The organism is Haliscomenobacter sp., from assembly GCF_040403615.1.
Lineage (GTDB): Bacteria > Bacteroidota > Bacteroidia > Chitinophagales > Saprospiraceae > Haliscomenobacter.
Map to the genome: position 1 here is coordinate 1 of NZ_JBBAKG010000039.1, position 55,723 is coordinate 55,723.

Here is a 55,723-nt window from a genome sequence, read left to right on the forward strand (position 1 = left end):
GATAACAAAAGATAAGAACTTAGCGCTTGGCCACCCTATTCCTGATTCGGCTCAAGGAAACCGGAGTGACGCCGAGGTAAGTAGCAATTTGATGCTGTGGAATGCGGCTTAAAAGATCCGGGCGATCTTTCAACAGGTTCAAATACCGTTCTTCCGGACTGTCCAGGATTTGTGCCGTAAAGAGTTGGTGCAAGGAAATAAAGCGCTCTTCCAAAACCTTGCGCACAAATTCATTCATTTTGGGAAACTCCACAAACAAGGCTTGCAGGTTGGTGTAGTTGATTACCAATACTTCACAATCTTCCAGGATCTCGATGGAATGCCGACTGGGCTGTTGGGAGATGAAACTGTCGTATGCTCCGGCAAACATCTTTTCCGTAAAAAAATAGGCAGAAATGTCCTGCCCGTCTTTTTCGTAATACAAGCGCATACAACCCTGGATGATGAAATAGACTTCACGGGCAGTTTTTCCGGCTTCTAATAAGGTGGTTTTTTTCTTGATTGTTCTGGATTCAAACCGTTGTAAAACCTGCTCCAATTCTGCCGTTGAAAATTGAGTCAGTGCTTGAATGGATTGGAAAACTTCGGTCATCCCTTATAGGGTTTTGGAAAAAAATCGATTGGCTACGGAGCTGTTTTTTTTCACCACCTCAGATACCTAAGAAACACCTAAGTAACGATAACCTAAACTGAGGTGACTCTGAGGTATCTGAGGTGGTGAAAAAAGAAGCAGCGATGCTGCCAATTTTCACGCATTAGTATGACGCAAAAAATTAATTTTTCAGGATTTTTCCAGGAATACTCTTCTCGGTCTGCCCGTAAGTCACTTTGAAATGGAAAATTTCGCCGTCTTCTTCCATTGGGATCAACATCACCAAGCGACTGGCGCCCACTGATTTCAAGATCATTTGTGATTCGATGCTGCCATCAACAAAGGTAAAAACGCCTTCTTTGCTGAGTTTCCATTTATAGGTCTCAATGGCGCGTTCAGAGGCAACACAACGCTTGTGGCGGTCAAAGCTGACCGTATGATTGGCATAGATTTTCATGACGTCGTCCAGTGCGCAGACTGGGGTTTCAGAAAGGATATCGGTGGTTTCGTAGCCATCGCCGTTGACATCACAGGGTTTGTCGGCAGTGATGGACAAGATTTTCCAGCCACCTTTCATCAGGTAGCTCAAGTCAGCTTCAACTAAAATTGCGGGTTTTTCGGGATCGGGAGCAGCAACTTTCTTTTCAATGGTCGGCTCTTCATTCGATGAGGCAACTTTGAATTCAGAACGGAGATCAACATCAATCGCCGAAAAAATCAATGAGGAAAACAGGAACAACGTGCGCATGGGATAATGTTTATGGGTAACTAATGGCTTTTAGTATTAAAGTGTGTTGAATATCTCCCTTTGTGCCAAAAAAGCAAGGTGATTTTCTTCACAAATAGATGTTCATGATTCTTGACGCAGTACAGCCATTTTAGTAACACCTAATATCGCGCAATAATTCCTATCAATCAAGATTTTGTTAAAATTTTATAGCCTAAAAAACTAAAGTTTGTCAGAAACTAAAAAGTAGGCCCCAATCAGAAAACCGTAGCATGCTTTTTAGTCATTTATTCTTACCCATTCACTTCTTTCTCCAGCGCCTCAAAAAACTGCTTGGACAGCATATTGGCAACAGGCGTAATGACCCGGCCACCCATGGTGTTCAACATGCCCGAAAGTTTCACATCGCCAGTGAAGCTCACTTCGGTCTGACTGTCAGAAAGGGCTTTCATGTTCATGTTGACTTCCGCAGCGGCATTGCCAATTTTACTGTTTTGCTGAATGATCAGTTTGAAGGACTCTGGTTGGACTTTATCCACCATTTTGAGGTTGCCAGAAAAAGAGCCACCTACCGGGCCAATTTTCACTTCAGCGATGGCTTTGAAGTTTTCATCGTCAATTTTCTCCAATTTGGTAATGGCCGGAGTAATCCTGGCCAAAACCACCGGATCCATCATCATGTCCCAAATCGTTTGGGCGGGAGCATTCACGGTGTAAGTGCCACTTAGTGTCATAAAATTGCTGTTTTTTGGTATTTTTCTGGCTTTGGCTAAATTTAACTAAAAATCCGAAAGAATGTTTTGAATAAGGTCGTAAAGAAAAAATATAATGCTATTGAACCATTATTGAAGATTGTAGATCATTTGAACTTTTTTCAAAAAAATAGCCTAACAGCATGTCTAATTTTTTTGAAACTATTCGCAGTTTCTGAATTTTATACAAACCAAACCATATATCAACTATCTGATGGTTCCTTATTCGTTTCAAAGCGCTGGCCCGACATCATAGATACCGTTTGGAAAGCGGAAAGCCAGTCGTTTTTAAAATTTACAATCGGCGATGACCCCTTTGAAAATGCACTCCTCAATCAATCAAACTCCTTGAACGCTCGCATCAAGAATTTGCACTGCAATACCCTTTACGGTTTAGTCCTGCCAAAATTCATCGATGCACTGAAATAAAAGATGTCGTTTTTTTACTTGTCCCCGCGCCCCTTTAGTCCATAGTTTTGTAGGAAATCAAAACACCAAAATCATGAAAACCATTGCAAAACTATGGCTATTGGTGCTCCTCAGCACACAACTTTGGGGACAAAGCACCACCACTCCAGCAAGAACCTTCCTTTTCGTACACGGCGGCTGGGGTGGTGGCTGGGAGTACAAGAAAATCGACTCCATCCTTACGGCCAAGGGAGACATTGTCTATCGTCCTACCATGACTGGTTTGGGAGAACGGGTGCATTTGGCCAATCCAGACATCAATTTGACGACTCATGTCAACGACATCGTCAACGTCATCAAATTTGAAGACTTGCACAATGTAATCCTAGTCGGGCACAGCTACGGTGGTATGGTCATCAGTGGTGTAGCCGAGCAAGTGCCGGATCGAATCTCAAAAATGGTTTATCTGGATGCTTTTGTGCCCAACGACGGCGAAAGCCTGTTTGCCGCCAGAGGTGAAAACGAGTCTACTGCCATGACCAAACCCTTTACCAAAGATGGATTTGTAGCTTATTTTTTTGGCCCAGTCAGCGCTACTCCGCCTTCAGATGTACCCCATCCATTAAAAACATTCACCGAACCCTTGTCCGTGAAGAACCCAGTGGTAAAAAAGATACCTACCTTTTATATCTTGATGGCTCCAAATGGAGATGTAAGCAAAGCTGGTTTCGCCCCTTTTGCGGAAAGGGCCAAACAAAGGGGCTGGAAAATAGTACAACTCAATGGTGATCACTACCCTATGCGAAATAATCCGATAGAATTGATCAATACCTTGGAAAAATGTAAATAATTTTATCATGATGATTCCCTTCCAAGAAATATTACCCAGTGCTCCATTGCGCCATTTGGTACGCAGCTACCATTTGGCAAACCTTCCACCTACACCTTACAACATCAAACCTTATCCGGCCAGAATAGAGCACGCACTGGCGTTTTTTGCGCGGGGATTCATCCATTCACATGATTTGGTTACGGGCAACAGTTACAGGGTTGCCCGTAACGCCATCTTTGGCCAACAAGTAGGGAGACTCAATTTTGAAACCTATACCGAGGGCGATTTCCTGATGTTGATGGTCATTTTTCAACCTGGCGGATTGTACCGCTTGCTGGGGTTTTCCAGTCAGGAACTCACCACTCAATTTACCGATGCAGAATCGATTATCGGACAGGAGTTGCAAAATGTAAATGATCAAATTGCCAATGCGCTTACTTATCCAGAGATGATTGAACGAGTTGAAGTTTACTTGTTGAAGCAAATCAAAAAGGTCAAAAAGGAAGCACATGGCATTGATCAGATTGGGCAAATTTTGCTCCAGCAACCGAAAGGGTTTTCGCTTGATTGGCTGGCCAATCAAGCTCATTTAAGTCCCAGACAATTTGAACGGGTATTCAAGGAAAGAATGGGGGTTGGGCCAAAGTTGTATTGCCGCATCAATCGTTTTTTCAATGCTTTTCAGTACAAGGAATTGCACCCGGAGGTCGATTGGTTGAGTGTAGCCCTGGAATTCGGGTATTCCGATTACTATCATTTGTGTAAAGATTCCAAACAATTTGCGCAGGTAACGCCAACTATTTTGCTCAACCAGCTAAAGCTACGCCCCGAACTGATGGCACTGATGGATCATTAAAAAATTGGTATCTTGCTTAGGTTCAACAAAACCAGCTTCAATTGAGACACCTTTCCATACGTCAAAGCATTTTGGTTTCTGCGTTATCCTGTATTCCACACCAAGATAAAGTGAAACATTTGACAATACATTCTGCAAAACAGAACACCAACAAATCACATCTTCTTCAGGATCAATTTTGCTAGTTCAACATCCGCCAGTAAACCCTTAATCTGCCCGCTCAGTTCCTGTACCATCGCAAACCGAAGGTCATTCGGGATAAAATCAATTTTGATAAAAGACTTGAGGTTGTTCAACTGACTTGAACTGATTGGCTTGGTTTGATTCAACAGGTAATTGACCAGTCTGGTACACAGCGCCGCGATAATGTCTACCCGAATCGGCTGCTTCAAGGCCACTTTTTGAAAAGGGATCAATACCTCTTTTTCAAAATCCCGGGCATTGCAAATGGTTTCTGGAGTGATCAACTCGCTCAGGTTGTGGTTTACAAAAGAGATGAAAGCACTAGCACTTTGCTCGTCCAGACAAGAATCGGCCAGCATGCGCACCAACCCAAGATTGGCATTCAAATCTCCAATGGGTTTGATCGCTTCAAAAAATTGCACCAGGGTACGCGGCGTAGTCCGCTGTCCGGTAATGATTTCGGGGTAGAGCAATACAAAATTGATGCCCCGAGGGTCTACTTCGTTTTGTTCAGCCCATTTTACCCATGCTTTTGCATCGAATTCCAGGGTGATGTGGAGCATACGCGTGAGCATGGCATCATCCATCGGCGTAACCGAATAATCGCCGCCGTCGGGATTGGCCGTAAGGATGATTTGCCACTGGGGAGGGAGTTTCCAACTGATCAGTTCGTAGTTTTGCAAGAGCTGCATGATGCCCCGGAGAATGCGTTCGTCAGCCCGGTTGACATCGTCGATCAACAGGATTCCAGGGCCAGGTAGGGTGGGTACCCAGGAAGGGGCACGAAATACGGTGCGGCCTGCTTCAATGGCAGGCATTCCTACCAGATCCCCCATTTCTTCAAACTGGGCAGGGGCGATGTACACCAACTGATGGCCATTTTGCTTTGCCAGGGCTTCTACGATCTCGGTTTTGCCAATGCCATGCCGTCCCCAGATGCAAATGGGCGTTTTACGCTTTCCCTGTGCTTCCAATGCCAGGTTGGTCTGGAGAACATGTTGGATAAATGCAAGCAATTCAACTGCATTTACTTTGGTTCCGTAGTATTGATAGTCGTGCATGGTGTTCATCCGGTTGGTAGCATTTTAATTTTTCGCCCTAACAACAAATCCCATTCTTTTGAATTTTCGGCAAGACCTTCTTTGCTAATCACCCACAGCAAGGGCTTTCGGCAGTGGATTTTTGGTGTAGGGGCTACTCCGTCGGTAAAATACACCACGGCATCCGCATCTGAATGTCGGTTGGCAAATTCAATGACAGGATCAAAAAGGGTTGCTCCTCCCCCATTGATGGCCTGGGGATTTTTTCCCCGATAAAGGTACGTATTGTTGATTTGATCAGCGCATTCTACAATCCTGATGGTTGCACCTTGCTGCCAAATGTGGTGAATTTCCTGGAAAAAAGCCTGCAATTCAGCTTCGCTGATGCTGCCCGAGGTATCTACTGCAACCAGGAGCTGGTGTTTGTTGCGGATACACAATCCCGGATTGGTGCCATAACGCCGAGAGGGTTTGCGGAGGGTATTTTTCAGGTAAGTACGTTGTCCTGTACCAAAGAAAAGTCGCAGGTAACGCCGCCAGTCCAGGGTTGGCGCGGTATCGCGTATTTGTAGTTTCAATTGATTTTGCAATACAGCAGGCAGTTTACCCATGCCTTTGCTACCAATTCGTTGCAAGGTATTGCGTAACAAGTCTTCGATGTGGCCATTCAGCAGGGTCTGCTCCGCAGCGCTGAGGGGTTCGGCTTCAGTTGGCCAAAGTTCGTGGCCTTGCCAAAGTCCATTTTCAGGGTGCATCAATTGCGACAAGGTTGGGCTAATCACCAAGCCTCGCCTCAAGGTTTTGTTCCAGGCTTCGCTCAAGGCGTCGTAATAAAAGGCAATAGATCGGAAGGGAGGAAGCTCAAGCTCTGGAAATCGTACCAGTGTAATGGCGTCTTCTAACAATTGATCCGGTGCAAGGTATTGATTGACCACCAAATCTGCCGCGAGGTTGAAAAGCTGTCGATTGGCATAGATTTTGCCCTGCAAAACGTGGCGAAAAACGAGGTGCAGCACTTCATGCTTTAGCGCGCCATAGCGCAATGCAGGGGTAATCAAGGTTTTTTCCCAATGCTCGGGGTTAATCGCCAACTTGGTGGTTTTATTGGAATTGATGCCTAAAGACAAGGTCGAAATCTGCAGGTTGACTTCCTTGACCATTCCCGTCAAAAAATGCCCATAAAAAGGCTCATGCAGGATGAGCTGAATGGTAGTTTGAGCAACCTGGTCTAAAACATTCAGTGGTGGCATGACAACAAAAGTAACGAACTCCAAACTTCTTTGGGGCAATAAAAAAATAAAATGTTCATTTTGCCAAAGGATTAGATGAGTAAACGTTTTATTTTAAGTGTCTTATCTAATCCTTTGGCTCAAAAAAATGAACATTTATTTTTGCCCCACTACTGTGTAAAAAAAAGTCTTAAATTGGTGCACAGAAATTAAAAAACCATGGCAATTATTCTTGCTGATCCAAAAATTGAAAAGGTAAACTGGTCAATGTTTCGCGAAATGGAACTCGCCGACAATGACCCTTTTATCTACGAACTTTTTGAAGGAGAAATAATGAAACGTGCTGCCCCTAGTCTTATGCATCAAGCGGTAAGTAGAGAACTGCTTACGGAGATGACGATTTTTTTACGCAAAAATCCAATTGGAAGTATCTTTTCTGCTCCTGTTGACCTCAACCTGGACGAATACAACGGCTTTCAGCCCGATCTCGCCTTTATCAGCAACGAGCGCAGTTTTTTGATTGAAGATGGTGACTACATCCATGGTGCGCCCGATATGGTTGTGGAGATCATTTCTCCAGGAAGCATCAAAAAAGACCGGGTCATCAAGAAAGACCTCTGTGAGCGCTTCGCCATCCGGGAATATTGGCTGGTAGATCCGCTGAATAAAAGCATCGAAATCTACACCATGCAAGCAGACCGATACGAGTTGCACGACCTGCAGGAAATAAAGGGCAAAATCAGTTCAACGGTATTGACAGGTTTTGAACTGGAGCTTACCCATATCTTTGGGGCAGCGCCAGACGAGGATGACGAAGTGGTTTTGGCACAAGCTCCTCCAGCTTAATTAAGAGCATACGATTTCATTTTTTTCCACCACCTAAGTCACTTCAGACACCTAAGAGTCACTTTAGAAATCCAAACCGTATTCCCTCAGGTGACGCTTAGGTGCCTGAAGTGACTTAGGTGGTAGAAAAAAGAAGCAGCAAAGCTGCAAAAAAAATCCATTCAAGTGTAAAGTTTACTTCATCTTCTTCAGCAGTTCTATGGCCTTTGGATAAAAGGAATGTCCTTCATCAGCAGCGATGTTTTTCAATTTTGCTTCACATTCAACATTCCATTGCTTGGCTTTCATACATACCAGCAAGTAATTCCATTCCCCTTTTTCCTGGAATTTATCCTCGGAATTGGCTACCGTTTCGAATGCTTTTTTGGCGGCATTCAGGTTATTCAAGCCGATTAAGGCATGACCAAGGTAGTACTGGGCTTCAAAGTACAAGGGATCGGTTGGCACAATTTCTGAAAAGCCATCTATCGCATCGGCGTAGCTTTCTTCAGCCAAGGCTTTTTTGGCAGAAGTCAGGGCATTTTGGCCATCAGCATTTCCCCTCCAACCGGTTTGGGATGGCGTTTGGTAGTAGCTTGCAAACAATTCATCCGTACTCGCTTGTGGCATCAAAAATGAACGCACCACAAAGATCAGCAAAAGTACCGCAGCAGCAGCGCTCAGGATTTGCAAGGAACGGCGGCGCAAAGAAACAATCCGCCCACCTGTAGAAACAGTGCTGCCTTCGCTATTCCATTTTTTCAAATCTTTGCGCAAGTTTTCTTCGGCACCAAAATCAAGCACTTGCAAGCTCAAGCGGTACAGTTCTTCGGCGCGGCGCAATTCTTCATTGTTGCCCAGTTCTTGTTCGAAGCTTTTGCTATCGCTGTCTGAAAGTTCGCCAGCGTGGTACTGGTCGATGCGGTCGTAATAATTTTCAATTTTCATAGCACATCTTTAAGTTGTTCGAGCATCCTTGGATTTTTGTCCAGGTATTCCATCAACGCCAAATGGCAGCGGTACTTAATTTTGCGGGCATTGGCCTCACTGCTGAGTTGCAGGGTATCGGCAATTTCCGCCATTGAGTACGACAACTTCCACATTTCCAACACTTTTCGGCATTGGTCGCCGAGCTGATCAAGTAGGTGGCTCAAGAGTCCTTTACGCTCTTCTGAGCGAAAAGTAACTTCGGGGGTTTCGAAATCCGGTTCTTCCTGTGCTGGCTTAATGGGATCAACCAGGGAGATGCGTTCTTGTTTGCGCATTTGGTTCATCCACAAAAAACGACAAATCGAGTAGAGGTAGCCTTTCACGGGTGCTTCACCCCGAAATTTGTCATCCCGTATGTTGCGATCCAACACGATGATTCCTTCGTGAAACATATCGGTACCATCTTCCTGGTTGCCCCGGTTGTTTTTCACAAAAGAAACGACGCGCAGTTGCAATTCTTTATCGTCGTAAAGCCAGCGGATGGCGATTTGTCGAACCGAGCCGCCTTTTTTGATCGCCGCAACCAGTGACTCGTTTGTGTAAGTGATGGCGTTCATGAGTAAGGTGTTTTTGAGCAGTAGAATGTGCCAGGTTTGTCGAAATATTTTGCGAAAATAACTATTTTGCCCATGCGCAAACGTGTTAATCGCGCAAAACACGTTCTGAAACGTCGATAAATGATGAAGCATTGCGTACTGGTTTGGAGTTTTCTTTTGTGGGCTATGCTGATTTTAGGACAAAATCGCACTGAAATCGTTTTGCAGCGCGCTGAGTTGTTGTTCGATTCTCTGAAATATCAGGATGCGACAGAATTGGCCAAGCAGTGTTTAAAAAATCAGCAAGCGCCTGAAATCGCCGCAAGAGCCCTGGTTTTATTGGGCGACATTGCGGTGGATGTCGCCGATTATTCCAGCGCGGTAAACCACTACCAACAAGCCATTCAACAACTCAAGGCTTTTCAAAGCAAGGGACATCCCCTCATCGCCCAAGCCTGGAATGGACTGGGAGAATGTGCACTCAACAGTGGAAATTTTTCCAAAGCCTTGCAATGGCACCGCCGTGCCCTGCAGTTGCGGCTACAATTGTTTGGCCCCAATCACGAAAAAACCGCCGATTCTTACAACAACATTGGCAATTGCCAGATTCAGCTGGGAGATTATGGAGTTGCTCGCCAAATGCACCAAAAGGCATTAAAAATAAGGAAAGCGATCTTACCTCCAACCCATGCCGATATAGCCGTTAGCCACAACAACCTGGGCAATTGTGCCTATTTCAGTGGAGAATTTAAGGAAGCCGCTAGAGAATACCGGGCAGCATTGGCCATTCGGGAAAAAACCTACGGGGTCAACCATGTCAAGGTTACGTCTGCTTTGAACAACCTGGGAAAAGTACTGTATGAAATGGGGCAATGGGATCAGGCCATGGCCATATTTCAACGGGTTTTAGGCATCCGCCAAAAAGCTTTTGGCCCCAATAATTCTGCTATTGCTCCGACCTTGGAAAACATTGGTGAAGTTTTATTGGAAAAAAGAGATTTTTCCGCAGCCATACCCTATTTGCAGCAAGCCGTGTATTTGTATGGTGGACAAAAAGAACCAATCAGTGCTGCTGCCTGGCATAAAATTGGCCTTTGTTACCAAAGAAGCGGCAATTACGACAAAGCATTGGTGTACCACCTGGCGGCTTTAGAACCTATAAAATCTCTGTACGGCAATCAGGTTTTTGCGGCCTCGATTCACAGCAATATTGGGGTTTGTTATCTTTTGAAGGTCGAGTTTGCGCAGTCTATTCTAAACCTATCCATAGCCGCAAATATCCTGCACCAGTATTATCCTCAAGGGCATCCGGATTTGGCACAAATTCACAACAGCCTGGCGCTCTGTTACCTTGGCCAAGGTTTTTTGGATACAGCCGAAGTGCAAAGTAAAAAAGCAATTTTTGCCCTGCAACAAATTGGGCAAACCAAAGGATTGGGCTATGCACAGGTCTTGCGCACCAGCGCAGAAATATTACTCCAGCGCAACAAAATCTCTGCCAGCAGCGCCTTGTTGAAAAAAGCGCTGAAAGCAGTCGGTTACCGTCCTGGGCAAACTTATTGGGGCAACGAATTGACCCTGGAAGTAATGAAAATTTTGGCCCAACAAGCCCGAACATGGAAAGCGGAGGCACTAAGCACCAAAAGCAAGCTAAACACCTTGTATTGGCAAAAAAAAGCGGCCAATACCTACGCTGAAGCCCTACAGCTCATGGGGGTTTTGCGCAGCCAAATGACCAGCTCCAACTCCAGACAAAATTGGTTGGAACAGCAATACTCACTATACCGCGAAGCGACTGAACTCAATTTTAGAATTTGGCAACAGACCAAACAGGAGGAATATTTGGAAAAAGCATTTTTGCTGAGTGAAAAAAGCAAAGGCGCTCAATTGCTGGAAGCGGCACAAAAAAGTCAGGCCAAAGCGCAAGTTGATGCGCCACCCAAGCTCGAAAACATGGCAGATTCACTGCGCACCCGTTTGGCAGAACTGGAAAGTGAAAAACTCAACCGCCCCAACAAAGCTGCCAAATTGGAACGAGAAATGCTTGGGTTGATGCGTCAGTTGGATGGTTTGCAAAAATCCATTCTGCATTGGCAAAACAAAAGGGGCATTCAATTGCCCACCGATACCGTATACACTGCAAAGTTTTTACAAAAAAAATTATTGCATCGCCATCAAGCCATGGTGGAGTATTTTGAAACCGAAAGCTCATTTTTGATTTTTGTCCTTTCCAAAAAAGAATTCACTGGATTTGTTGTTCCAAAATCAAGTTCAATCCTGCAAGAGGTCATTGATTTCCGGGAGCTTTTGCGACAATATTCAGCCCTAAATGGCCCCCAGTTGGACAGCAATCTTACCGCCTGGACAAAGCTATCTTATCGCTTGCATCGCAATTATTTTGCCCCGTTGCACACCGTATTAAATGGGGTGAAGGAACTGATCATTATTCCTGATGGGGCATTGAGTTTTCTACCTTTTGAGGCATTGCTGACCAGGCTTCCCAAAAAAATCACCCGGTTCAAAAGCCATGCCTACCTCTTGCGCCAATACGCCATACAGTACAACTACTCAGGGAGTCTCTCCTGGGAATTGGAGCATAAGCGCCATGCCCATCTTTTTAAACCCAGTTTATTGTCGATGGCGCCCAACTTTCAAGGAGATACCCGGGGCTTGAATCCTTTGTACAACACCTCTATCGAATCCAATAACCTGGACAAATTGTGGGGAGCCAAGGTATTGATCGGAAATTCAGCCAGTTTGTCTGCATTTCACAAAGAAGCACCACATTTCTGCATTTTACATTTGGCCACTCACGGCATTTATTATCGAAACCTATCCAATCAATCGGCACTAGCTTTTGCAGAGCAAAAAGACACCTTGAGCAACGAATACTTGTTTACGCAGGAACTTTATGCCATGCGGCTTCCAACCGAAATGGTCGTATTGAGTGCCTGCGAAACCGGGATCGGCGATTACCATCAAGGAGAGGGCATCATCAGTTTGGCGCATGGATTCATCCATGCCGGTGCGCAGAGCGTGGTGACCACCCTCTGGAGTGTAGACGATCTAAAGACCGCAGAGTTGGTGGTTGGTTTTTTCCAAAACCTCAAAAAAGGGCAAAGCAGACCACTTGCCTTGCAACAAGCCAAGCTCGATTTGCTCCGCAAACACCCCAATGATGAAGTACATCCCTATTATTGGGCTGGGTTGATTGGCATCGGTACGTCTGAACCTTTGTATGATCCCAATAAAAAATTCCTTGCTTTGGCAGTTTTGCTAAGCGTATTGCTAGGGGTAAGCTGGTTGGTATACAGGCGCGCTCAAAAAAAGCAATCTATTTAATGGGATAATATTTTACAATTCACGGTTCTTTTAGATTTATTTTCGGCAAATACTCCCTTTTTAAAGGAATATCATCTTATTTCCATTTCATTGCATTTTCCTGCTATTTTGTCATTGTTTTTTGCCAAATTTGTAATTCTATCAGTCACATCTTTTTCAGCTCCACCAAGTTCGATTTTCCAATTCCGATTCTATTCGGGTAGACTTTTATTGCTCAAAACACACATTTGCCATGAATAACAATAACCTGAGTCGACGCAGTTGGTTGCGCTCCTCCCTTGTCTTAGCATCTGGTGCCGCAGTTACACCAGCCGTATTTGGCAGTAGCTCATTGGCCGCTGATCCCTCCAAATTGTGGTCTGAACAAAGCCGACTGAAAGAATTCGACTACCAATTGCCTCCAATTTTAGCACCGAATGTGATCCGTCTCAACGCCAACGAAAACCCCTTTGGCCCTTCAGCCAAAGCACGCCTGGCAGTGATTGAGTCTGCCATAAACGGCAATCGCTATGCGCATGGGGAATCCATGAAGCTGAAGAAAATGATCGCCGAGAAAGAAGGCGTTTCTGAAGATTACATCATGATGGGGCCAGGCTCTACTGATCTTTTGGAAAAGGTAGCCATCACTCATTTTCTGGAAGGCGGCAACATTGTATCTGCCGATCCGGCTTATATGTCACTTGTAAACACCGCAAAAGCATTCAAAGCCACCTGGAAAAACGTGCCACTCAAAAAAGACTGGTCACATGATACCCAGGCGATGGAAAAGGCCATTGATGCGAATACCAAACTGATCTACGTTTGCAACCCAAACAACCCCACTGGTTCGATCACCGATGCCAAAGAGCTGCGTGCATTTTGCAGCAAAGCTGCCGATAAAGCACCCGTATTTGTAGATGAAGCCTACCTCGATTACCTCGACAACCCGATGGCTTCCAGCATGGTTGATCTGGTAGCAAAAGGTAAAAACGTAATCGTGGCCCGTACCTTCAGTAAAATTCACGGTATGGCTGGTTTGCGCATTGGTTACATCGTAGCTCAGCCCAAGACTTTGGAAAAAATTGACTCCATGGTACGCGGCAATATGGGCATGTGCATCACCTCGGTAATGGGTGCCATTGCCAGTATGGAAGACAAAGAATTCCACGAGCGCTCGCGGAAACTGACGACAGAAGGTCGCCAGTTTATTTGTGATGAATTGAAAAAGCAAGGCTTCAATTATGTGCCCTCCTATACCAGCTTTGTCCTGTTTCCGATTGAAATGAATGGCAAGGATTTCCTGAAAAAGATGATGGATTCGGGGGTAGCGGTACGCTCATTTGAGATCGACGCCAAGACTTATTGTCGGGTCAGCGTCGGATTACCGGATGAGTTGAAACTCTTTACCGATAGCCTCAAGAAGGTTCTTGCTTAAGAATAAATCTGCATAGGGTTCACGGAGGTTACAACCGTGAACCCCTCATCAACAAGCTTTTAGCACATGAATATTGCATTGCAAAAGGCCTTATCTCTATTGGTCTTAATGGCCATAGGCTTATTGTTGAAACCCAAAATTAAGAGCAAAGAGCAAGCCGATGGGCTCAAGACGATTATTTTGAGTTTGGCCTTGCCTGCTACCATTTTTATTGCCTTGCTCAAAACCGAGGTGCGTATTGAGTTGATCAGTTTGCCTGTACTCGCTTTGATTTTCAATGTATTGCTGTTCGGTTTGAGTCATGTACTGTTGCCCCTGATGGGCATAGCCCGTGGTACGCCCGAGTTTCGGAGTTTGTTGTTGATGATTCCGTCTCTTGCACCTGGTTTGTCTTGTTTTCCCATCCTGGCCGAATACCAGGGTGATCAGGCGGTGGCTTGGGCTGCACTGGGAGATTTGGGCAACAAGGTTTTTGTACTGATCTTGCTGTATCCCTTGGCCATGCACTGGTATTACCGCTCCTTTCCCAGCGAAAATGTATCCACTTCGGCAAAAGTGAAAGACTTATTGTTGGCCTTGCTGCGCGAACCCGTCAACCTGGTATTGGTGGCCGCCTTGATTTGCCTGGGCATGGGCTGGCAGATGACACACCTGCCAGAATTTGTGCAGGATGTGATCCTGAAAGTAGGCGCAGTCATGACGCCACTGGTGCTGCTGTTCATTGGCATCTCGGTACAGCCTCGCTGGTCGGAGTTGCGCATGATTGGAGGAATTCTAGTACTTCGCTCAGGTTTGACGTTCTTGATTAGCGGCTTGTTTCTGAGTTTTGTGCCACATTTGAGTCCTGCTGCGGCCATTCTGGCCGTTGTTTTCCCGCAAAGTGCGGTGAGTTTTTGGCCATTTGCCCATATTGCAGCAGTTAACGTGTTGGAAGGGGAAAAACGATCCAAAACCAGTATCTTCAATTCAGGTCTCGCTTTGAATTTTATCGCTTTATCCCTCCCCTTTTCTACTTTGATGATCTTGTTGATTTGCACCATCGGCGTACCTGCCACCCAGCCGATTTCGTTGGGTTTTGCTGGAATAGCGCTGCTTGCCTTGGCTTTGCTACCGCCAATATTGCGCCGGATTCGCTTGCCCAAATTGGAAAAAGACGTAGAAATGGCAGTTGAGAATCAATAAAGCTAAAAAATTCCAGGAGAAAAAATATCCTTTTAACCCTTTTATTTTCAAAGATTTGGGTAAAACGCTAAAGGTTTTTTTAATTTTTTTTACCAAAATGCTTGTTTTTTACCCCTGGATGCAATTATCTTTGCGCACGCTCAGAAAGAAAATGCATTTGCAACTCTTTCAAAGCAACATTAAATTATGCGGATGTAGCTCAGTTGGTAGAGCGCAACCTTGCCAAGGTTGAGGTCGCAGGTTCGAATCTTGTTATCCGCTCCAAAACATAAGGAAGTCAGAAATTAAGTTTTCTGGCTTCCTTTTTTCATTTTAAGAACAATGAAGAAATTGCAACTCAGCAGTATTCCTTCCTACAAAAGCCCCTACTTCCCCTCCAGGACACACAAATGAATTTCTGCTCCACCCATTTCTACTTATGGTATTTTTCTCGGAAAGCGGATCAACATCAATGGAAGGCAAATCATCAACCAGGCCCAACCCAGTAGCCTTCAAAAATGCTTCTTTGAGCGTCCAGATTTCAGCAAAGGCTTGAAGGTTTTTTCCCTCCTGGCAATACCCTTTTTCTTGCTCATTCAACACATAATCAGCAGTAACGGAGTCAATCTGCTCGGGAATAAATTCCAGGTCTACGCCAATTGATTCTTGCGCAATGCCAATGAGGAATGAGCTTGCAGTATGGCTGACGTTGAAATGCAGGGACTGGTCTTTCAGTTCAGGTTTGCCGTGAGCATTGTAAGCAAACTGAATTTCTGCTGGATCAATATTCAGCTTTATTCCCAAACACTTGCGCAGCATTGCTCGACACCACAACCAGGTATTGCGGTCTTTTGGTGGCATTCTTTGTGCACTGGCTAATTCCCCATCGGTGAGCAAAGCCCACAAATCCTTAGTTGGCGTTGCGTAAGGGCGTCCATAGATCAGCAAAGGCTGATTGCAGCGCTCTATTTCTGCGGAAGTCAATGATTGCCACCGGGGTTTGACATTTTCCATATTTTGATTCTTGAGGTTCTGCCCATGCAATTTCATTCAATCGAGCCTCCAGCACTTCTGCAAAGACCTGGTCATTGGGCTGCTTGAAAATATGGTTGTGATCACCAGGAACCAGGTGCACATTAAGCCCATTTTGCAGGTAGGGATCCCATCCATAATGCAGCGGCTCTCGGATGTAAAAGCTTGACTTCTTGGCTTTGAACAAGTCAATTCGGGTTGCAACAGGTTCAAGTTTATACTGTTCGAGTGCTTTGGTCATTGCAATAGTGGATGCGCTTACGGTATAGGCTCCAAGTTCCTGGCTGCGCTCTAACCCATTCACAGGTAGTTTTACCAGTTTGAATTTTGACAAGGTGGTATAAAGTGTCACCTTTAGGTTGTTCTTTTTCTGCATCAAGAATCGCCGACGCTCGCTCTTTTCTTCTTTGAAGAAAGCTTGTACCGCAAAGCCCAACTTGGCAAATGGAGTAGTCACGGCATCAACCCAGCGTTGAAACCCTTTTTTTGATTCCTTGGCAAACGCGGCTACTGAGTCTATCAAACCTGCGAAGGCCACCGCTTCCTGATTTTTTTCCAATTGTTTGGTCATTTCAAAAACGATAAAACCGCCAATCGAATACCCCAACAAATGGTAGGGCCCTGAGGGTTGAATTTGCTTGATTTCCTTAAGGTAATCGGCAGCAATCTTGGGAATAGTACAATTGTGGCAATGCTCCGAGTTCATCCTCCTGGCCTGCAACGCATAGATGGGTCGATCTGGATGGAGGTAGCGTGCCAGCGATTGAAACATCAATACATTCAATCCTGCTCCATGAATCAAAAAAATGGGCGCTAAGCTCCCCTGCGTTCTGATGGGTACCATTACATTCCACAAATGTTCTACTTTTTTACTGTTGATTAATTCTGCCAATTTTCGGATGGTGGGATAGGTGATCAACGAGGCGAGTGGAAATTCAATGTCGAATTCCTTTTTGAGGTTGGCCACGAGTTGAACCGCTAAAAGCGAGTGACCACCTATCTCAAAAAAGTTGTCCTCTACACTGATTTCTTCTCTTTTGAACAATTTGCACCAAAGTCCATGTAAGAAAATCTCGGCGGGGCCTTCTGGCAATTGGAGCACTTGAACCCGGTTTGCTTTGGTTTGCTCAACCAATCCTTCCAATTTGCGGGCGTCCACTTTTCCGTTGGAGGTCAAAGGGATTTCAGCGAGCATCAGGATGGTTTCAGGAACCATGTAATCGGGTACTTGACTGCTCAGTTTTTCCCGAATTTCGTTTGAATTCAGGGTATCCTCTTCGGCTAAAACAAAGGCAGCCAGCGTGGGCATCCCTTGAAAAGATTGAATGACTTGCACCACCGCGTCGGATACGCCATCAATGCTTTTGATCTGAGTGCTGATTTCATCCAGTCCGATTCGAAATCCGCGAATTTTTACCTGACGGTCAAAACGACCGATGTAATAGACCGTACCATCAGTTGCCGCAACTACAGTGTCACCTGTAGAATGGCTTCTAACGGTACGTCCATGGTGGTCAATATGATTCATAAACGAGGCATGGCCTTTTGCAGTAGGCTCTAAACCTACATATCCAAAAGATACTGCATCTCCAGTGATGTATAAAATTCCCGCTAATCCTTGCGGGAGGGTCGATCCCCACTGATCGACAATTCGAATAGAATATCCAGGTAATGGTTTTCCAATAGCAATGCGGTCTTTGGGCGTTTCTGTGGCTTTGAACTCTTCGGCCAAAGCAATTACGGTACATTCCGTTGGCCCGTAGCTGTTGATCAAGCGGTGTCCGGGATTGGATTCACTCCAGGTTGTCCAATCCTCTTTGTACATGGCTTCGCCACCAATAATGGTTAAGCGCAGTGCTTTGGAGGCATTGGCCGCAGGGTAGGCATGACTCGACATCCATTGCCGCCAATAGGCCGTTGGCAAATCCAAAATGGTGATGCCTTCCTCCACGATTACCTTCGCCAATTGATCTGGCAACAACCAGGATTCTTCGCGCAGGTACAAAGCTGCCCCTGAGCACAAGGCAATAAAAGTTTCTTCAATAAATGTATCGAAAGCCAAATGGGCAAATTGGATGACTTTGTCCTGTGCCGTCATGTTGTACAATCCCAAAGCAGCATCTACAAAAGTAGTCAGCGACTTGCGGTTGATGCCTACCCCTTTGGGCACACCACTGGAGCCACTGGTGAAAAGGATATAGGCACCTGCGTTGGGATAGAGCTTCAATTCAGGCATTCTGCCATCGGTCTTTACATTTTGAATGCGCAATACCGTCAAACCCTCAAAAGGAAACTCTCGCTCAGTGATGAAGACAATGGCATTGGGTTTGGCTTTGGTACAGATTAACTTGATTCTTTCTGCGGGCAATTTAAAATCCAGCGGCACAAAGGTTGCGCCTACATAAAGGCTAGCCAAAAAGGTTTTGAAATAATCATAAGTACGTGCTACTTCGACTGCCAAAATATGACCTTCAGCAATCCCTTGCATTTTAAGCCAACCAGCAGTCGTTTTTACATCCTGGCAAAGTTGACGATAGGATATTTTTTGGCCTTGATCGACGATGGCGGTATTGTTCGGATATTTGTTGGCCATGTCGAAAATGCGCAAAAGCGGATCCATAGAAGTTTGGGCAGGCGTGTGCGTAGGCTGGTTGAGTATCTTGAGCCAGGCTTGCTCCCTTTCCAAAGGCATCAAAGGCAATTTCGTCCAGGCGACATTCTTGTTTTGGGTAGCCGTGTGAATAAACCATTCCAGGGACTGAAAAACCTCAGCACTTAAACCCTTTACGGAGAAACCATTTGGAGTCATTTGCACCAGGAGAACGCCTTCTGGTAAAAACGATACATCAGCACCTGATTCAGCGATGTAAATTTGGGGCTGTCTTCCCAGCAAACTGTCCAAAGAGGGATACCGCAACATCAGATCTGACCGATAGCCCATTGCGTTTTTTACTTTTTTGAGTTTTTTGGCAATCCCCTCAAAGGCAATTTCGATGCTTTCGTTAGCCTCCAAATGAGTGGTGAATGGCACCCATTTTGAAAACAAATGCTGATCAGCAGGTATCTCTGCAGGAACGTAACCAAAGGTGGTTTTTACTTTCCCGGTAATGCGCTGAAGAAAAGTAACGATGGCAGGCAGGAGTTCAGCATTTTCCTCAATAAGACCTTCCTCGCTCGATAAGTTTGATCCTGCTAAATGGTTGACCCATTCAGCCAGTTCCGCATTTTCCAGTTCATTTTTCCAAAAAAACTCGTGCTTGGCTGTTTTTTGGAAAATTCCATTTGCTACTTCAAACCAGCGTGTAGAAGGCAATTCCAACTGTTCACCATTCTCCAGAATTTCTTGAACAGAAGGTTCATCTCCATCAGCAGTAACTATTCTTTCGATAACCAGCAATCCGTTGTTTACATCAACGGTAGTATAGTTTCCCATATGCCTGACCAAACCAGGTGTTGTGCTGGAGGTAGCTGGAGCAGTGTAGGCTTCTTTGATGTAATAAACTTGTCCACCCTTGACGAAGGAGGCCATCAGAAATGGATTTTCCAGGTGGGATTCCATCGCACAAGCATGGATCAAGCGCTGTATAGTGGTTGCGGATTCCGTCCAATTGAGCATCCCCAAATGAAAGGGGCGATCTGCTTGCCCATAATAAGATCCACCGTGATCGGTTTGGGGTACTTTTACAAATTCATGGTTTAACCACCCAGGCAGCGCCTTTTTAAACGCCTCCATAGCAGCTTCATAACATTTGATATTGAGCGAATAAGCCGTATCGTTGGGTGCTATCTCAACACTTTCGGAGGCCAAAATAACTCCTCCATCAATGGTGGTGGTCAATTCGTGCCAACTGATTCCGTGGGTCGATTCTCCATTCAGGATGGCCTGATTCGTGGCGTACAATCCAGCATACTTAGGCAATGGGGAATCATGGTAATTGATGGCCATGAGGGTTGCCCGCTGAATAAATTCGGGTTTAAGAATATAGCGGTTGTTGATGCTAAAGATGAACTCCACTTCAACGTCCGGCACCAAGCCTGGAGCAGCATAACATGGAATTTGATGCTGAGCGGCAGCTTCCAACAGTTGTTTTTCAGTTGAAACGACTGCTTTGATTGCACAACCCTGTTCTTGGAGCATTTGCATGCAATAAACAGGCAAGGATCCTTCTCCTAAGAGGATACAGGAGTTGGGTTGTTGCTGATTTTCGATAGAAGTTTGGTTAGATTCCATAGAGGTTCTGATTGTGATACAAAAATAAGCGGTCATAAGAGGAGAGATTAAGGAAAAAAGGTAAGCGGTAGGATAAACTGGGTTTTCGGTCAGATCCATGCTAAAAATGAATCTGGGCAAACATAAATTCATGATTCTCTAAAATTTCTCCAAAAACAGCCCAGAATTGCGGGTTACCTTTAAAATCACACCAATTACCGAGGTTTCCTCTTGGATACAATAGTTTTATTTTCATTTCAGCAAAAGGCTTGTAAAACCTAAAATTCAGACCAATTATCTTCTACATTTTTCTGCCAAATTGTCACATCAATCCAAAATATCCCTTACTTTTGCAAACCCGCGCTGAAATCGAGGGACTTAATCAACGACCATGCATTTGTACAATGACAATCCGACCTTGCTCGAAGTGCCGCACCAGATGAATGAGGAGCAGCAGGGGGAAGTCTACTTCAAAAACGTTGCTCAGGAAACCGAAAGTCAGCCTGGCAAGCATTTCTACATTGAGAGCTACGGTTGCCAGATGAACTTCAGTGATAGCGAGATCGTAGCGTCCATTTTGGCAGAGGTGGGCTTCCAACCTACGCGCAATTTGGAAGCGGCAGACTTGATTTTGGTCAATACCTGCTCCATCCGCGAAAAAGCCGAAGAAACGGTACGCAAACGCTTACGCGTATTCGACGCGATAAAACGGCAAAAACCAGGTACATTAGTAGGTGTACTCGGTTGCATGGCCGAGCGCCTCAAATCCAAGTTTTTGGAAGAGGAGCGCCTGGTTGATCTTGTAGTTGGCCCCGATGCCTACCGCGACCTACCGGGTTTGGTGGCTACTGCCGAAGATGGCGACAAAGGCATCAACGTATTTCTTTCCCGCGAAGAAACTTACGCGGACATCAGTCCCCTTCGTCTGGATTCAAACGGGGTAAGTGCCTTTATCTCCATCATGCGGGGGTGCGACAACATGTGCTCTTTTTGCGTAGTACCCTTTACCCGTGGCCGCGAGCGCAGTCGCGATGCCTTCAGTATTCTGGCCGAAGCGCAAGAACTTTACGAAAGAGGCTACCGGGAAGTAACCTTGTTGGGGCAAAACGTGGATTCCTACAAGTGGACAAATCCGGAGACCGAAAAACTGGTGAATTTTGCCCACTTGCTGGAAATGGTGGCTCTGGTGGCTCCCGATCTGCGCGTGCGTTTTTCCACATCCCACCCCAAAGATATTACTAACGAGGTGCTGCACACCATCGCCAAGTACCACAATATTTGCAAATACATCCACCTACCCGTTCAATCGGGCAACAGCAATGTACTGGAGCGGATGAACCGCACCTACGACCGCGAATGGTACATGGAGCGCATTGAGGCCATCTGGCAGATCATCCCGGATTGTGCCATTTCTTCCGATATCATCGCTGGTTTTTGTGGCGAAACCGAGGAAGAACACCAAGAGACCTTGAGCATGATCGATTTTGCCAATTACAGCATGTCGTACATGTTTTATTACTCTGAGCGTCCTGGCACTCTGGCCGCTCGGAAGTATCCCGATGACATCACTTTAGAAGTAAAAAAGCGGCGTTTGCAGGAAATCATCAATTTGCAATCGCAAGTGAGTTTGGGTAACAATCGACGCGACATCGGCAAGGTGTTTGAAGTGTTGATCGAGGGCAATTCCCGCAAATCCGATCAGGATTTTTGTGGCCGCAACTCTCAAAACAAGATGATCGTATTTCCTAAAGTACCTGGCTATCAACCAGGTCAATACATCAATGTCCTCGTCAAAGAAGCCAGTAGTGCAACCTTGATTGGGGAAGCAACCATTTAACGTTTTAGGATTTGAGGGTTTTAAGAATTTGAAGTACAGCTTTTTAACTTTACACAAGTGCCGTACTTCCCACTTAAGCCCTTAAAATCATGAGACCCCAAAACCCACAAATGGACAACCTTCTTTCCGTAAAACAACGCTTTGGCATCATCGGCCATTCGCCTTTATTGGATCGGGCACTGAGTACAGCAGTGCGCGTTGCCAATACCGATTTGACCGTACTCATCACGGGAGAAAGTGGCGTGGGTAAAGAGGTTTTTTCAAAAATCATCCACTCACTCAGCGCACGCAAGCACAACCAGTTTATTGCCATCAACTGCGGTGCCATTCCAGAAGGAACCATCAATTCAGAGCTTTTTGGCCACGAAAAAGGTTCGTTCACTGGTGCAACCGCCGAGCGAAAGGGGTATTTTGAATCCTATGATGGAGGCACTATTTTCCTGGATGAAATCGGGGAAATGCCCCTGGATACCCAGGCTTACCTGCTGCGGATTCTGGAGAGTGGGGAATTTATCCGGGTAGGTTCCAACAAAACCGTGCGGACTGATGTGCGCATCATTGCCGCAACCAACGTTGATTTGGAAGAGCGCATCAAAAAAGGGAAATTTCGGGAGGATCTGTACTTCCGGCTCAATACCGTTTCGATTCAGGTACCAGCCCTACGCGACCGGGCTGATGATGTTTATTTGCTGTTTCGCAAATTTGCTGCAGATTTTGCCGAGCGCCACCGTTCGGCTACGGTACAATTGGACGAACGGGCGCAACTGCTGATCAAATCATACACCTGGCCGGGGAATGTTCGGGAACTCAAAAACGTTGCCGAGCGCGTTTCGGTGTTATCCGAAGAACGGGTCATTACAGCTGAAGCCTTGCTCGAAATCGAGCCCCGCATCGCTTCCCGCAACCTTCCTGCACTGGTAGGAAACGGTGCTGAAGCCCCAGGCACCATGCAAGAAAGAGACATTTTATACAAGTTTCTTTTTGAGATGAAACAGGACTTGAATGACCTAAAATCCCTGGTGTTCGAATTGATCAAAAGCAACGACTTGCGGGTAACGGATTTGCGACCATTTCGCTCCCTGGAGCCTCCACGCAGCATCATGCCCTCGCCAGAATCCCGGTATAATTTTGCAGCACCGAATGATTCCAATCCCATCCAAAATAATCACAATGATCTGCACGATGACTATGCAGACGATCTCAATCCTCAAGTCATTATCCCACAGCCTTTGATGGAGCACAAAAGTGTCCCAAGCAACGCTTTCGGAAGTGTAGAGGTCTTAGATGACAACTACCGGATTGAAGACCACGAAAAGAACCTGATCCAAAAAGCATTGCGCAAATACAAGGGTCGCCGCAAAGAGGCCGCCAAAGAATTGGGCATTTCTGAACGCACCCTTTACCGCAAGATCAAACAGTACGATTTATGACGATTCGGATTTTCATAATACCCTGCAAAGCTTTCTCGTTCTTGCAGATTCTGGGATTACCCGTGCTGCTCATTCTCCTGATCAATGCATGCAGCATCAAAATGAATCCAGCGGATACTGGTGATCTGAAGACGTATTACATTCCACAGTTTACCAACAACGCCCCAAATACATTGCCCAACCTGCCCATTCAGCTTACCGAGGCATTGAAAGATAAAGTTCGCTTGCAATCTACCTTGAAATACACCGATGAGAATCCGGACATCGAACTCCGTGGCACTCTGGTGGATTTTCGCATCACTTCTGAAGCCCCCAGGGTAGGAGAAACCACCGCCATCAACCGTTTGACCATCACCCTGGCCATCGAATACTTCAACAACCGCACTCAAAAAGAAGTGTGGAAAAGGAATTTCTCCTTCTTTTACAACTACGATTCCAATCAGGATTTTTCGACCGTACAAGAAACGGCCATTAGAACCATCAGCAATCAGTTGATGGAAGACATTTTTAATGCAGCATTTTCGGATTGGTAAAATCCCTATAATCATGCATACTCCAATGCCTGTCAACATCCAACCCATTTCCCCTGCTGACGCACAAGTGCAACTGCTCATCAGCAAACTGGATCATTTCCAGATCGAATTGTATGGCCGTGAAAATTGCCACCTGGATTCTATCGAAACCCTTCTGAAAAGTGGCGCCCATATGTTGGGTGCATTCTCCAACGAGCAACTGGTCGGCATGGGAGCTGTAAAAATCATGTCGGGCTACGCCGAAATCAAGCGCATGTACGTAGAGGAATCTCACCGCGGCTTGGGTATTGCCGAGAATATCCTCAGCCGCCTTGAGGCTTATGCTGTAGAGCAGGGTGAAAATCGCATCTGCCTTGAAACGGGTATTTACCATCAGGCTGCGATGGGTTTGTACAAAAAATTGGGGTACAAAACAATTGACCAATTTGGGGAATACAAAATCAATGGTTTAAGTGTTTTTTTTGAGAAATGGGTGTAATCAAACTTGATTGTTATTTCACAGTACTTTATATTTGAAAAAAAATCAAGCTCAATTATGAAAAATCAAGAATATTCCTTTTCAATAAATACACCCTGCAATCAAGATTGGTCATCCATGGAAATTTCGAATGCAGGCAGATATTGTCAAGTTTGCAGCAAAAACGTCGTTGACTTTACAAATCAATCCAACGCAGACATCTACAAAACAATCATGGACTCCAAAGAAAGAATCTGTGGGAGAATCTGGGAGAATCAGCTTACGCTTTCAAAAAACCTCCGGGATGATGCTTCCCAAAAAATTCTTTCAGGGGATATAATTATTTGCCCTCATGGTTGAAAATCCTTGTTCTATTCGGACCTAAGCCCGTATTTTGAGGCCGAAAAGTCGAGTCCTCAAAACCCAAGCTTCATGAAAACTCCCGTCAACCAGGGTGAAAACATCCGTTCGCTCCGTGCCGAAACGGCAACCTCTGATTTCACAGCTGAACTCTTGGAAAGAGACAGCAAGGTCTTTTTTCACCAAACCCTCTCCTCCCCTGTTTTTAATGCAGTCACCAAAGCCGAAGGCGCTTACATCTACGATGGCGAAGGCAAGCAATACCTTGATTTGCACGGCAATGGGGTGCATACCGTGGGCTACAACAACCCCAAAGTAGTTGTAGCCATTCAAAAACAGATTGCGGATACTTTGACTTTTGCACCCCGCCGCTTTACCAATTTGCCCGCTGTTGAATTGGCTGAAAAACTGGCCGCCATCGCACCAGCAGGACTCAATCGAGTACTTTTTTGCCCAGGAGGATCAGAAGCCATCGAAATGGCCACCATGATGGCAAAACTCGTTACCGGAAAATGGAAAACCCTCTCTTATTACGGTTCCTTTCACGGTGCTGGCTTTCAAGCGGTATCCATTGGTGCGGATGGGCATTTTCGGGAAGGACTAGGCCCCATGATGCCTGGAGCCGTTCACCTTGAATTGCCCGATTATTACCGCAATCCCTGGGGTTGGACGGATCAACAGCAAATTGACGACGAGTACCTGCGGCAACTAAAGACCCAAATCGAATACAATCCTGAGATCGCCGCGTTGATTACCGAACCCATTTTTTACAATTCCACCGTACCTACGCGCTACTACTGGGAACAAGTTCAGGCCATGTGTAAAGCACAGGGCATCTTGTTGATTTTTGATGAAATCTACACTGCATTTGGCCGTACTGGAAAGATGTTTGCTGCGGAGCATTTTGTGACACCCGACATCATCGTGATTGGCAAGGGCTTTGGGGGTGGAATCGTTCCTTTTGCAGGCATCATTGGGAGAGAGGATTTAAATGTGCTGGAACACAAATCCATTGGCCACTATACCCACGAAAAGAACCCGCTTTGTGCTGCGGTTTCCAAAGCGGTAATCGATTTTGTAGAAAGCGAAAATCTGGTGGCTCATGCACAGGAACTGGGTCAGTATTTTCGTTCCGGCCTGGAAGAATTACAACAAAAATTTGAACTCATCGGCAATATTAGCGGACTTGGCCTCAACCTCGCTGTAGACTTGGTTACCGACCGCCAATCCAAAACCCGTGCTACCGAAGCGGCTCAACAGATCATGGGTTTCTGCATGAATCGGGGCATTTCCTTCAAACTGATTCAGGGCAATATTTTAAACCTGAAGCCAGCATTAGTTATTACAAAAGCCGAAGTGGATTTTGTGATTGAAACGTTGCGGGAGGGGTTCGTTCAGTTTTCTAGCTAATTTTTTTCTTCAACAGCTCCTCGATTTGATGTGTTGAATTGATCGCTACAACGAGACCACCTTCATCACCTGCTCGGCGGTAAACCTCAAATTTTCCTCCGTACTGGCGAGCGCATCATCAAAAATTTGCAATTTTCGACCGATTGCAAAAGCAGCCTTTAAGCCAATCAGGTCAATAAAAGGCTGATCGGCATCAATGGTGCCACACAAAGCGATGGTAGGAATGCCATGCTGAGTGGCTCTTGCGCAAATGCCCCGAATCAATTTTCCACCAAGGGTTTGGCCATCCAAACGCCCTTCGCCAGTGATGATTAGGTCTGCACCTTCCAGGGCAGCATCAAAGTTGGTCAGGTTCATCACGGCTTCAATGCCTGGAAAAAGCTGCGCTTTGAGGAAAGCCAAACAACCTGCGCCTAAGCCACCAGCTGCGCCCGCACCTGGCACCGAAGCAAAATCTTGTTCAAAGGTTTGTTGCAACAAACCGGCAAAATGTTTCAGTCCTTCATCGAGGCGCTCCACCATAGCGGCACTTGCGCCTTTTTGAGGACCAAAAACGTACGCTGCTCCAGTATGGCCATACAGTGGATTTTTGACATCACAAAGCGCATCAAAACGAGTATTGGCTAAGGCGGGATGTATATTTTCTGCTCCAATTCGTTCTATAGCCAGCAAGGATTCTCCTCGGGGCAATAATTCTTTTCCCTGAGCCGTGTGAAATTCAAACCCAAGCGCCGCCGCCATGCCAATTCCAGCGTCGTTGGTGGCGCTCCCCCCCAAACCGAGTAGGATGTGCTGCACTCCGCTGTCCAGTGCATGAGCAATCATTTGGCCAGTACCATAAGAGCTGGTGAGCATCGGATTGCGTTCCTCCAGGCTCAAGCGTTGAAGCCCGGATGCTTGTGCCATTTCGATAAAAGCTTTTTCGCCATTGGCGGAAAGGATATAGGTGCATTGGATTTCTCGCCCCAAGGGATCATATGCTTGCATCTGTACCGCATCGCCTCCCAAATGGTGCGAAAATACTTCTGCCAATCCATCGCCACCATCTGTAAGCGGAAAAATAACAATCTCAGCCTTAGGCATTGCCTTTCTTACGCCATCCGCGATGGCTGCACAAACTTGCGGTGCAGGGAGGGCATCTTTGAAACTATCTGCGGCGATAACTATTTTCATTAATGTGATTTAGGTTTTAACTCGAGTTTCTCCATGATTTTTTCCAGATCCTCGCCATATTCATTGTCCCAAATTGGCTGGTGGAATGCGATCAATTTCCTCATTTTGAGGAGCAATCCATGTTTTTCTGCATCAGATAAATTACCCGCAACGATTTTATTGACCTTGTGCATTTGCTCCATGGCTTTTTCAAAAACTGCTTTTCCCTCGGCAGTAATCGATACCCTACGGGAGCGACCATCTTCCGGATTTTCATAATCTGCGATAAATCCATTGCGGAGCAAACGCCGAATAACCTCCATCCCGGGAGAGAATTCCATCATATTCAGGGCAATTAGGTCGGTCTTGCGCAGATCGCCTTGACCGATTAAAGTAGCCAAAAAAGTAAAATCGTGCAAACCCTTTAACTCGGTGTTTTTGAGCCCGGTTTTGATGTAGTGTTTGGCGTGGGCATTTAAACCACCTATAGTCATGGCAATGTGCGCATCAAGATTGGGAGGATATTCATCCCATCGAGTTCTGGGTATTTCTTCCTCTTCCACATCATTTTGACGTTGGTACAGCCAATTTGAAAAAGCAGTCAAATCATGTTGCCCGGTTTCCTGCTCAAAAACTTCCAGCAGTCCAATCACTTCTTTGAGGAGATCGTACGTCATGTTCTTATAAATTCATTTAATCAAAACTAGAACAAATTATTCCGTGTCCAGTTTAGCAGTTGCTTCAAAAACATACCAGACTGCTGTGAATAAATCCCAATTGGCAGCAAAACAAGTAAAATTTAGAATTCCCAAGGGGCAACAAGTGCCAATTCGAGAAAGTGGCACCAACTAAACCCAGCCATAATCCCTTGTTTTTCAAGGAAAAAAAACCATTACATCTAAATTTTCGCAAATCGTTCTTTTTCCGCATAAAGTGGAACGATTTTCAGATTATCCTTTGGTACTTTCACAACCAAGTTTACTAAAGTTTTTCAGACCGTTCATATTTTTGATAAACCTTTCGTCTTATGACCAACTTAGACACTCACATCGCACGTAAGGCCGCAACAAAAGAACGATTATTTTTCGTTCTCAGGCCAATGCTGCTTGTGGTTGCATTTGTACTCTCGCTGACATCAGCTTTTGCACAAATCACCGTGAGCGGAATCATTACCTCCGAAGACAAACAGCCACTAATTGGGGCTACAATTGTTGTCAAAGGAACTGGAACAGGGATGGTTACTGACCTTGATGGGAAGTATTCCTTGCAAGTACCTGACCAAAATGCTGTCCTCATGGTCAGCTACACCGGATTTGCCGAACAACAGATTACCGTAGGTACTCAAACCACCATCGATATTGAACTGAAAGTCGATGTGCAACGCCTCAATGAATTGATTGTGGTAGGTTATGGTTCGCAAAAAAAACGCGACCTGACGGGATCAATCACCAGTGTTTCGGACAAAGACTTCATTAGAGGAAACATCGCTACCCCAGAACAACTGGTTAACGGTAAAATTGCCGGAGTACAAATTACATCCAATGGTGGCGCACCTGGCGCAGGTAGCCGAATCAGAATTCGGGGTGGTTCTTCCTTGAATGCCAACAATGATCCGCTGATCGTAATCGACGGCGTACCATTGGACAACACTGGAATTTCTGGTGCTGCCAACCCCTTGAGCTTCATCAACCCAAATGACATCGAGAACTTCACTGTACTGAAAGATGCATCCGCTGCGGCCATTTATGGATCGCGTGCATCCAACGGAGTGATCCTGATCACAACCAAAAAAGGAAAAGCAGGAGACAAAATGCGGATCAATTTCAGCTCCGTTTTGTCTTCTTCTCAAAAAACGAAAATAGTAGACGTGCTGAGCTCAGACCAATTCCGCACCGTGGTGAACGAGAGAGGCAATGCTGCGCAAAAAGCATTACTCGGCTCGGCCAACACCAACTGGCAGGAAGAAATTTACCGCCCGGCATTCAGCCACGACAACAACCTGAGCATCACTGGTGCAGCCAAAAACCTGCCTTACCGCGCCTCAATCGGGTTTATGAATCAAAATGGCATCCTCAAGACCAGCAATATGAATCGCTTGTCGGGTTCCATCGGCATCAATCCTTCGTTTTTTGACAAGCATTTAAAGGTGGATGTCAATCTGAAAGGAACTTCTATCAACAACACGTTTGCCAACGAAGGCGCCATCGGTTCTGCGGTTTCCTTTGATCCAACCCAACCCGTTAATAGTGGCAATGAAACCCTGGGAGGGTATTTTGAGTGGATTGATCCTGCCACCAAAAAGCCTCAAACCCTGGCAACCCGCAACCCACTGGGCCTGTTGAACAGCCGTGACGACCAAAGTACCGTTGGTCGTTTGATTGGAAACGTCGTATTGGATTACAAATTCCACTTTCTGCCTGAATTGCGCGCCAACCTCAACGTAGGTCTGGACAGATCAAACAGTGACGGCACCACGAAAATTCCAGAAGGTGTTGGATTGCTTTACGACCGAGGCGGTCAGGATGCTGCTTACGATCAGAAGAAAAACAACAAAACCCTGGAATTTTACCTGAACTACGTAAAAGAGTTTGGTGCGAGCCGCATTGATATCCTGGGCGGTTATTCCTACCAGGATTTTATCCGTGAAAACAATTACGTAGACAAAAACGTAAAAGGCGAGGTATTCAACGATGTATTTTTCAAGACCCAAAATACCCTGGTGTCTTTCTATACCCGTTTGAATTACACGTTGAAGGAACGTTATTTGTTGACCGTCACTTTGCGCCGCGATGGTTCCAGCCGCTTCAGTCCTGAAACCCGCTGGGGTACTTTCCCATCGGCAGCATTTGCCTGGAAAATCAACGAAGAAGGATTTATGAAAGGCAGCAACCTGTTTTCCAACCTGAAACTCCGTTTGGGTTACGGGGTAACTGGACAACAGGACGTAGGTAGCGATTACCCTTACCTCTCTCGGTATACGCCTAGTGAACCTACCGCGCAATATCAGTTTGGCAGTGCTTTCTATCCTACTTTGCGCCCAGAAGGTTATGATGCCAAAATCAAATGGGAACAAACCGAAACCTACAATGCAGGGATCGATTGGGCCAGCCGCGATGGCAGATTTTCTGGAGCAATCGATTTGTACAAGCGTAAAACTAAAGACTTGTTGAGTGTGATTCCAGTACCTGCTGGCTCCAACCTGACCAACCAGATCCTGACCAACGTAGGCAATATCGAAAACTCCGGGGTTGAATTTACCTTCAATGCCCGCTTGATCGAGAAAGAAAACCTGAGCTGGGATTTGGGTTTCAACATCACTTTCAACCGCAACGAAGTAACCAACCTGACCAAAGTACCCAACCCCAATTACCAGGGTGTAGCTGCTGGTGGAATTTCGGGTGGCGTGGGCAACACCGTGCAAATCCACACGGTTGGCTATCCAACCTATTCCTACTTTGTATACAAGCAAGTGTATGATGAAAATGGCAAACCGGTTGAAGGACTTTACGCCGATCTCAATGGCGACGGTCGCGTAACACCCGATGACCGTTACCGTTACAAGCAAGCCGACCCACGTAGATTCCTGGGGATTACTTCCCAATTGGTGGTCAAAGACTTCAGCTTGAGCTTTGTACTTCGGGGCAACTTCGACAACTACGTATACAACAACGTCATTTCCAACAATGGTGTTTACCGTGCTTTCACGGGTGCAGCCAACTTCTTGTCTAACGTATCTCCCAACGTATTGGTAACCAATTTCAGCAACAACCAATACTTCAGTGATTACTACGTAGACAATGGTTCATTCCTGCGCCTGGACAACTTGACCCTGGGCTACAACCTCAAAGGCGTATTGGGTGGTGCATCCAATACCCGTATTTCGCTGATTGGTCAAAACCTGTTCACCATTACCAAATACCAAGGACTCGATCCTGAGGTAGCGGGTGGAATCGACAACAACATTTATCCTCGGCCACGGATTCTGTCCTTGGGCGTAAACGTGGGTTTCTAGGGTAGCATTTGTTTAGATGAATTTGTAAAAATGGCCATCGGCCAAAACTAAAAATGAAACAATGAAAAAGCAATTTTTCAATTCTTCTATAAAATTGGGCATGCTGACCATCATGGTGTTGATCAGCTCTTGTACCAAAGACCTGGATCGAACTCCCTTTGTGGAGGTAACTTCCGCCACGGTCTACAAAGATTTCAACAACTACAAGGAAATCTTAGCCAAAGTGTACGCTGGCTTGGCCGTAAGTGGCCAACAAGGCCCTACAGGCCGTCCCGACATCAGTGGCATCGATGAAGGTTTCAGTACCTACTTGCGCCAGTATTGGAAAGCGCAGCAATTGCCTACCGATGAAGCCGTAATTGGCTGGAACGACGGCAGTTTGCCCGATTACCATGACATGGACTGGACTTCCAGCAACGAGTTCATCACCGCCATGTACAACCGGATTTTCTACCAAATCACCCTGTGCAACGAGTTCATCCGCGAAACCACCGACGGCAAACTCAGCGACCGGGGCATTACTGGTGAAAACCTCACTACGGCCAAGGTATTCCGTGCCGAAGCGCGGTTCTTGCGCGCCCTAAGTTACTATCATGCCCTGGACATGTTTGGCAGCGTGCCTTTTGTAACCGAAGCAGACGCGGTAGGATCTTTCTTGCCTCGGCAAGCCAGTCGTACCGAGTTGTTCAGCTATGTGGAATCAGAATTGAAAGCCATTGAAGCGGACTTGCTGGATGCCCGCAAAAATGAATACGGCCGTGCCGATAAAGGCGCAGCATGGACCCTGTTGGCCAAACTGTATTTGAACGCTGAAGTGTACATCGGAGCTCCAAAATACACCGAGTGCCTTACCTATTGCAACAAAATCACGGGTGCAGGTTATGCGCTTGAAGGCGACTACAACAAGTTGTTTTTGACCGACAACAACAAGTCGGCGGAAATGATTTTCCCGATTACCTTTGATGGTACCCGCACCAAAACCTGGGGTGGGATGACCTTTTTGGTTCACGCACCAGTAGGGGGCAGTATGAATCCTGCAATTTTTGGCATCAACGGCGGCTGGGGCGGTTTGCGCACTACCAAGGCTTTAGTTCAAAAATTCACGGACATCACGGGCACTACCGACCGTAGAGCCATGTTTTACACCGACGGTCAAAAATTGGACATCAGCGACATCTTCACCTTTAACGATGGATACGCCATTACCAAATACCGCAACGTAAGTTCTACTGGCGTAAAAGGCACCGATACCGAAGGCAACTTCCCTGATACCGACTTCCCGATGTTCCGTTTGGCCGATGTGTACCTTACTTATGCCGAAGCCACCCTTCGTGGCGGCCAAGGTGGCAGCCAAACCACGGCACTGCAATACGTCAATGCGCTCCGCCAACGTGCTTACAAAGGCGGTACTGGTGATGTGACTTCCATCAATCTGGATTTCATCCTGGATGAGCGTGCCCGCGAATTGTACTGGGAAGGCCACCGTCGTACCGACCTGATCCGCTTTAAAAAATTCACAGGCAGCAGTTACGTTTGGCCTTGGAAAGGCGGCACCAAAGATGGTCGGGCAGTAGCTGACCACCTGGTATTGTTCCCAATCCCTGCTTCAGATTTGGTAGCCAATCCAAATTTGGCCCAGAATGCTGGTTATTAATCATTAACAAAAAACAGATGCACCCATGAAAAATTGGTTTTTCAAAATAATGCCCATTGTCCTTGCCATTGCCATTGTTGCTTGCGAAAAGGACGAAGAGCGCTTGGTAGTTAAAGCCACCACCGCACCTGCACTGACGGCCTCAACGGCTACGCCAGCGCTGAAAATAGAAGATGCAACCAAAGAAGCCGTTAAATTCTCTTGGTCTGCTGCCGATTTCAATTATCCAGCAGGGGTTACGTATACCCTCCAACTGGACAAAAAAGGAAACGACTTCAAAACGCCGATTGAATTCAATGCAGGCCCTGCCCTAAGTAAAGCGTACACCGTTGCAGATTTGAATACAGCACTTTTGCGCCTGGGTATTTCCGCCAACAGTACTGGTCAATTGGATGTACGGGTAAAAGCATCGGTAAGTGCCAATGTGGCAACTTTGGTGTCTGCCAATACCTCGATTACTGCTACGCCTTACCTCGTGATCATTCAGTATCCTTCTTTGTATGTACCAGGTGGTTATCAAGGTTGGGCACCAGACAAAGCGGCCAAACTGGCTTCCGTAAAGGACAACAAGGTCTATGAAGGTTATGTCAATTTTGGCGATGCTTCTGAGTTTAAATTCACCGATGCACCCAACTGGAACAATGGTATTTTCGGGGATTCGGGCGATGGTACTACCAAGAAAATTGCTGCTCCCGGCAACAACTTCAAAGTGAGCAGCGGGGGGTATTACCTACTTAAGGCTGACTTAAATGACAAAAGTTGGGATGCTGTCAAAACCAACTGGGGCTTGATTGGCTCTGGTACACCTACAGGATGGGGATCAGATACCGACATGATCTACAATGCAACTACAGGTACCTGGTCTGTCACGCTCAATTTGACTGCCGATGAGATCAAGTTCCGCGCCAACGACGATTGGGCCATCAACTTTGGTGATACCAAGGCGGATGGACTGTTGGAGTACGGTGGAGACAACATCAAAGTATCCGTAGCTGGAAACTATACCATTACCCTCAATCTGGGCATTGGTGGGAATTACAGCTATACGTTGAAAAAGAATTAATTGTTTAAGTTTGGTAAATAAGAATTGGGGGTTTCCGGATTTTATCAGGGAACCCTTCTTTTTTATGCCTTTTCTTTTTTCTCCAAAACCTCCAGCAGCCAGCCTCGGTCGGTCAACAGTTGTACTTCTTGCACCTTCTCTCGCAGGGCTGCCATTTGCTCAGGCTTTTTGCGCAGCAATTGAAAAAGTAAATCACAAAAATTGAGGTAAGTCTGTTTCAAGGCTCCAGAAATTTGCCGATTGCGTTTGAGGAAAATAGTAAACGCCGCCAGTAAAGACAACAATGATTTTGTGGCCTCCGCTTCGTAGTACATCTTGGCCAACAACACCCGGGCACCCAGGTAATAGTTCAAATCGGAATAACTGACCTGATTGAGTAAGATTTGTGCTTCTTCTATCCGACCGGTGTAATAGTACAATTCAGCCTGGTTAAACGCCAAGGCATCATCACGCAAATTGCCTGGCAAGCGATCGGCATACCGCTCAATAAACCGCTCAATTTCATCAAACTGTTGCAAGCGAAGTGAGAGTTTCACCACATTCGTAAACGTCCACGGCGAAATTTCTTTTCCATTCAGGAGTAACCCTTTTTCCAGCCCGCCGAGGTACAAGTTCAATGCATCTTGTACATAAGCGCTTTTTCCCTGACGGATTTTTCGTGCGCAATAGTTGATCGCCAACAAATAAACATCCCGAAGCGATCGCCCCAGATTGTGGTCTTCATCGATGGCTTTCCGTAGGGTATAAAAATGTTGTTCCTCCTGTTCTTCTTCCTGTAAGGCTTTCAAAATGACATAATAAAGCTGAATCAGAGGTTCCCCAAAAAAGTTTCGGTCACTTAAGTGTTTCAACCACTCCGCAGAAATCCCGATATCGTAACTGCCCTGTAAAATGGCCTGGCGATCCAGCATGGCGCAGGCGTATTGCAACTTTTGCAAAAAATAATATGCATCCAATCCATCCGAAGCCAATTGAAGGGTCGGATCAAACCGGCGTTGCCCACTGCGTTCAAAGTGAAGTTCATTGGCATGCAGCCAATGCAGGCGCTCTTTCAAATATTGGGTGTCGTGGGCAGTGGTTTTGGTAAAATGCGCTTCCAACTGTCGGTTAATCTCCTGAAAATTTTTGTCCAAATTGCGTTCAGACAAGCTTTCGTGCAACAACAAATCTGACAGGTTGCCGGATTGGTACAGTTTTTCTATTGTCCAAAACGATTGCACCAATTTCACCGTATCACTGCACAAGTAGCGCCATTGCTTGTCTTCAAAAGGCTGATCTGGGAAGAGTTTTGACCAGGTATTTGTTTTTTCTAAAAAGGAATCATCGAATTTTGGCCAAAATTGTAGTAAGTACTTCAAAAACACCTGACACTCTGCTCTGTGCCGAAAATACCCCGCTTCAGCAAAGCGTTGCAAGGTATTTAACTCCTCAAATTTGAGTTCACGGAGGGTTGTGTATAGTTTTTTCTTTTCCAAATTTCGACAAATTTCAAATTCAAATAAATTAAAAATTTAATTTAATGCGTCAAAACTACCAATTTTAAAAGAAAAAAACTACAGCTAGCAATAAAAATGTATGGTTGAATTTTGACAAACCAGTTAAAATGTAATCTGGATAATCATAGCACTGTATAATTTTTGCCTCTACCTTTACGCTATGAACTGAATGAGACGAAAAAAATACCGTATGAAGTACATCTTTAGCTTTTTCTTTTGCCTTCTACTTGGGTGGGAAGCCCAGGCACAATTGATCTGGCCAGGTGACGCCAATAACAATGGCAAAGTGAATGCTGTCGATGTGCTTTTTGTAGGTCTGGGCTACAATGCCAAAGGACCAAAACGCACAAATGCCAGCACCAAATGGGAGGCACAACCCTTATCTCCCTGGGCGTCTTCTTTTCCAAACGGACTCAATTACGCTTACGCGGATGGGAATGGAGATGGAGAAATTAATAAGCAAGATATTCAAGATGCCATTGAACCTAACTTTGGGCTTACTCATGGCATTCCTCAACCCGATGCCTTCCTCAGTGGGCAACCAGGTAAAGCACCAAGGCTATTTTTTACGACTGCAAATGCGGTTATTGAACCTGGTGAAGAACTCGAGATTGATCTCAATTTGGGTGATGAAGATTTCCCTTTGGAAAAATTTTACGGAATTGCCTTCCACTTGAGTTACAATCGCGATTTAGTACGAGATCTGGATGTTGAAGATGAGGCCAATCCCTGGTTTGATGAAAAAAGGGAAAACTCACAACACTTCATTTATGTGGCTCCCACTGGTGGTCAAATAGAAGCCGCATTTACCCTTACCAATCAAGAAACCATCCAGGGCTTTGGGCGCATTGCCCGAGTTAAGCTTGTTATAGAAGACATTATCGTAGGCCGCCCAATTGATACGCTACGCTTTACCATTGATAGTGTCCTTTTGATGGATGAGAACATGAAACCCTATCCAGTAGTGAAAGATACTCTTGAGGTTTTTGTTACCAATAATCCACTCTTGGTCACTTCTGATGCCCAAATACAAATTGATCCGGAGTTGGTTAAGGTAATGCCCAATCCAAATAAAGGCAGTTTTGGAGTACAAACATTTGTTCCAATTGAACAATGGGAAATGATGGATCTTCTTGGACGAAAACTTCCAATCAATGTTCAAAAAAACCAACAAAACAGTTGGCAAATAGACTCAGGGAGACACCCAGCGGGTATCTACTTTTTGAAGGGGAAAACTCGAACCAGTTTTTGCTTAAAGAAAATAATTCTATTGCAACCATAATTCATTAAAAATCAATCGTATGAAGCGTAATTTTTTCGCGTGGCTCATAGCTTCGCTTGCCATTGGCATGTTTTCATGTACCGAAGAATCATTGATGTTGGGTTCAGAACAATTTTTTCAGCTTAAGGCAAATATTAATGTTTTTTGCGCAGAGAAAGAACCCATTGCCGAAGACGACTTACCGGAATCTATTACAAGGTTCTTGAACAATAATTTGAAAGATTACGAGCTGGATGATATTTATACGTTTTTTGACGAGGATGAACAGTTTTACGGCTTGGACTTAATTCAATCTGGGAAAGGCAAACAGGCTTTGTTTTCAGCCGACGGCACACTCCTTAGTTTAAGCGATTTCAAAGACGATGACGATGATTTCCAGATAGAAAAACTCCCGGATTCGATTAAGGCCTATATCGCTAAGAACTTTACTAAGGAAAAAATCCTGGAAGCAAAACGAATTTATGGTTACGGCAAGAGCGCCTATCAAGTTGAGTTGGACAATGACCTACGTCTTTTATTTTCGGAAAATGGTGCTCTGCTTTGTCAACAGAAAAATGACGACGACGAAGATGATGACGGAGATTGCGACGATGATGATGATGATGACGACGATGACGACGATGATGATGACGACGATGATGATGACAATGATGATTCAAATTTTTCTCTTGAAAGTCTAAGCGATTCCATCAAAAAAAATATCGCCATTAAATACCCAGGCTATACCATTTACGAGCTGGAAGACGAATCGTATTGTGATAACAAAAAAGTATATAAATTGGGATTAAGAAGCAATGTCGGGTTGGAATTCCACCTTGCCTTCGACTTGAACTGGAAGTTTCTTTTTGAAATACGGCGTATAGCCAAATCTGATTTACCAATGGTGATCAATAATGCCTTGAAAAAAGACTATCCACTTTATGGTTTTAAAGATAACGAATCCATTCAAGAACTCCGCTTACCCAATGGAAGCAAACGCTATTTCTTGCACCTGCACAAAAGTGCGGGCGGGGATGGTTCAAACCTAAAGGTGATGTATGCAAGCGATGGAAAAGAAATTTGCAAGAAGTAATTAAAATTTAGAGCGTACGATCAATTGAAAAAATTGCAATCGTACGCTCTCCTAACCACTTATTTAAAATGCTATGCAAATCTTCAAAATAATCATTTTCCACTTCTTATTGTGCGCTGTTTGCCTTACCCAGGCCCAATCCGTACAAACTTATTTCCCAAGTGCCAATGTAGCCTGGAAAAACATCAAGACGGAATACGGTGCAGTTGGAGACGGTATTTCTGATGATACCAAAGCTTTTCAAAAGGCGCTTAAAACCCAGCTTAACCCCTACAACAGCGTAGTGGCCATCTATATACCCAACGGAACTTATTTGGTCAGTGATAGCATTCGTGCATTGATGGGTTACTACGATTGTTGTTTGATCCTACAAGGTCAAGATCCTGTCAAGACCATCATCAAACTCAAAGACAAAGCCCCTGGCTTTCAAGACCCCAATAATCCGAGGCCTATTTTCCAAACTCGCGCTGGCAATCAAGCCTTTGGCAATTACGTTTTCAACCTTAGCATCAATACAGGAATTGGCAATGCAGGGGCGGTAGGTATTGATTACATTACCAGCAATTATGGTGCGATGCGCAATGTAAACATTACCTCTCCTGACGGAAGTGCTTACTGTGGAATACTGATGGAACGCCAGTGGCCAGGCCCTGGCTTGCTCAAAAACATCAGCATAAATGGATTCAAGTATGGCATTCGTTTGGGTACTTGCGAATATTCCATGACCTTTGAAAACATTACCCTTAAAAACCAAAGTGAAGCAGGTATAGTTAACAGTTGCAATACCATCGCTATTCGCAACCTAAATAGCAGCAATAAAGTCCCTGCTGTAGTCAATACCAATGCCCGTTTGGTTATTTTGGACAGCAAACTTAATGAGGGCAATAACAACAATCACGGAATAGTTGTCAGCGGCAAGAGTTTAATTTTTGCGCGCAACATCTGTTCAACCGGGTATAAAGGCGCACTAAGCGTGGAGGACAAAACCATTCAGGGCGCCAAAGTGAGTGAGTATCACAACCAACCAGACTATTCTCTGTTCAGCAACCCTGGAAAAAGCCTGGGACTACCCATCGAAGAAACGCCGGAGTACATCAACAACAACCCCGCAGATTGGGCCAATGTGGCTGATTTTGGCGCAAAGCCCACCAACCCGCTATATGGTTTCTTTGACGCCACCGATGAAATCCAAGCTGCTTTTAATTCAGGTAAAAAAGCAATCTACTTTGGAGAAATTGGAGACAACAACACCGCTTATTGTATCTATAAGGATATCGTAATTCCACCCAGCGTAGAGATCATTACTGGATTCAATTTGGGGAAGTTCAATTTTTTCAATGGTAGTAAATTCATTGTCAACAATACTGGATCTTCACCCCTATTCATAGAACGCACCAAGGGAATACAGTTGCACAACAACAGCAAACGTACCCTCGTGATGCGCTTTCTTGAAAGCTGCCTCTACACCAATACAATCAATAATACCAATGGAAAAGTATTCCTGGAAGATTGGGTAAATCCCTTTGAACCAAAGTTTCCGGTACAAATGTGGGCTCGCCACTTTAATACAGAAATTCAACCTGAAGACCAACGCAATATTGACAATCCTGGGGGAAAGTACTGGATTCTTGGGCTCAAAACTGAAGGTCGTGCCAACATTATTCGTACAAGCTCAGGAGGCGCCACGGAAGTCCTCGGAGGGCTAATTTATCCTGCATCTTCTTTCTCGGGCAAAACCCAAACTGCCTTTACCATTCAGGATGCTTGTTTGAGTATTGTTGGATTGACCATGACTACCTACGTCAACAATGGTTGGTATGGTATTGCGGTTGAGGAAACCCAAAATGGTATTGCCAAGTCACTCCCTAGTGACAAAATCTGGGCCGACTCCCCTTATAATTTTAGTTTTTTTTCGAGTAGTCGAGGCAATTGTGGAGTTTCAACAAGTGTTACTAAAGCAAATTCAGTAGCCCCCCAATTCAGTATTTTCCCTAATCCGGTTAGCGATTTTTTTACCCTAAAAAATGAGGGAATCGATTGGGAAAGCGCGGTGTTAAAAAACACTTTAGGTCAACCTGTTCGTACTTTCTTTTTTCCTGAAAAACTAAACCTTTCTGGGCTGCAAAATGGAGCATATTTCTTAGTTGTATATTCGAAAAAAGGCGAGCAACTACAAACCCTTAAAATCATCAAATCATAATTCAATGCCCATATTTTTGACGGGAGACTGCTCGGCCAGAAATAGGCACCAAGCGCTACTATGTTCGCTTGCACAAAAGCAGTGGTGGGGGTGGTTCTGATGTTCGAGTAATGTTCACTGCCGATGGAAAAGTGTTCTGTCAGAAGAAGTAATTTTTTGCGTCATAATAAGCATGCACTGTTTTCGTTTTAAATAGCACATGTGCTGTAAATTAATTGTTATGAAAAACCACTTTTTGATTATTTTCCCAAGCCTCTTGCTGGTGGTATTTTTACTCATTGCCTGCAAAGAAGAATACGTGTACACCGGTAAGCTCAATCCAGACAACCCAAAGGATACCACAACCACAACGGGAGGAACGGGGACCACGGTCATTACCAAGCCTTGCTCTCCGGATTCTGTTTACTTTGAGCAGAGTGTGCTGCCTCTCCTGCGCTCTCAGTGTGCCAGCCCAGGCTGTCACGATGCCGCCAGCCGCAAGGAAGGTGTCATTCTGGATTCTTATGCCAATATTCTTAAAACCGGAAACATCAGGGTAAATTCCCCAGCCAACAGTAAAATATATACGGTGTTGAGCAAAAGTGACCCTGAAGAACGAATGCCCCCTGCGCCAAATAGTGCATTGAGCAATACCGATAAAGCCCTGATCCTGAAATGGATCCAGCAAGGTGCCAAAAATTTGACTTGTGATGCCGCTTGCGACACCACTCAGATTGCCTTTAAAACCAACATTCAACCCATCTTGGATGCGCAATGCAAAGGTTGCCACAGCGGAACCAGCCCTTCCGGCAAGATTGCTTTGACAACTTATGCGGAAATCAAAAAATACGTAGATTCAGGTTCTTTGCTAGGCAGTATCCTGCATGCCAAAGGCTACATTGCCATGCCGCAAGGCGGAAAAATGGCAGCTTGTGAAATTGCTAAAGTACGCAATTGGATCCGCAAGGGAGCGTTGAATAATTGATGAATTTTTCGAATGACGATTGACGAATAACCGGTCACTGAGCGTAGTCGAAGTGCCGGTTATTCGTCAATATTTATTCGAAAAATTCGTCATTTGTATAAATCATTCCTCATCCAGTCCATCCATCCACTCCGTAATGTGATTGGACAACTGAGCTTTCACCAGGCGATCGGTATCGCTCCCTGGAAGAATATTGACCTTCTGTAAGTCCTTTTTGTGTCGGCTCCAGCGGCCTGAAAATCCGACCACATCATTGTTGTTGAGGCCAAATTTCCCTTTCAGCAAATCAAATGCCTCGTCAAAATCGCCATCGGCAATTTTTTCCTTTACCAATATTTTGAAATCTTCAAAAGTAACTTTTGGGGTAAAAGTGCTGTACAAGTCCAGTTTTTTGGTGAAATCCACTTTGCCGTATACGCCCCAGGGCATGGGCGAAGCGGGAGTATCGCCGGTTTTGCGCACTACACTTTCCCGAAAGGTCGTATTGTCTATCTCTGCTGTAGCCAAAACCGATTTGGCCATTTCGAAAGCCCCTTCCAGGGTTTGATTTTCCTGCGTAAATGCCGAATAAAACGCTTTGGAAAAATGAAAAGCCCGCTGATCATCAATTTTTGTGGCGGTTGCAATTACTGCTACATCGCGGCCCAAGCCTTCCAGGATTTTACTCACCATGCCTTGGGTAGAACAACCATTCAAAAAAACAATCTGCAAATTGGCCATGCCTTTGAGCAATTGCACAAACTGCTCAATGCCCTGTGCCCGATTTTCGAGTTCGAGGTACAAGCTGTCGGCATGCCCACCGTAATGAAAAACGGTAACTTTATCATGGCAACTCACCATGGCCTCAAAGAGGTCTTCGGTAGTGGCATTGCTGATGATTTGGAATTCAAGCCTGTCTTGCAATCCCAATAAAATACGGCGCAGTTCTGAGGTCTCCTTTTTTAGGTACTCCAGGTAATTGTCTTGCTTGTTGGAAAAAGCGAGTAAGATGAAAGGCATTTTCTATTTTTTGGGTTTTGGATTCCTGGTTTTGGGTTTCAAAGTCAAAATTTTTGGCTTTTGGTTGGACGCAATGTGGAACAAGGCATCCCCCTGGCTGATTACGGGCGTATTGTTGTGACCAATGATGTACCCGCCTTGTTTGGCAACCACCAAGGTACGTTCTTCTCCAAATGGATCGGTAATGTAGGCCAGTAGTTCGTCTTTTTTGACTTGTTCACCTGAACTCTTCAGCAAATGAAACATACCCGATCGCGGAGAGCGCAACCAGGCGGTATAAGTGAAATTTTTGGTTGCCTCGGCATCTGGTGCTTCGCTGAGCATGCCTTTGAATTTCATCACCCGCTTCATACCCAGAATGCCCTGCTGGATGGAAAACTCATCGAAGCGCAGGTTTTCGCCTCCTTCAAAAACAATGATGGGCTTGTCGATTTCCACGGCAGTGCGCCGCAAAGAGGATTTAATGGGTTTGCCCGCAACGGTAAATGGTGCCCCAAAAGCTTGTGCCAAATCCATGCTGGGGGCATGATCGGGATTAAAACGCACCTGGGGGTAATTGTAGTGTCCCCGGCCTCCCGTGTGAAAATCGATGCCAAAATCAATCACGGGCAGGATTTCGCGGGTAAAAATTCGAGCGACCCTTGAAGCGAGTGAGCCATTGGCATTGCCCGGAAAGCTGCGGTTTACATCTTTGCCATCCGGAACATCCCTCGAAAAGTTGATGAATCCATGTACGTTCAACAAGGGAATCGCGATAACTGTACCCGCGTACAAATGATTGAATACGCCTTGCTCAATCGATCGCCGTACAATTTCCACCCCATTGACCTCATCACCATGCACTCCTCCTAGCGCCACCATACAAGGCCCAATCCTTGGGCCACGGTAAACATGTGCTTTGATGGAGATGATGTTGCCCGAGGGGATACGACCTACCGGGATTTTGATGACCACATATTGCCCCGCCTCAATCAGCGTATTGTAGATCTTGATTGGTTTGCTTTGGGTGGCTTTAGTTCGGGAATAACCTGTATTCATTCATTTCGGGTTTGGGATTTCGGATTTCAATTTGTCTTCAAATCGTGATTTCTCGGTTCAACTGAAATGCGAAATTTAACAAAAGTAAAGTACGCAAGTCAAATAACCTATAAACAGCACCTTGAAGTATTTATGAAATCTGAAATCCCTCATCCGAAACAAATGTTTAAATAGTTACTTTTCTTTTTACTTTCCCGTTTTTCAACGCGTTTACTTTCTTTTCAATAAAATCGAAAATTTTGCCTGAAACATCCACCTGGGTGAACGTTTCGATGCCCTCCAAACCCGGTGAAGCATTGACCTCCATGATCAAGGGTCCTCTTTCGGAACGCAAAATATCGACTCCGGCAACGTCCAAGCCAGTGGCTTTTGCCGCTGTACGCGCTACGTAATCCTCCTGCAAACTCAGGGGCTCAGATTGAGCAGTTGCACCCCGGTGCAAATTTGAACGAAACTCTCCATCCCGCGCTTGCCGTTTCATGGAGGCAACGACCTTGCCATTGACCACAAATGCACGAACATCGGCTCCTCGGGCTTCCCGGATAAATTCTTGCAAAATCACCCGTTCATTTACTTGCTGAAAAGCCTCGATGGTAGATTCTGCATTGCGGTAAGATTCTGACAAGATTACCCCCAAACCTTGGGCACTTTCCAGCAGTTTGATCACCACCGGTAGTCCGCCAACCATCGAAATCAATGGCCCAATGGGTTGGCCATTGCCTACATAGGCCGTTTGGGGTACGTCAATTCCTACCTCTTGCATGCGTTGCAAGCACCGCAACTTATCCCTTGCCATCAGGAGGGCATCAGGCTTTACGGTGCTAAAAACTTTCATCAGCTTTAGATGAGACAATACAATGGCCCCCATCTGAGTAAAGGAAGAAGTAATGCGAGGAATTACCGCATCCAACTGACTGAGCGGAAAGTCTTTGTAATACATCTCTGCTCGACCTTGCTCAATGACCATGCTGCATTTGCGGTAGTCGATGACCTCCATTTGGTGGCCTCTGGCAAGGCCACACTGCAGCAATGTCTGAGTGGAATATATTTCCTGAGAAACAGAAAGAATGCCTATTTTCATGGCTTTTCATTGGATATTCACGAAGATTATAAACCAAAGCGACGATGCAGTAAAGCTGCACCTCAGGGGGCAATTTACGATTAAACTTAATTCTTGCAATTATTCAGCAATTCTTTTGGACAGACTTTCGTCGATTAGACTTCAGCTTGCCAAAAAGGGGGGACAAACTTAAATATTTGAATTTCTTGTTACCTTAGCCACGCGTTCCCAAAGGCGCTCCACCATAATCCAGGTAGTCATGTATGTTCGTCTTCTTGTGTTGATTTTTCTCGTGCTGGCGCTGGGCTCCAGGCCTTCCATTGCTCAAGGTCGCTTCAATTTTTCCGACAGCACCAAGGTCAGTTTGCTCACTTGCTCGCCTGGAGATGAGCTGTACAGCACCTTTGGACACAGTGCAGTTCGGGTCAACGATCCCCTCAGCGGCATTGACGCCGTGTTCAATTGGGGCATCTTTGATTTCAACACCCCCAATTTTTATTGGAAGTTCATGACGGGCAAACTCCTGTACCAAATGGGTGGACAAAACTGGTCGAGCTTTCTGGAAGAGTACAAAATGATCCAGCGAGCGGTGGTCGAAACGCCGATTCACTTGCCGCTGGAGGCCAAGCGCAAATTACTCGTCACCATCGAAGACAATTACCTGCCCGAAAACCGAAAATACAAGTACGACTTCTTTTTTGACAATTGCGCTACCCGCATTAGGGACGTCGTAGAGCGGGCCTTGCCCATTCAATACGTAGATACGGCGCGCACCATCAAACCACTGCGGCGTTTGTTGGACGAGTACCTGAGCAATATGCCCTGGTCGGATTTTGGCATCGACCTGATTCTTGGCTTGCCCACCGATCAGGTTGGCACTTTCCGCTACGAGATGTTTTTACCTGATTATTTGGGCAAAAACCTGCCCCATGCGCGTTATCGCGGACAAGCGATTACCGGGCCGGAAGTTGAAATCCTGGCGGCCACTCCCCTACCCCCTTTCAAAGGCCCCAAACCGCTCCTGGTCATGAGCATCGTGATGTTGGCATGGGTAGCGCTGGGCTTTTTGAAACAAGCGAAATTGATACTGATAATGGACAGGTTCTTTTTTTCCCTGATTGGCTTTGCGGGTTGTTTAATGCTTTTTCTTTGGCTGGGTACCGACCACCTGGCTACCAAAGACAACCTCAACGTACTCTGGGCCAATCCCTTCTATTTCTTCGCCCTGGGATCACTCAAAGGCAAGCGCAAAGTGTGGCTCTGGATCGTTGGCGGCTTGTGTGTATTCACCCTGGCATTTTTTCCATTTTCACCACAATTGTTGCATCCGGCGATAATTCCAATTTTGATTGCCGTAGCGCTTAGAAGTTTTAAAATCGCCCGTTTTGGAGTCTGATTTTCGCCATCATCAGCGTTCTAAACAATTAAAAACCAGCACCAACCACCCATAAAAACACCCAAATATGAATTACCCAACCCAATTCGACACCATCATCTTCGACCTTGGCGGTGTACTCGTAGACTGGAACCCCCGTTACGTATACCGCCAAATATTTTCAGACGAAGCCGAAATGGAGCGCTTCCTGCAAGAAGTGACCACCAACCACTGGAATGAACAGCAAGACGCAGGCCGCACCCTGGCAGAAGCAACGGAAATCTTGGTAGCAGAGCATCCTCATTTCGAAACCGAAATCCGCGCCTACTATGGCCGCTGGACGGAAATGCTGGCGGGTGCCATCGAAGATACGGTTGCCATTTTGGATGAAATCATCAAGAGCGGACGCCACCGCGTATACGCACTCACCAACTGGTCGAACGAAACTTGGCCCTATGCCCTGGAGTATTTCCCGTTTATGCGCTGGTTTGAAGGTGTACTGGTTTCTGGCGATGAAAAGCTGATCAAACCCGATCCGGCCATTTATGAACTGATCCTGAGCCGCTACAACATCGACCGCAGTACCGCCCTATTCATCGACGACAACCTCAAGAACATCCATGGATCCTGGGCCGTGGGACTTCCGGCAGTGCATTTCGAATCACCAGGACAATTGCGGCAGTTTTTGGCGGAGAAAGGGGTGCTTTAGGCTTCGTAGACTTTCATTCCAAATCCCTCGAATACTAATTTCTTATTGAACAAGTGCAGGCAGATATTAAGCGCAGTTTCGATAGCTAAAGCCTGCTTTGCTTCTTTCTGATTGCCTTTTTTGCCGTCGGCAAAATCACAAATGGATTTGACCAGAATCCAATTGGTGTTTTTGTCCTGGCAGGCTGCGTATAAACCAGCCCCTTCCATTTCGCCACCTTTGGCCGTGGGAAACAACCCTTCCAATTCCTCCCGGAAATTCAGGTTGTCCACCAGTTTTTCACCGGATAAGATGTCGCAGAGTTCCATTTTTGCCTCTTCGCCATTCGGCAATTGGTACTCCCAATCGCGAAGGTTTTTGAAACTATTGCGCAAGGAATTGCTCGCTTCGGGTTTACTGCCCCTCCAGATGATCCCGTTGGCTCCAACCTTTTGAATTTCATAAGGCAGGATGTGGTTGGAGACCAATACATCACCGATGTTTTGCTTGTTGGCATCCAAACCAAAAGCGATTCCAACCATGAGCACAAACCGGGGCCTCAGGGCCACAATGGCGTTGGAAACGGTCAAAATAGCGCCCATCGACGCAACCGAACCCATGGTACCACACTCTACATTGGCTACCACAAAATTTCCAAATTTGCCGATAAAATAGGTGGCATTGTCTTTTTTAGCCTCTAACAAACCCATCTCCCCGGGAAGGGGAACCATCTTTTGGTGCAAAGCTCTGGTTTCGGTTTCGGTAGCGGTGACCAGCAAAATCAAGCCTTTGTCACTGTAGGCATCTACTTCGTCGAAAGCAATTTCGTCGTATTTGGGTTTGGGATGGGTTTGTTTTGGCAGCGGCACAAAGCGGTCAGGTACTTCCGGCTCTGGTTTCTGGGCAGGCGCTGGCTTTTCCGCTTTTGCAGCCTTGCATACGAAGGTACCATCGTCTTCAAACTGGTCGGTGTAATCCCGCAAGGCATTGCTGATGCGGTTTAGTTGCAGGTTGTAATCCCGAGGATCGATGGTAAGGCTTCTATTTTGAGTTTCATTGCGGTTGAAACGTCCTGACAGCAGGATGAGGTAACCATTGAGGTCGCTCTGTCCGTTTTTTTCAGTTGCTTCCAAAAATTCTTTAATTGCTTGTCCAGTTTTTCCGTCGGAAATTAAACTATTGATGCATTGCTTCAGGGTCATCTGTATGTATTTTCTTTCCAAAAGTAATATTTTCCTGGCGATTGTAACCGCCCACGCACATAAATTTAATGGGATGAAAAATCCACTTTAATTCCTTTCTTTTGTACAAACAAACAAAAACATCAACCAATCATGCAAAAACTTGTATCCTCCCTATTGTTTGGCGCAGCCATCCTGCTCAGCATCGCCACTCAGGCACAGCCCGTTGAGCGATTGATCAAAGTCATAGTAGGAACCGACCACGACAACTGGACTTACCGCAGCGGCGAAAACGTCAATTTTTCGGTTTCGGTGTTCCGCAATGGCAATTTGCTCAAGGACGTGCGCGTCCGATACGAGATCGGTCCCGAAAAAATGCCCGCTACCAAAAAAGAGAGCATCACCCTGAAAACAGGCAATACCACCCTTGCCGGAGGCAGCCTGAGCAAGCCCGGCTTTTTGCGCTGCATCGTGATTGCCGAGGTGGAAGGCAAAGAATACCGCGGCCTGGCTACTGCGGGCATTGATCCCGATAAAATTCAGCCCGCCATTGAAAGCCCGAGCGATTTTCTGAGCTTCTGGGAAACCGCCAAAACTGACCTTGCCAAAATTCCGCTCGATGCCAAGATGACCTTGCTGCCCGAACGTTGCACCGAAAAAGTCAACGTTTACCACGTCAACATCCAGAATTTCCGGGAAGGCAGTCGCATTTATGGCATCCTCTGTATACCCAAAAAGGAAGGGAAATACCCTGCAATCTTGCGCGTACCGGGGGCAGGCGCCCGTCCTTATGCTGGAGATGTGCGTACGGCTGAGAAAGGGGTCATCACCCTAGAAATCGGCATCCACGGCATCCCCGTTACCATGGATGTCAGCGTGTACAACGACATGATGGCCAGCAGCCTCAGCGGCTATTGGACCAACAACCTCGACGACCGCGACCGCTACTACTACAAGCGGGTTTACCTGGGCTGTGTACGCGCCAACGACTTTCTGGTGAGCTTACCCCAATACGACGGCAGCAACCTGGCTGTAACAGGCGGCAGTCAGGGCGGCGCACTCTCCATTGTCACTGCGGCCCTCGATTCGCGAGTGAAATGGGCAGCCCCCATTTATCCTGCGCTATCCGACATGGTGGGTTACCTGCAAGGCCGGGCTGGGGGTTGGCCGCATATCTTTGATGCCAACAATCCGCAAAACAATACTCCCGCCAAAATCAAAACCTCCGCTTATTACGATGTGGTGAATTTTGCCAAACAACTGAAAGTACCTTGCTTCTACTCGATGGGTTTCAATGACGAGACCTGCCCCCCGACGTCCATGTGGGCGGTGTACAATTCCATTGCCGCACCAAAAGAACTCAAACTTTATCTGGAAACGGGCCACTGGACTTTCCCCGAAGAAAATGAAGCTGTGACGAATTGGTTGTTGGGGAAATTGGGGAAGTAGGGTCGAGGGAATAATGGTACCAGTCTGGACTTGTACCAGCGGGTACCCAAAGCGACACCAACGGGAACGCTGATGACGCTGATCTAGCGGATTTACACGGATTTGATCTGTGAACATCCGCTAGATCTGCTTCAGGGGTATGATTATTCAATACTTCACATCTCTACGCTTTTTTCTCCTCTTGTTCTGACTTCGCGATCAAAGCCTCGATGTATTCGAATTCGATGCCAACCATGAGCGCAATCTCCGGCACAGGCATTTTGGCAATTCTGTACAGATTGAGGATGGTATTGTTTAATCGAAGGCGTTCTTCTTCGGCGCGTTGGTGTTCTTCTTCTACTGCTCGCATCCGTTCTTCTACAGCCAGCATCCTTTCCTCTTCGGCCCGTTGCCGTTCTTTTGCCAGCAGTTCTTCAAAAACTTTCTGCGCTTTTGATTCCCCTTCTTTTACTATCATGTCGTAAGTACTCATCGTCGTTTGGTTTAAGACAGTTGGCAAAGTTTGAATAAAATCATGTACTTTATCCTTGGCAATTTCGGTGTTTTTTAACGTGGCACTTTATTAATCGTCAGGTAAACGGTATTGCTCACCTTCTGGCCATCCGCCGCTTTGGTATTCAATCGGATGCGCAGGGTGTTTACGGTGGTGATTTCAGGGATGTGCAGAAAAATTGATTGTTGGTCGGCACCTAGGTTTGCACTTTGCACCAGCACTGTATCTTCCCCTTTTTGCTCGGGATTTTTCAAAGAATAATGTGCCGAACCGTAAGTACTTGTCCAATGGTAATTCCACTGATGCAATTGGTAATTGGAAAGATTTTTGACTTCTGTATCGTCCAGTTTAAAATTGAATTTCAACACAATTCCGTCTTTTGCTACAAAGGCATCGGTCATTAAATGTCCTGTTCCACCCTTGTATCTCACTCTGCTCAGCACCCCATATTGCGTGGCAACGCCATCGTCCCATCCAGTCAAACCGGTAGTGTACAACTGTTTGTCAACCGGATTCACGATAGCCCGCTGGATTCCGGCATCAAATTGGAAAGGCAGAGCCACCATTGCGCCCTGAGGTATTCCGTCGCAATCGTGGGCAAAAAATTGATACAGCCACCCCGTGCCGTAACTGCTGTGAATAAACTGATCTCCCAGCGGGCCCCAGCTTTTATCGCTCCAGATTCCACCTCCCGGAGAATTGTCAAATTCCTGGGGTATCCACAAGGCTGGTGGACTAAAGGACGTAGGGACTTTTACCAAATCGGGTCTAATGACTCCTTTGCTTACCTCTTCCGGGCCAAATTTTACGCCATTGGGACTCCACTCTTTTTGAGCGAGGTTGGGAACATACCCATAGAATTTGTCTTTTTCAACCAGGTTGATTTTATTTGCAGGAATCCAATTGCCCTGGTTGTCACTCACAAAAATGCGATCGTCTGGCGTGATGGTAATTCCGTTGTTGACCCGAAAACCAGTGGCCAGGCTTTCTCCTGTTTTGCCATCCGGTGAGACCCGGATCAAGTTCCCAGGATCTTTATTGTCAGTGTATTCACCGGGTTTGACGTAATAGAAGTAGCCTTTGCTATCGGTAACTAAGCCAAAATTGAAGGCGTGGAAAAAAGCCGAAACATCTTGATCGGGATAAAACAGCTCGTAAAAATCTGCTTCTCCATTTTTGTTCAAGTCATGCAACCGAACAATCCCGTTTCGACAAGTCACAAAAATTTCATCGTTGATGACTTTTATGCCCATGGGTTCATAAAGTCCTGTTGCGAAGCGTTGCCAGCCAATATTTTTTAACTCCTGATCAATACCCGTAGCCATCCAAAGGTCACCCATATAGGTAGCCATCAACAAGCGACCATCACTCATGAAATCTATCGCGGTGGGTCTGATCCAGGCCATTTCGGGATTGTCAAAGGGCAAAGCAATGTTGTCTACCGCATAGGGGTAGTCTGCTGGAATTGCAACAAGCTTTGAGGGCGATGTCTTGTCCTGATCGCGATAATACATGGGGTCAAAGTGAGGACGGGACACATTTAACTGGCCATGTACCGTGGTTTTTTTTACGACCCTGTTGACGCCATGCAACATGAAATCCAGCCCAGCTTGAGGTTTTTTAGAAGCTTGAGCTTTGAAAAAAGCCCCAAATTGGGCAATATCTGCCTTTTCTTTGCCTGAAAAACGGTATACCTGTAGCTTTATGGTGTCCTTACTGGCAGGTATAGTGACCAAAAAGCGATGACGATCATCCACTCGCCAGCTGATGCCTGGCGAAGCAGCAACAATGCCACTGGCAATGCAATGCTCGGAACCATCGGCAAGTTTGCTCATGCTCAGCAGCAATTTGTCTTCAATTCCTGCTTCTGGAGTTAAAAACTTTCCCTGCAATGAAGCAATTCCTTCCTGATAAGTGGCCGCGCTGTCTCTGAGTTGGCCAATGCAAAGCAGCTCTTCACGCGATCCAGGGCCAATGACCAAAGTTTGAACCAGAACTGGTTTCTGCTGGAGATACAAAGCCTGAGGATGCTCCAGAACAGATCTACCCGAAATGGCGTAAGACAAAACTACCTCCTTCCCATAGGCGTAATGGCCATTGTATTTGAGGAATTGTGAGGGCAAAGGAGCACGAATTCCGGTTGCTTTTTTCAAACTATCCAGCTGGTTATTGTACAACCATTGCCAGCTGTCGAGTCCAGGCAGTTCAACACCTTCCACAAAGGGCTCTCCTTCACCGCGGTAGAGCTTGAATTTGGTTTCTGAAACATTCAGTTTTCCTTGCCAGGCCGCTAGAGTGCCCATGCGGTGCAAGTTGTAACTAAGATTGACCTGATTGTCGAGCTTGATGGTCAATACCGAGGTGCCCAGTCCTTGGAGTGGAGAATGAATGGCGTGCCCATAATTGCTGTTCTGGTTCATGAACCACTCCTGGCCGTATTGGAGTGAGCCAGACAAGGCTTGTTTTTTGACCAGGCTCAACTGTTGTTGCGTAGTCTTTTGTGGCTTGGGGAGGGTAGCAAGATAGGCATTGGTGATTTTGAAATATTGCCCCGGATTTTTGTCTTTTAAAAAAGCTTCTCGAATGTATTGAATCACGTAATAGCGTTCCTCTGGGTTCAACCAGTTTTGAGAAGCCATCATCCCTGCGCCATTCGTAATTGTTTTCCACATCTCGTAAGGCTGATTGCCAAATCGCAAAGGGTCTTTGCTAAACGAACGCGCTTGTGGAAGCGAAGACGTTCCATCCATTCCATGGCAGGCACTACAGGCTTTCAGGTAGATCAGTTTCCCTTTTTGAAGGGTTTTTAGATTCAATGATTGGACAACCTGGGCATGATCAATGTCCTGAGCATAAGCCGATACTTGCATTAAGAACACAAGTGAACAGGCTTTCCAAACCTGCGAAAGGGAACGATGCAGCATAAAATCTATTTTGTTACACCAAAATAGACATTTTTTTGTTGAAAATGCATTTCGCACCTAGCGACTCGATTTAAAGAACCTTGTGTTCTCTCAGAGGCGGGATTAGTAGCTTCTCTTCATTTTTTACTCCTCTTGCTTCGACTTCGCGATCAAAGCTTCTATTTATTCTGGTTCGATACCAACCATGAGTGTAATGTCTGGTACAGGCATTTTGGCCATTCGGTGCAGGTTGAGGATGGTGTTGTTTTTGATTCCCCTTCTTTTACTATCATGTCGTAAGTACTCATCTTCGTTTGGTTTAAGACCTTGGGCAAAGTTTGAATAAAATCACGCACTTTATCCTTGGCAATTTCGGTGTTTTTTAAAAAATATGCAAGCAGGAGACCTAAATCGGCGGGGAATGGTCACTTGGTATTGAGACGCGGTGTACCTCGTTTAAACAACTGTGTTCCAGACCTTCCAGGCCTGCGATTAAGACACAAAATGCATTGCTGGCAAGGTTGTGCTGGTGATGACCAACCCCCAAGCCCCTGGGAGGGGAGTCCAGCTTACGTTAGGTCAAAATGCTACCTTTTTTTAGCAACAGTAAGGTTTTTACTAACCGAAAATGTGCTCCCCTTCCAGGGGTTTGGGGGTTGGTAACTTTCGTAAATCGTTCACTATCAATGCTAAAATCAAGTATCGAAAGATGTGTATAATCGGTAGACCTTCCAGGGGCTGGGGGTTGGTAATCACCAGCACAACATTGCCAGCAATGCATTTTTGTGTCCTAATCGTAGCTCCTGAAAATCGGTAAACTTTCCCAGGCTCTTTCACGCATTTTTCGCAATTTTTCCGTAAACTTGCCTAGCAAGTGGTTCAACCACTTATTCGACCCAAACAAGACAATGAAAAAAGAAAAATACGTGTGCATCCACGGACATTTTTACCAGCCTCCGCGTGAAAATGCCTGGCTGGAAAGCGTGGAACGTCAAGACTCCGCAGCCCCATTTCACGATTGGAACGACCGCATCAACTTTGAATGTTATGCGCCCAATACCGCTGCCCGCTTGCTGGACAACGACAAGCAAATCATCAACATCGTCAACAATTACGCCCGGATCAGCTTCAATTTTGGCCCAACCCTGCTTTCCTGGATGGAAAAAGCCGATCCTGCCACTTACCAGGCCATCCTACAGGCCGATAAAGAGAGCAGATCGATCATGGGTGGGCGTGGTTCAGCCATGGCTCAGGCATATGGGCACTTGATATTGCCCTTGGCCAACCGCCGCGACAAAGAGACTCAAGTCATTTGGGGAATCCGCGATTTTGAATCCCGCTTTGGCCGCAAGCCAGAAGGGATGTGGCTCGCTGAAACTGCCGCCGATACCGAAACCCTGGAAGTATTGGCGGAAAACGGGATTGTTTTCACGGTGCTTGCACCCCGCCAAGGCAAAGCCATTCGCAAAATTGGCGCCGAAACCTGGGAAAATATTCCCGCCGATAGCATTGATCCTCGTCGGGCTTACCTGTGCAAATTGCCTTCTGGCAAAAGCATCAACCTGTTTTTTTACCACGGCGGCATTGCCCAGGATGTAGCCTTCAAAGGCATCCTCAACGATGGCATCAACTTTGCCAAATCGATCTCCAGTGCCTTTGAAAACATCGAAACGCCCCAACTCATCCATGTCGCCACCGATGGGGAAAGTTATGGCCATCACCACCGTTCTGGAGAGATGGCACTGGCGGCATGTCTCGATCACCTGGACAAGCATACCGATATCCAGGTTGTCAACTACAGCGTATATTTAAGCAAATACCCCCCGGAATGGGAAGCGCAAATCCATGAAAACAGTTCTTGGAGCTGTGTGCATGGGGTAGAGCGCTGGCGCAGCAATTGTGGGTGCAATTCTGGCGGCAGATCGGATTGGAACCAAAACTGGCGTGCCCCTCTTCGCGAAACGCTGAATTGGTTGCGCGATGAATTGATTCCCATTTATGAAACCAAAGCTGCAGGTTTCCTCAAAGATGTTTGGGATGCACGCAATGGTTATGTTGAAGTTATCCTGAACCGGGGAAATGAAAGTGTCTTGCAAAAATTCTTACACACGTATACTTCCCGAACTTTAGACGAAGCGGAAAAAACTCAACTGCTCAGATTGTTGGAGCTTCAGCGCCAGGCCATGCAGATGTTTACCAGTTGTGGGTGGTTTTTTGATGAAATATCCGGGCTTGAAACGGATCAGATTTTGCAATACGCCAATCGTGCCATTCACTATGCCGAACAAGTTGCGGGGGTAAAATTGCACGACGAATTCTTGCGTCGACTGGAAACCATTCCCAGTAATTATTACGAAAATGGCGCCACCAGTTACCGAAAAAACGTGATCCCAGCAATGGTTGATCTTTCGAGGGTAGGCATGCATTATGCGGCATCTTCACTGTTTGAAGAGTATCCCGAAAAACTGGAGATCTTCAATTACCAGATGGAAAGTGAGGTTTTTCACCGCCATGAAGGAGGCAATCAGCGGATTGCGTTCGGACGAACAAAAGTTCGCTCAAAAGTAACCTTGTCGGAGAAGCCTTTCAGTTTTGCGGTGCTTTATTTGGGGCAGCAAAACATCATCGGCCACATCTCGGTGGACATGAACAAAACGGCTTTTGAAGAAATGGGCAATAAACTGGTACCCGCTTTTGATAAAACTGACCTTGGCGACGTCGTAGGCGTGATGCAAGATTATTTTGGCTCAGAACGCTTCACCTATTGGCATTTGTTCAACGATGAAAAACGCAAAATTCTCGGTCGGATTTCGGAACGCAGCCTGAATGCAACGGAGACGGTTTTTCGGGAAATTTACAACGACAACTACCAATTGATGACGGGCATTCAATTGAGCAATATTCCCGTTCCCGAAACGTACCTGACCGCGGTCAAGTTCATCCTGAATCACGATTTAACGGAAATGTTCTCTAATGGCAACCTAATCAACATCCGCAGCTTGAAGCGCCTGATCGATGAATTCAAAAAATGGGGTGTCAAGCTGACCAATAAATCCAGTTTGCGCCTGACCATGAGCGAACGGGTGTACCACGAAATCCAGGTCATTTTGCAAGAAAAAGAGAAATCGCTGGATCGCCTGCTCTTGCTCAATCAAGCCATGGAAAGTTTGAAAGAAATCGAACTGGAACTGAATACCTGGAAGGGACAAAACTTGTACTTTTCTTCCTCCCGCCAAATGAAACGCATGCAATTTTCCGTGCATTGGTGGACGGAGTGGACCCGATTGGGTAAACACCTGGGCGTGAAGGCGGTGGAGGCTTAACCTCAAAACGCGAATGGAATGGAACATTCTTTATTCCATTCGTGTTTTAAAAAAATAGCGTAAAAGTTTAGCACCCACCTTCGGTGGGGTGCTTTTTTAAAAAATAGCCAGTAGAGTAGAGAGAAGCGGCGTTGCCGCTTCTCCCCCTCGTCAATCCGTACGT

At 45.9% G+C, this 55,723-nt stretch carries 41 protein-coding genes and 1 tRNA gene; 24 read left to right on the plus strand and 18 right to left on the minus strand.

Annotated elements, in window-relative coordinates:
* Positions 1–19: 19 nt before the first annotated feature.
* The 3 genes from ABW391_RS14200 to ABW391_RS14210 form a co-directional block, all read right to left on the minus strand.
* A complete protein-coding gene (locus ABW391_RS14200; RefSeq protein ID WP_353482545.1) occupies positions 20–592 on the minus strand; it encodes a Crp/Fnr family transcriptional regulator in 573 nt (190 codons plus the stop codon).
* 181 nt (positions 593–773) lie between these two features.
* On the minus strand, positions 774–1,340 hold the full coding sequence (locus ABW391_RS14205; protein WP_353482546.1) for a hypothetical protein: 567 nt from the start codon (positions 1,338–1,340) through the stop codon (positions 774–776).
* Between the two features lie 272 nt (positions 1,341–1,612).
* Complete coding sequence (locus tag ABW391_RS14210; protein ID WP_353482547.1) at positions 1,613–2,053, minus strand: SRPBCC family protein; 441 nt, start codon at positions 2,051–2,053, stop codon at positions 1,613–1,615.
* A 66-nt stretch (positions 2,054–2,119) separates the two neighbouring features.
* On the opposite strand from ABW391_RS14210, the gene ABW391_RS14215 reads away from it, so the two are divergent.
* From ABW391_RS14215 to ABW391_RS14225, 3 genes are all read left to right on the plus strand, one after another.
* On the plus strand, positions 2,120–2,500 hold the full coding sequence (locus tag ABW391_RS14215; RefSeq protein ID WP_353482548.1) for a hypothetical protein: 381 nt from the start codon (positions 2,120–2,122) through the stop codon (positions 2,498–2,500).
* 73 nt (positions 2,501–2,573) lie between these two features.
* A complete protein-coding gene (locus tag ABW391_RS14220; protein WP_353482549.1) occupies positions 2,574–3,329 on the plus strand; it encodes an alpha/beta fold hydrolase in 756 nt (251 codons plus the stop codon).
* A gap of 7 nt (positions 3,330–3,336) precedes the next feature.
* The gene (locus ABW391_RS14225; RefSeq protein ID WP_353482550.1) at positions 3,337–4,167 is read left to right on the plus strand and encodes a helix-turn-helix domain-containing protein; all 831 of its coding nucleotides are present in this window, start codon (positions 3,337–3,339) and stop codon (positions 4,165–4,167) included.
* A gap of 155 nt (positions 4,168–4,322) precedes the next feature.
* On the opposite strand, the gene ABW391_RS14230 is transcribed toward ABW391_RS14225, so the two are convergent.
* Together ABW391_RS14230 and ABW391_RS14235 are read right to left on the minus strand one after the other, a co-directional pair.
* Positions 4,323–5,420 carry an AAA family ATPase gene (locus ABW391_RS14230; protein ID WP_353482551.1) on the minus strand — a complete coding sequence of 366 codons (1,098 nt, stop codon included), beginning with the start codon at positions 5,418–5,420 and terminating at the stop codon, positions 4,323–4,325.
* Positions 5,417–6,640, minus strand: coding sequence for a vWA domain-containing protein (locus tag ABW391_RS14235; RefSeq protein WP_353482552.1), 1,224 nt, complete (start codon positions 6,638–6,640; stop codon positions 5,417–5,419). Before ABW391_RS14235 ends, ABW391_RS14230 begins: the two co-directional genes overlap by 4 nt.
* Positions 6,641–6,838: 198 nt before the next feature.
* On the opposite strand from ABW391_RS14235, the gene ABW391_RS14240 reads away from it, so the two are divergent.
* Positions 6,839–7,465, plus strand: a complete 627-nt coding sequence (locus ABW391_RS14240; RefSeq protein WP_353482553.1) for a Uma2 family endonuclease — start codon at positions 6,839–6,841, stop codon at positions 7,463–7,465.
* A 174-nt stretch (positions 7,466–7,639) separates the two neighbouring features.
* On the opposite strand, the gene ABW391_RS14245 is transcribed toward ABW391_RS14240, so the two are convergent.
* Both ABW391_RS14245 and ABW391_RS14250 read right to left on the minus strand, forming a co-directional pair.
* On the minus strand, positions 7,640–8,392 hold the full coding sequence (locus ABW391_RS14245) for a tetratricopeptide repeat protein (RefSeq protein ID WP_353482554.1): 753 nt from the start codon (positions 8,390–8,392) through the stop codon (positions 7,640–7,642).
* Positions 8,389–8,991, minus strand: a complete 603-nt coding sequence (locus ABW391_RS14250; RefSeq protein WP_353482555.1) for an RNA polymerase sigma factor — start codon at positions 8,989–8,991, stop codon at positions 8,389–8,391. Before ABW391_RS14250 ends, ABW391_RS14245 begins: the two co-directional genes overlap by 4 nt.
* Positions 8,992–9,111: 120 nt before the next feature.
* On the opposite strand from ABW391_RS14250, the gene ABW391_RS14255 reads away from it, so the two are divergent.
* From ABW391_RS14255 to ABW391_RS14270, 4 genes are all read left to right on the plus strand, one after another.
* A complete protein-coding gene (locus tag ABW391_RS14255) occupies positions 9,112–12,312 on the plus strand; it encodes a CHAT domain-containing protein (RefSeq protein ID WP_353482556.1) in 3,201 nt (1,066 codons plus the stop codon).
* A gap of 232 nt (positions 12,313–12,544) precedes the next feature.
* Positions 12,545–13,726 (plus strand): pyridoxal phosphate-dependent aminotransferase, encoded by a 1,182-nt coding sequence (locus ABW391_RS14260; RefSeq protein ID WP_353482557.1) that lies wholly within the window; start codon positions 12,545–12,547, stop codon positions 13,724–13,726.
* 66 nt (positions 13,727–13,792) lie between these two features.
* A complete protein-coding gene (locus tag ABW391_RS14265; protein ID WP_353482558.1) occupies positions 13,793–14,908 on the plus strand; it encodes an AEC family transporter in 1,116 nt (371 codons plus the stop codon).
* A gap of 188 nt (positions 14,909–15,096) precedes the next feature.
* Positions 15,097–15,172 (plus strand) — tRNA-Gly (locus tag ABW391_RS14270).
* A 48-nt stretch (positions 15,173–15,220) separates the two neighbouring features.
* Here the strand turns inward: ABW391_RS14270 and ABW391_RS14275 are convergent.
* On the minus strand, positions 15,221–15,871 hold the full coding sequence (locus ABW391_RS14275) for a 4'-phosphopantetheinyl transferase family protein (RefSeq protein WP_353482559.1): 651 nt from the start codon (positions 15,869–15,871) through the stop codon (positions 15,221–15,223).
* The gene (locus tag ABW391_RS14280; RefSeq protein ID WP_353482560.1) at positions 15,798–20,150 is read right to left on the minus strand and encodes an AMP-binding protein; all 4,353 of its coding nucleotides are present in this window, start codon (positions 20,148–20,150) and stop codon (positions 15,798–15,800) included. The genes ABW391_RS14275 and ABW391_RS14280 overlap by 74 nt, the downstream gene beginning before the upstream one ends.
* Before the next feature lie 370 nt (positions 20,151–20,520).
* Here ABW391_RS14280 and miaB point away from each other — a divergent pair, with 370 nt between their 5' ends.
* The 5 genes from miaB to pbfA all read left to right on the plus strand — a co-directional run bounded on the left by miaB (position 20,521) and on the right by pbfA (position 26,156).
* Positions 20,521–21,966, plus strand: coding sequence for a tRNA (N6-isopentenyl adenosine(37)-C2)-methylthiotransferase MiaB (miaB, locus tag ABW391_RS14285; protein WP_353482561.1), 1,446 nt, complete (start codon positions 20,521–20,523; stop codon positions 21,964–21,966).
* A 110-nt stretch (positions 21,967–22,076) separates the two neighbouring features.
* Entirely contained in the window at positions 22,077–23,396 is a 1,320-nt protein-coding gene (locus tag ABW391_RS14290; RefSeq protein ID WP_353482562.1) for a sigma-54 interaction domain-containing protein, read from the plus strand.
* Positions 23,393–23,929 carry an LPS assembly lipoprotein LptE gene (lptE, locus tag ABW391_RS14295; RefSeq protein ID WP_353482563.1) on the plus strand — a complete coding sequence of 179 codons (537 nt, stop codon included), beginning with the start codon at positions 23,393–23,395 and terminating at the stop codon, positions 23,927–23,929. Before ABW391_RS14290 ends, lptE begins: the two co-directional genes overlap by 4 nt.
* A 13-nt stretch (positions 23,930–23,942) precedes the next feature.
* Positions 23,943–24,407, plus strand: coding sequence for a GNAT family N-acetyltransferase (locus ABW391_RS14300; RefSeq protein WP_353482564.1), 465 nt, complete (start codon positions 23,943–23,945; stop codon positions 24,405–24,407).
* Positions 24,408–24,818: 411 nt separating this feature from the next.
* The gene (gene pbfA / locus ABW391_RS14305) at positions 24,819–26,156 is read left to right on the plus strand and encodes a (R)-1-hydroxy-2-aminoethylphosphonate ammonia-lyase (RefSeq protein WP_353482565.1); all 1,338 of its coding nucleotides are present in this window, start codon (positions 24,819–24,821) and stop codon (positions 26,154–26,156) included.
* Positions 26,157–26,201: 45 nt separating this feature from the next.
* Here the strand turns inward: pbfA and ABW391_RS14310 are convergent, their stop codons facing one another.
* Positions 26,202–27,329, minus strand: a complete 1,128-nt coding sequence (locus ABW391_RS14310) for a glycerate kinase (RefSeq protein WP_353482566.1) — start codon at positions 27,327–27,329, stop codon at positions 26,202–26,204.
* Entirely contained in the window at positions 27,329–27,985 is a 657-nt protein-coding gene (locus ABW391_RS14315) for a MarR family winged helix-turn-helix transcriptional regulator (RefSeq protein WP_353482567.1), read from the minus strand. The genes ABW391_RS14310 and ABW391_RS14315 overlap by 1 nt, the downstream gene beginning before the upstream one ends.
* A gap of 350 nt (positions 27,986–28,335) precedes the next feature.
* Here ABW391_RS14315 and ABW391_RS14320 point away from each other — a divergent pair, with 350 nt between their 5' ends.
* The 3 genes from ABW391_RS14320 to ABW391_RS14330 all read left to right on the plus strand — a co-directional run bounded on the left by ABW391_RS14320 (position 28,336) and on the right by ABW391_RS14330 (position 34,037).
* Positions 28,336–31,320: a SusC/RagA family TonB-linked outer membrane protein gene (locus ABW391_RS14320; RefSeq protein ID WP_353482568.1), complete on the plus strand. Its 2,985-nt coding sequence runs from the start codon at positions 28,336–28,338 to the stop codon at positions 31,318–31,320.
* Positions 31,321–31,381: 61 nt separating this feature from the next.
* Positions 31,382–32,974 carry a RagB/SusD family nutrient uptake outer membrane protein gene (locus ABW391_RS14325; protein WP_353482569.1) on the plus strand — a complete coding sequence of 531 codons (1,593 nt, stop codon included), beginning with the start codon at positions 31,382–31,384 and terminating at the stop codon, positions 32,972–32,974.
* Between the two features lie 25 nt (positions 32,975–32,999).
* The gene (locus tag ABW391_RS14330) at positions 33,000–34,037 is read left to right on the plus strand and encodes a SusE domain-containing protein (RefSeq protein ID WP_353482570.1); all 1,038 of its coding nucleotides are present in this window, start codon (positions 33,000–33,002) and stop codon (positions 34,035–34,037) included.
* A 62-nt stretch (positions 34,038–34,099) separates the two neighbouring features.
* Here ABW391_RS14330 and ABW391_RS14335 read toward each other — a convergent pair whose 3' ends face one another.
* Complete coding sequence (locus tag ABW391_RS14335; RefSeq protein ID WP_353482571.1) at positions 34,100–35,512, minus strand: hypothetical protein; 1,413 nt, start codon at positions 35,510–35,512, stop codon at positions 34,100–34,102.
* Between the two features lie 211 nt (positions 35,513–35,723).
* On the opposite strand from ABW391_RS14335, the gene ABW391_RS14340 reads away from it, so the two are divergent.
* The 4 genes from ABW391_RS14340 to ABW391_RS14355 all read left to right on the plus strand — a co-directional run bounded on the left by ABW391_RS14340 (position 35,724) and on the right by ABW391_RS14355 (position 41,051).
* Complete coding sequence (locus ABW391_RS14340; protein WP_353482572.1) at positions 35,724–36,815, plus strand: T9SS type A sorting domain-containing protein; 1,092 nt, start codon at positions 35,724–35,726, stop codon at positions 36,813–36,815.
* A 19-nt stretch (positions 36,816–36,834) separates the two neighbouring features.
* A complete protein-coding gene (locus ABW391_RS14345; RefSeq protein ID WP_353482573.1) occupies positions 36,835–37,887 on the plus strand; it encodes a PepSY-like domain-containing protein in 1,053 nt (350 codons plus the stop codon).
* 73 nt (positions 37,888–37,960) lie between these two features.
* On the plus strand, positions 37,961–40,087 hold the full coding sequence (locus ABW391_RS14350) for a glycosyl hydrolase family 28-related protein (RefSeq protein WP_353482574.1): 2,127 nt from the start codon (positions 37,961–37,963) through the stop codon (positions 40,085–40,087).
* A 220-nt stretch (positions 40,088–40,307) separates the two neighbouring features.
* Positions 40,308–41,051: a c-type cytochrome domain-containing protein gene (locus tag ABW391_RS14355; RefSeq protein ID WP_353482575.1), complete on the plus strand. Its 744-nt coding sequence runs from the start codon at positions 40,308–40,310 to the stop codon at positions 41,049–41,051.
* 102 nt (positions 41,052–41,153) lie between these two features.
* Here the strand turns inward: ABW391_RS14355 and ABW391_RS14360 are convergent, their stop codons facing one another.
* The 3 genes from ABW391_RS14360 to ABW391_RS14370 form a co-directional block, all read right to left on the minus strand.
* On the minus strand, positions 41,154–42,050 hold the full coding sequence (locus ABW391_RS14360; protein ID WP_353482576.1) for a CHAT domain-containing protein: 897 nt from the start codon (positions 42,048–42,050) through the stop codon (positions 41,154–41,156).
* Positions 42,051–42,053: 3 nt separating this feature from the next.
* The gene (locus ABW391_RS14365) at positions 42,054–43,088 is read right to left on the minus strand and encodes a succinylglutamate desuccinylase/aspartoacylase family protein (RefSeq protein WP_353482577.1); all 1,035 of its coding nucleotides are present in this window, start codon (positions 43,086–43,088) and stop codon (positions 42,054–42,056) included.
* Between the two features lie 166 nt (positions 43,089–43,254).
* Entirely contained in the window at positions 43,255–44,169 is a 915-nt protein-coding gene (locus ABW391_RS14370; protein ID WP_353482578.1) for a RimK family alpha-L-glutamate ligase, read from the minus strand.
* Positions 44,170–44,407: 238 nt separating this feature from the next.
* Between ABW391_RS14370 and ABW391_RS14375 the strand changes: the two genes are divergently transcribed.
* Together ABW391_RS14375 and ABW391_RS14380 are read left to right on the plus strand one after the other, a co-directional pair.
* The gene (locus ABW391_RS14375; RefSeq protein WP_353482579.1) at positions 44,408–45,544 is read left to right on the plus strand and encodes an Lnb N-terminal periplasmic domain-containing protein; all 1,137 of its coding nucleotides are present in this window, start codon (positions 44,408–44,410) and stop codon (positions 45,542–45,544) included.
* Between the two features lie 67 nt (positions 45,545–45,611).
* The gene (locus ABW391_RS14380; protein WP_353482580.1) at positions 45,612–46,232 is read left to right on the plus strand and encodes an HAD family hydrolase; all 621 of its coding nucleotides are present in this window, start codon (positions 45,612–45,614) and stop codon (positions 46,230–46,232) included.
* On the opposite strand, the gene ABW391_RS14385 is transcribed toward ABW391_RS14380, so the two are convergent.
* Positions 46,229–47,413 (minus strand): phosphorylase family protein, encoded by a 1,185-nt coding sequence (locus ABW391_RS14385; RefSeq protein ID WP_353482581.1) that lies wholly within the window; start codon positions 47,411–47,413, stop codon positions 46,229–46,231. The two genes, ABW391_RS14380 and ABW391_RS14385, sit on opposite strands and share 4 nt — an antisense overlap.
* Positions 47,414–47,545: 132 nt before the next feature.
* Here ABW391_RS14385 and ABW391_RS14390 point away from each other — a divergent pair, with 132 nt between their 5' ends.
* Entirely contained in the window at positions 47,546–48,841 is a 1,296-nt protein-coding gene (locus ABW391_RS14390) for an acetylxylan esterase (protein ID WP_353482582.1), read from the plus strand.
* Between the two features lie 163 nt (positions 48,842–49,004).
* Here ABW391_RS14390 and ABW391_RS14395 read toward each other — a convergent pair whose 3' ends face one another.
* On the minus strand, positions 49,005–49,313 hold the full coding sequence (locus ABW391_RS14395) for a hypothetical protein (RefSeq protein WP_353482583.1): 309 nt from the start codon (positions 49,311–49,313) through the stop codon (positions 49,005–49,007).
* 74 nt (positions 49,314–49,387) lie between these two features.
* Complete coding sequence (locus ABW391_RS14400) at positions 49,388–52,258, minus strand: DUF6797 domain-containing protein (protein WP_353482584.1); 2,871 nt, start codon at positions 52,256–52,258, stop codon at positions 49,388–49,390.
* 887 nt (positions 52,259–53,145) lie between these two features.
* Between ABW391_RS14400 and ABW391_RS14405 the strand changes: the two genes are divergently transcribed.
* Positions 53,146–55,560 carry a DUF3536 domain-containing protein gene (locus tag ABW391_RS14405; protein WP_353482585.1) on the plus strand — a complete coding sequence of 805 codons (2,415 nt, stop codon included), beginning with the start codon at positions 53,146–53,148 and terminating at the stop codon, positions 55,558–55,560.
* The last annotated feature ends 163 nt before the right edge of the window (positions 55,561–55,723 follow it).

Excerpts from the sequence above, each read along its gene's own strand:
- ABW391_RS14290 (WP_353482562.1), top strand. The coding sequence starts at position 22,077 with ATGGACAACCTTCTTTCCGTAAAACAACGCTTTGGCATCATCGGCCAT.
- ABW391_RS14310 (WP_353482566.1), bottom strand. The coding sequence starts at position 27,329 with ATGAAAATAGTTATCGCCGCAGATAGTTTCAAAGATGCCCTCCCTGCA.
- ABW391_RS14360 (WP_353482576.1), bottom strand. The coding sequence starts at position 42,050 with ATGCCTTTCATCTTACTCGCTTTTTCCAACAAGCAAGACAATTACCTG.
- ABW391_RS14345 (WP_353482573.1), top strand. The coding sequence starts at position 36,835 with ATGAAGCGTAATTTTTTCGCGTGGCTCATAGCTTCGCTTGCCATTGGC.
- ABW391_RS14330 (WP_353482570.1), top strand. The coding sequence starts at position 33,000 with ATGAAAAATTGGTTTTTCAAAATAATGCCCATTGTCCTTGCCATTGCC.
- ABW391_RS14265 (WP_353482558.1), top strand. The coding sequence starts at position 13,793 with ATGAATATTGCATTGCAAAAGGCCTTATCTCTATTGGTCTTAATGGCC.
- ABW391_RS14220 (WP_353482549.1), top strand. The coding sequence starts at position 2,574 with ATGAAAACCATTGCAAAACTATGGCTATTGGTGCTCCTCAGCACACAA.
- lptE (WP_353482563.1), top strand. The coding sequence starts at position 23,393 with ATGACGATTCGGATTTTCATAATACCCTGCAAAGCTTTCTCGTTCTTG.
- ABW391_RS14250 (WP_353482555.1), bottom strand. The coding sequence starts at position 8,991 with ATGAACGCCATCACTTACACAAACGAGTCACTGGTTGCGGCGATCAAA.
- ABW391_RS14240 (WP_353482553.1), top strand. The coding sequence starts at position 6,839 with ATGGCAATTATTCTTGCTGATCCAAAAATTGAAAAGGTAAACTGGTCA.
- ABW391_RS14225 (WP_353482550.1), top strand. The coding sequence starts at position 3,337 with ATGATGATTCCCTTCCAAGAAATATTACCCAGTGCTCCATTGCGCCAT.
- ABW391_RS14280 (WP_353482560.1), bottom strand. The coding sequence starts at position 20,150 with ATGGAATCTAACCAAACTTCTATCGAAAATCAGCAACAACCCAACTCC.
- ABW391_RS14355 (WP_353482575.1), top strand. The coding sequence starts at position 40,308 with ATGAAAAACCACTTTTTGATTATTTTCCCAAGCCTCTTGCTGGTGGTA.
- ABW391_RS14230 (WP_353482551.1), bottom strand. The coding sequence starts at position 5,420 with ATGAACACCATGCACGACTATCAATACTACGGAACCAAAGTAAATGCA.
- ABW391_RS14210 (WP_353482547.1), bottom strand. The coding sequence starts at position 2,053 with ATGACACTAAGTGGCACTTACACCGTGAATGCTCCCGCCCAAACGATT.
- ABW391_RS14235 (WP_353482552.1), bottom strand. The coding sequence starts at position 6,640 with ATGCCACCACTGAATGTTTTAGACCAGGTTGCTCAAACTACCATTCAG.
- ABW391_RS14245 (WP_353482554.1), bottom strand. The coding sequence starts at position 8,392 with ATGAAAATTGAAAATTATTACGACCGCATCGACCAGTACCACGCTGGC.
- ABW391_RS14260 (WP_353482557.1), top strand. The coding sequence starts at position 12,545 with ATGAATAACAATAACCTGAGTCGACGCAGTTGGTTGCGCTCCTCCCTT.
- ABW391_RS14315 (WP_353482567.1), bottom strand. The coding sequence starts at position 27,985 with ATGACGTACGATCTCCTCAAAGAAGTGATTGGACTGCTGGAAGTTTTT.
- ABW391_RS14340 (WP_353482572.1), top strand. The coding sequence starts at position 35,724 with ATGAAGTACATCTTTAGCTTTTTCTTTTGCCTTCTACTTGGGTGGGAA.
- ABW391_RS14380 (WP_353482580.1), top strand. The coding sequence starts at position 45,612 with ATGAATTACCCAACCCAATTCGACACCATCATCTTCGACCTTGGCGGT.
- ABW391_RS14385 (WP_353482581.1), bottom strand. The coding sequence starts at position 47,413 with ATGACCCTGAAGCAATGCATCAATAGTTTAATTTCCGACGGAAAAACT.
- miaB (WP_353482561.1), top strand. The coding sequence starts at position 20,521 with ATGCATTTGTACAATGACAATCCGACCTTGCTCGAAGTGCCGCACCAG.
- ABW391_RS14300 (WP_353482564.1), top strand. The coding sequence starts at position 23,943 with ATGCATACTCCAATGCCTGTCAACATCCAACCCATTTCCCCTGCTGAC.
- ABW391_RS14400 (WP_353482584.1), bottom strand. The coding sequence starts at position 52,258 with ATGCTGCATCGTTCCCTTTCGCAGGTTTGGAAAGCCTGTTCACTTGTG.
- pbfA (WP_353482565.1), top strand. The coding sequence starts at position 24,819 with ATGAAAACTCCCGTCAACCAGGGTGAAAACATCCGTTCGCTCCGTGCC.
- ABW391_RS14255 (WP_353482556.1), top strand. The coding sequence starts at position 9,112 with ATGATGAAGCATTGCGTACTGGTTTGGAGTTTTCTTTTGTGGGCTATG.
- ABW391_RS14370 (WP_353482578.1), bottom strand. The coding sequence starts at position 44,169 with ATGAAAATAGGCATTCTTTCTGTTTCTCAGGAAATATATTCCACTCAG.
- ABW391_RS14405 (WP_353482585.1), top strand. The coding sequence starts at position 53,146 with ATGAAAAAAGAAAAATACGTGTGCATCCACGGACATTTTTACCAGCCT.
- ABW391_RS14350 (WP_353482574.1), top strand. The coding sequence starts at position 37,961 with ATGCAAATCTTCAAAATAATCATTTTCCACTTCTTATTGTGCGCTGTT.
- ABW391_RS14395 (WP_353482583.1), bottom strand. The coding sequence starts at position 49,313 with ATGAGTACTTACGACATGATAGTAAAAGAAGGGGAATCAAAAGCGCAG.
- ABW391_RS14320 (WP_353482568.1), top strand. The coding sequence starts at position 28,336 with ATGACCAACTTAGACACTCACATCGCACGTAAGGCCGCAACAAAAGAA.
- ABW391_RS14325 (WP_353482569.1), top strand. The coding sequence starts at position 31,382 with ATGAAAAAGCAATTTTTCAATTCTTCTATAAAATTGGGCATGCTGACC.
- ABW391_RS14205 (WP_353482546.1), bottom strand. The coding sequence starts at position 1,340 with ATGCGCACGTTGTTCCTGTTTTCCTCATTGATTTTTTCGGCGATTGAT.
- ABW391_RS14365 (WP_353482577.1), bottom strand. The coding sequence starts at position 43,088 with ATGAATACAGGTTATTCCCGAACTAAAGCCACCCAAAGCAAACCAATC.
- ABW391_RS14390 (WP_353482582.1), top strand. The coding sequence starts at position 47,546 with ATGCAAAAACTTGTATCCTCCCTATTGTTTGGCGCAGCCATCCTGCTC.
- ABW391_RS14375 (WP_353482579.1), top strand. The coding sequence starts at position 44,408 with ATGTATGTTCGTCTTCTTGTGTTGATTTTTCTCGTGCTGGCGCTGGGC.
- ABW391_RS14200 (WP_353482545.1), bottom strand. The coding sequence starts at position 592 with ATGACCGAAGTTTTCCAATCCATTCAAGCACTGACTCAATTTTCAACG.